The organism is Clostridia bacterium (assembly GCA_035561135.1).
GTDB lineage: Bacteria > Acidobacteriota > Terriglobia > Terriglobales > Acidobacteriaceae > DATMYA01.
This window is the reverse complement of record DATMYA010000009.1, coordinates 1-57,671: the sequence shown is the minus strand read 5'-3', so window position 1 is coordinate 57,671 and position 57,671 is coordinate 1. Positions and strand designations below refer to the sequence as shown.

The 57,671-nt window shown below is 58.3% G+C and carries 51 protein-coding genes, 1 tRNA gene and 1 riboswitch (1 of these 53 running past the window's edge); of the genes, 39 read left to right on the top strand and 13 right to left on the bottom strand.

Annotated features, from left to right (window positions below; translation table 11 throughout):
* A protein-coding gene (gene fusA, locus VN622_03525) for an elongation factor G (GenBank protein ID HWR34927.1) crosses the window boundary here: on the top strand, positions 1-2,064 show its 3' portion. The gene continues 42 nt to the left of window position 1, outside the view; the window shows 2,064 of its 2,106 coding nt (coding positions 43-2,106); its start codon lies off the left edge, out of view; its stop codon occupies positions 2,062-2,064.
* Between the two features lie 75 nt (positions 2,065-2,139).
* On the opposite strand, the gene VN622_03520 is transcribed toward fusA, so the two are convergent.
* Together VN622_03520 and VN622_03515 are read right to left on the bottom strand one after the other, a co-directional pair.
* The gene (locus tag VN622_03520; GenBank protein ID HWR34926.1) at positions 2,140-2,961 is read right to left on the bottom strand and encodes a hypothetical protein; all 822 of its coding nucleotides are present in this window, start codon (positions 2,959-2,961) and stop codon (positions 2,140-2,142) included.
* Between the two features lie 77 nt (positions 2,962-3,038).
* Positions 3,039-3,917, bottom strand: a complete 879-nt coding sequence (locus VN622_03515) for a hypothetical protein (GenBank protein HWR34925.1) — start codon at positions 3,915-3,917, stop codon at positions 3,039-3,041.
* Positions 3,918-4,075: 158 nt separating this feature from the next.
* Between VN622_03515 and ruvB the strand changes: the two genes are divergently transcribed.
* From ruvB to VN622_03445, 14 genes are all read left to right on the top strand, one after another.
* Positions 4,076-5,119, top strand: coding sequence for a Holliday junction branch migration DNA helicase RuvB (gene ruvB / locus VN622_03510; GenBank protein ID HWR34924.1), 1,044 nt, complete (start codon positions 4,076-4,078; stop codon positions 5,117-5,119).
* Positions 5,120-5,322: 203 nt separating this feature from the next.
* On the top strand, positions 5,323-7,635 hold the full coding sequence (locus VN622_03505) for a DUF5916 domain-containing protein (protein HWR34923.1): 2,313 nt from the start codon (positions 5,323-5,325) through the stop codon (positions 7,633-7,635).
* Between the two features lie 74 nt (positions 7,636-7,709).
* A complete protein-coding gene (ispE, locus tag VN622_03500) occupies positions 7,710-8,684 on the top strand; it encodes a 4-(cytidine 5'-diphospho)-2-C-methyl-D-erythritol kinase (protein HWR34922.1) in 975 nt (324 codons plus the stop codon).
* 76 nt (positions 8,685-8,760) lie between these two features.
* Positions 8,761-8,834: transfer RNA gene (locus tag VN622_03495), tRNA-Gln, on the top strand.
* A gap of 53 nt (positions 8,835-8,887) precedes the next feature.
* Positions 8,888-9,991 (top strand): ribose-phosphate pyrophosphokinase, encoded by a 1,104-nt coding sequence (locus VN622_03490; GenBank protein HWR34921.1) that lies wholly within the window; start codon positions 8,888-8,890, stop codon positions 9,989-9,991.
* Positions 9,992-10,112: 121 nt separating this feature from the next.
* A complete protein-coding gene (locus VN622_03485; protein ID HWR34920.1) occupies positions 10,113-10,808 on the top strand; it encodes a 50S ribosomal protein L25 in 696 nt (231 codons plus the stop codon).
* 104 nt (positions 10,809-10,912) lie between these two features.
* Complete coding sequence (gene pth / locus VN622_03480; protein ID HWR34919.1) at positions 10,913-11,506, top strand: aminoacyl-tRNA hydrolase; 594 nt, start codon at positions 10,913-10,915, stop codon at positions 11,504-11,506.
* Between the two features lie 67 nt (positions 11,507-11,573).
* Positions 11,574-11,999, top strand: coding sequence for a 30S ribosomal protein S6 (gene rpsF / locus VN622_03475; GenBank protein ID HWR34918.1), 426 nt, complete (start codon positions 11,574-11,576; stop codon positions 11,997-11,999).
* A 188-nt stretch (positions 12,000-12,187) separates the two neighbouring features.
* A complete protein-coding gene (gene rpsR / locus VN622_03470) occupies positions 12,188-12,589 on the top strand; it encodes a 30S ribosomal protein S18 (GenBank protein ID HWR34917.1) in 402 nt (133 codons plus the stop codon).
* Between the two features lie 148 nt (positions 12,590-12,737).
* Entirely contained in the window at positions 12,738-13,193 is a 456-nt protein-coding gene (gene rplI / locus VN622_03465) for a 50S ribosomal protein L9 (protein ID HWR34916.1), read from the top strand.
* Positions 13,194-13,590: 397 nt separating this feature from the next.
* Positions 13,591-14,187 carry a sigma-70 family RNA polymerase sigma factor gene (locus VN622_03460; GenBank protein HWR34915.1) on the top strand — a complete coding sequence of 199 codons (597 nt, stop codon included), beginning with the start codon at positions 13,591-13,593 and terminating at the stop codon, positions 14,185-14,187.
* Between the two features lie 64 nt (positions 14,188-14,251).
* Positions 14,252-15,184 (top strand): HEAT repeat domain-containing protein, encoded by a 933-nt coding sequence (locus VN622_03455; GenBank protein HWR34914.1) that lies wholly within the window; start codon positions 14,252-14,254, stop codon positions 15,182-15,184.
* Between the two features lie 24 nt (positions 15,185-15,208).
* The gene (locus VN622_03450; protein HWR34913.1) at positions 15,209-16,438 is read left to right on the top strand and encodes a hypothetical protein; all 1,230 of its coding nucleotides are present in this window, start codon (positions 15,209-15,211) and stop codon (positions 16,436-16,438) included.
* 10 nt (positions 16,439-16,448) lie between these two features.
* Positions 16,449-17,555 carry a PDZ domain-containing protein gene (locus VN622_03445; GenBank protein HWR34912.1) on the top strand — a complete coding sequence of 369 codons (1,107 nt, stop codon included), beginning with the start codon at positions 16,449-16,451 and terminating at the stop codon, positions 17,553-17,555.
* A 73-nt stretch (positions 17,556-17,628) separates the two neighbouring features.
* Here VN622_03445 and VN622_03440 read toward each other — a convergent pair whose 3' ends face one another.
* The gene (locus tag VN622_03440; GenBank protein ID HWR34911.1) at positions 17,629-19,122 is read right to left on the bottom strand and encodes a sensor domain-containing diguanylate cyclase; all 1,494 of its coding nucleotides are present in this window, start codon (positions 19,120-19,122) and stop codon (positions 17,629-17,631) included.
* Positions 19,123-19,527: 405 nt separating this feature from the next.
* Between VN622_03440 and recG the strand changes: the two genes are divergently transcribed.
* The 3 genes from recG (at position 19,528) to VN622_03425 (ending at position 23,835) form a co-directional block, all read left to right on the top strand.
* Complete coding sequence (gene recG / locus VN622_03435) at positions 19,528-21,723, top strand: ATP-dependent DNA helicase RecG (protein ID HWR34910.1); 2,196 nt, start codon at positions 19,528-19,530, stop codon at positions 21,721-21,723.
* Positions 21,724-21,889: 166 nt separating this feature from the next.
* A complete protein-coding gene (gene selA / locus VN622_03430; protein ID HWR34909.1) occupies positions 21,890-23,302 on the top strand; it encodes an L-seryl-tRNA(Sec) selenium transferase in 1,413 nt (470 codons plus the stop codon).
* A 2-nt stretch (positions 23,303-23,304) separates the two neighbouring features.
* The gene (locus VN622_03425) at positions 23,305-23,835 is read left to right on the top strand and encodes a DUF488 domain-containing protein (protein ID HWR34908.1); all 531 of its coding nucleotides are present in this window, start codon (positions 23,305-23,307) and stop codon (positions 23,833-23,835) included.
* A 266-nt stretch (positions 23,836-24,101) separates the two neighbouring features.
* On the opposite strand, the gene VN622_03420 is transcribed toward VN622_03425, so the two are convergent.
* Positions 24,102-24,305: a cold-shock protein gene (locus tag VN622_03420; protein HWR34907.1), complete on the bottom strand. Its 204-nt coding sequence runs from the start codon at positions 24,303-24,305 to the stop codon at positions 24,102-24,104.
* Between the two features lie 286 nt (positions 24,306-24,591).
* On the opposite strand from VN622_03420, the gene acpS reads away from it, so the two are divergent.
* The 5 genes from acpS (at position 24,592) to VN622_03395 (ending at position 33,301) form a co-directional block, all read left to right on the top strand.
* Positions 24,592-24,969 (top strand): holo-ACP synthase, encoded by a 378-nt coding sequence (acpS, locus tag VN622_03415; protein HWR34906.1) that lies wholly within the window; start codon positions 24,592-24,594, stop codon positions 24,967-24,969.
* A 171-nt stretch (positions 24,970-25,140) separates the two neighbouring features.
* Positions 25,141-27,561: a hypothetical protein gene (locus tag VN622_03410; GenBank protein ID HWR34905.1), complete on the top strand. Its 2,421-nt coding sequence runs from the start codon at positions 25,141-25,143 to the stop codon at positions 27,559-27,561.
* A gap of 79 nt (positions 27,562-27,640) precedes the next feature.
* Positions 27,641-28,720: an MlaD family protein gene (locus tag VN622_03405; protein ID HWR34904.1), complete on the top strand. Its 1,080-nt coding sequence runs from the start codon at positions 27,641-27,643 to the stop codon at positions 28,718-28,720.
* A 303-nt stretch (positions 28,721-29,023) separates the two neighbouring features.
* Positions 29,024-31,078 (top strand): M13-type metalloendopeptidase, encoded by a 2,055-nt coding sequence (locus VN622_03400; protein ID HWR34903.1) that lies wholly within the window; start codon positions 29,024-29,026, stop codon positions 31,076-31,078.
* 174 nt (positions 31,079-31,252) lie between these two features.
* Complete coding sequence (locus tag VN622_03395) at positions 31,253-33,301, top strand: M13 family metallopeptidase (protein HWR34902.1); 2,049 nt, start codon at positions 31,253-31,255, stop codon at positions 33,299-33,301.
* A 93-nt stretch (positions 33,302-33,394) separates the two neighbouring features.
* Here the strand turns inward: VN622_03395 and VN622_03390 are convergent, their stop codons facing one another.
* The 3 genes from VN622_03390 to VN622_03380 all read right to left on the bottom strand — a co-directional run bounded on the left by VN622_03390 (position 33,395) and on the right by VN622_03380 (position 35,250).
* Positions 33,395-33,757 carry a TSUP family transporter gene (locus VN622_03390; GenBank protein ID HWR34901.1) on the bottom strand — a complete coding sequence of 121 codons (363 nt, stop codon included), beginning with the start codon at positions 33,755-33,757 and terminating at the stop codon, positions 33,395-33,397.
* Between the two features lie 142 nt (positions 33,758-33,899).
* Positions 33,900-34,814 carry a lipoyl synthase gene (lipA, locus tag VN622_03385; GenBank protein ID HWR34900.1) on the bottom strand — a complete coding sequence of 305 codons (915 nt, stop codon included), beginning with the start codon at positions 34,812-34,814 and terminating at the stop codon, positions 33,900-33,902.
* Between the two features lie 79 nt (positions 34,815-34,893).
* Entirely contained in the window at positions 34,894-35,250 is a 357-nt protein-coding gene (locus tag VN622_03380; GenBank protein HWR34899.1) for a cytochrome c, read from the bottom strand.
* A gap of 76 nt (positions 35,251-35,326) precedes the next feature.
* Here VN622_03380 and VN622_03375 point away from each other — a divergent pair, with 76 nt between their 5' ends.
* Positions 35,327-35,755: a DUF488 family protein gene (locus tag VN622_03375; protein ID HWR34898.1), complete on the top strand. Its 429-nt coding sequence runs from the start codon at positions 35,327-35,329 to the stop codon at positions 35,753-35,755.
* A 22-nt stretch (positions 35,756-35,777) separates the two neighbouring features.
* Positions 35,778-36,569 carry a DUF3891 family protein gene (locus VN622_03370; protein HWR34897.1) on the top strand — a complete coding sequence of 264 codons (792 nt, stop codon included), beginning with the start codon at positions 35,778-35,780 and terminating at the stop codon, positions 36,567-36,569.
* Positions 36,570-36,666: 97 nt separating this feature from the next.
* Here VN622_03370 and dacB read toward each other — a convergent pair whose 3' ends face one another.
* From dacB to VN622_03350, 4 genes are all read right to left on the bottom strand, one after another.
* Positions 36,667-38,232, bottom strand: a complete 1,566-nt coding sequence (dacB, locus tag VN622_03365) for a D-alanyl-D-alanine carboxypeptidase/D-alanyl-D-alanine-endopeptidase (GenBank protein ID HWR34896.1) — start codon at positions 38,230-38,232, stop codon at positions 36,667-36,669.
* Between the two features lie 89 nt (positions 38,233-38,321).
* Positions 38,322-38,759 carry a hypothetical protein gene (locus VN622_03360; protein HWR34895.1) on the bottom strand — a complete coding sequence of 146 codons (438 nt, stop codon included), beginning with the start codon at positions 38,757-38,759 and terminating at the stop codon, positions 38,322-38,324.
* Between the two features lie 114 nt (positions 38,760-38,873).
* A complete protein-coding gene (locus VN622_03355; protein HWR34894.1) occupies positions 38,874-39,137 on the bottom strand; it encodes a hypothetical protein in 264 nt (87 codons plus the stop codon).
* A gap of 709 nt (positions 39,138-39,846) precedes the next feature.
* Positions 39,847-40,482: a hypothetical protein gene (locus tag VN622_03350; GenBank protein HWR34893.1), complete on the bottom strand. Its 636-nt coding sequence runs from the start codon at positions 40,480-40,482 to the stop codon at positions 39,847-39,849.
* 319 nt (positions 40,483-40,801) lie between these two features.
* Between VN622_03350 and folP the strand changes: the two genes are divergently transcribed.
* A complete protein-coding gene (gene folP / locus VN622_03345; protein ID HWR34892.1) occupies positions 40,802-41,773 on the top strand; it encodes a dihydropteroate synthase in 972 nt (323 codons plus the stop codon).
* 42 nt (positions 41,774-41,815) lie between these two features.
* Here the strand turns inward: folP and dtd are convergent, their stop codons facing one another.
* Entirely contained in the window at positions 41,816-42,265 is a 450-nt protein-coding gene (dtd, locus tag VN622_03340) for a D-aminoacyl-tRNA deacylase (protein ID HWR34891.1), read from the bottom strand.
* A gap of 151 nt (positions 42,266-42,416) precedes the next feature.
* Here dtd and VN622_03335 point away from each other — a divergent pair, with 151 nt between their 5' ends.
* The 11 genes from VN622_03335 to VN622_03285 all read left to right on the top strand — a co-directional run bounded on the left by VN622_03335 (position 42,417) and on the right by VN622_03285 (position 55,108).
* The gene (locus tag VN622_03335) at positions 42,417-43,736 is read left to right on the top strand and encodes an amidohydrolase (GenBank protein ID HWR34890.1); all 1,320 of its coding nucleotides are present in this window, start codon (positions 42,417-42,419) and stop codon (positions 43,734-43,736) included.
* A gap of 128 nt (positions 43,737-43,864) precedes the next feature.
* Positions 43,865-45,112, top strand: coding sequence for an amidohydrolase family protein (locus tag VN622_03330; protein ID HWR34889.1), 1,248 nt, complete (start codon positions 43,865-43,867; stop codon positions 45,110-45,112).
* Between the two features lie 267 nt (positions 45,113-45,379).
* Positions 45,380-45,625, top strand: a complete 246-nt coding sequence (gene acpP / locus VN622_03325) for an acyl carrier protein (protein HWR34888.1) — start codon at positions 45,380-45,382, stop codon at positions 45,623-45,625.
* A 138-nt stretch (positions 45,626-45,763) separates the two neighbouring features.
* A complete protein-coding gene (acpP, locus tag VN622_03320; GenBank protein ID HWR34887.1) occupies positions 45,764-46,009 on the top strand; it encodes an acyl carrier protein in 246 nt (81 codons plus the stop codon).
* Positions 46,010-46,012: 3 nt separating this feature from the next.
* Positions 46,013-47,254 (top strand): beta-ketoacyl-ACP synthase II, encoded by a 1,242-nt coding sequence (fabF, locus tag VN622_03315; protein ID HWR34886.1) that lies wholly within the window; start codon positions 46,013-46,015, stop codon positions 47,252-47,254.
* A 187-nt stretch (positions 47,255-47,441) separates the two neighbouring features.
* Positions 47,442-48,155: a PilZ domain-containing protein gene (locus VN622_03310; GenBank protein ID HWR34885.1), complete on the top strand. Its 714-nt coding sequence runs from the start codon at positions 47,442-47,444 to the stop codon at positions 48,153-48,155.
* Positions 48,156-48,179: 24 nt separating this feature from the next.
* Positions 48,180-49,097 (top strand): ATP-binding cassette domain-containing protein, encoded by a 918-nt coding sequence (locus VN622_03305; protein HWR34884.1) that lies wholly within the window; start codon positions 48,180-48,182, stop codon positions 49,095-49,097.
* Positions 49,090-50,373, top strand: coding sequence for an ABC transporter permease (locus tag VN622_03300; GenBank protein HWR34883.1), 1,284 nt, complete (start codon positions 49,090-49,092; stop codon positions 50,371-50,373). Before VN622_03305 ends, VN622_03300 begins: the two co-directional genes overlap by 8 nt.
* A 597-nt stretch (positions 50,374-50,970) precedes the next feature.
* Positions 50,971-51,780: an SGNH/GDSL hydrolase family protein gene (locus VN622_03295; GenBank protein HWR34882.1), complete on the top strand. Its 810-nt coding sequence runs from the start codon at positions 50,971-50,973 to the stop codon at positions 51,778-51,780.
* 47 nt (positions 51,781-51,827) lie between these two features.
* Complete coding sequence (locus VN622_03290; protein HWR34881.1) at positions 51,828-52,550, top strand: lysophospholipid acyltransferase family protein; 723 nt, start codon at positions 51,828-51,830, stop codon at positions 52,548-52,550.
* 70 nt (positions 52,551-52,620) lie between these two features.
* Positions 52,621-52,877, top strand: a riboswitch (cobalamin riboswitch).
* Between the two features lie 26 nt (positions 52,878-52,903).
* Positions 52,904-55,108 (top strand): TonB-dependent receptor, encoded by a 2,205-nt coding sequence (locus VN622_03285; protein HWR34880.1) that lies wholly within the window; start codon positions 52,904-52,906, stop codon positions 55,106-55,108.
* Between the two features lie 262 nt (positions 55,109-55,370).
* Here the strand turns inward: VN622_03285 and VN622_03280 are convergent, their stop codons facing one another.
* Entirely contained in the window at positions 55,371-56,036 is a 666-nt protein-coding gene (locus tag VN622_03280; GenBank protein HWR34879.1) for a class II aldolase/adducin family protein, read from the bottom strand.
* A 201-nt stretch (positions 56,037-56,237) separates the two neighbouring features.
* Here VN622_03280 and queA point away from each other — a divergent pair, with 201 nt between their 5' ends.
* Together queA and VN622_03270 are read left to right on the top strand one after the other, a co-directional pair.
* Positions 56,238-57,395, top strand: coding sequence for a tRNA preQ1(34) S-adenosylmethionine ribosyltransferase-isomerase QueA (queA, locus tag VN622_03275; protein HWR34878.1), 1,158 nt, complete (start codon positions 56,238-56,240; stop codon positions 57,393-57,395).
* A gap of 133 nt (positions 57,396-57,528) precedes the next feature.
* Positions 57,529-57,671: DUF2905 family protein (locus tag VN622_03270; protein HWR34877.1), on the top strand; the 143-nt coding region annotated here is incomplete at its 3' end.

The following is a 57,671-nucleotide window of genomic DNA, read 5'->3' as shown; positions in this document are numbered from 1 at the left end:
GTCGGCCACTCCCACTCCGGTAAAACCTCCCTCATTTCTGCCATGCAGTACACGGCCGGCTCAACCCAGCGGCTCGGTCGCGTGGACGACGGCACGACTGTTACCGACTACGACGAAGAAGAGATCGCGCGACAGATGACGATCTCCAGCACATTGGCATTCGTCGAGTGGGGCAAGACGAAGATCAATCTTCTCGATACGCCGGGTTTTAACCTGTTCATTCACGAAGCGGAGATGGTGATGCCGGCCGTGGATGCGGCCATGGTCGTCGTCGACGCCGTAAGCGGCGTTCAGGTCGTAACCGAGAAGATCTGGCAGTTCGCTGACGACTTTAAAATGCCCCGCGTCATCGTCTGCACCCGTATGGATCGCGAGCGCGCCGACTTCGCTCGCGTCATGGAATCGCTCCAGAGCACATTCGGACGCACGGTCGTTCCGGTGCAACTCCCGATCGGCAGTGAGAAAAGCTTTACGGGCGTCATCGACCTGGTGAAGATGAAGGCCTACACCTACGACATGGGCGGCAACGGCAAGGCCAAGATTGGTGAGATTCCCGCCAACATGGCCGAGGAAGCCAAAGCGGCTCACGAGCGCCTCGTCGAGATCGTCGCAGAAGGCGACGATAAATTGATGGAAGAGTTCTTCGAGAACGGCACCATCGCGGAAGAGCACATCATCGAAGGAATGCACAACGCCATCCGCGAAGACAAAATTTTCCCGGTGCTCTTCGCCTCCGGCCTTGGCAACATGGGTACCGATGAAGTGCTGGATTTTGTAGTGGATTACATGCCGACCGCGGTTGAACGGGGAACCGTCGCAGCCGCAGCGAAGGAAGGCAACGGAGAGCCGCCGACGCGCAAGATCAGCGACAGCGAGCCGCTCTCAATGTACGTCTTCAAGACCGTGAGCGATCCGTTCTCAGGGCGCATAACGTTCTTCAAGATTTATAGCGGCGTGCTGAAGAACGACGCCACGGTACAGAACTTTACGCGCAACATCACTGAGAAGTTTGCGCACCTTGGAACCATGCAGGGCAAGCAGCCTGTTCCGGTGAATGAGTTGCACGCCGGAGATATCGGCGCAGTTGCCAAGCTGAAAGAAACCATCACAGGCGACTCGCTCGGCGACAAAGGCTCCCCAATCGAATTCCCGCAGATCAAGTTCCCGGAACCGGCGATTACCTTTGCCATCGAGCCCAAGAGCCGCAACGACGAAGACAAGCTCGGCGTTGGCATCAACAAGCTCATGGAAGAAGATCCCATGCTGCGCTTCTTCCGCGATCAGCAGACGAAGGAATTCCTCATCGCGGGAACCGGCCAGCAGCATATCGAAGTTGTGGTCAGCAAGTTGAAGCGGCGATACCACACCGAAGTAATCCTGAAGGCTCCGAAGGTTCCGTACCGCGAAACCATTCGTGGCACCGCCGACGTGCAGGGACGCCACAAGAAGCAGTCGGGCGGCCACGGCCAGTTTGGCGATTGCAAGATCAAGATGGAACCGTTGCCGCGCGGCGGCAAGTTCGAATTCGTGAATGACATTTTCGGCGGAGCTATCCCCAAGAACTTCATTCCCGCCGTTGAAAAGGGCATCGTCGAGGCGGCAGCACGCGGCTACCTCGCTGGCTTCCCGGTCGTCGATTTCCGCGTCATTCTCTATGACGGCAGCTACCACGACGTTGACTCGAACGAAATGTCGTTCAAGACGGCTGGCCGCATCGCCTTCAAAAAGGCCATGGAGCAGGCCAAGCCGACGCTGCTGGAACCGATCATGAACGTCGAAATCACCGTTCCCGACGAGTTCGCCGGCGCAATCATGGGCGACCTCAACAGCCGTCGCGGACGTATTCAGGGCATGGACAACAAGGGCGGCAATACGGTTGTGAAAGCCCACGTACCCATGTCGGAGATGCTCACGTACGGTACCGACCTGACGTCGATGACGCAGGGTCGCGGCACCTTCAACATGGAGATGGATCACTACGACATCGTTCCCGCCCTGGCGCAAGAGAAGATCATCGCGGCTGCAAAGGCGGAGCGCGGCGAGGTCGTGGAAGAAGAAGAGTAGTTCCACACACCTGTTCAGCAGGGAAACGGCGGTCCTTCGGGGCCGCCGTTTTCATTGCACCCTGGCGTTCGCGTCCTACTTCACCGTATTCGGCTGGAAGCGTCCGTTCGGATGCGCGCGGTAATCGGCGGGAGGTTGGTGGATCTCATTGCTGTCGAGATCGAAGAGCATGAGAGTAGCGCTGTCCACGCATGACGGCTCGGCGCTCATTTCTTCGTCGCCGGGAGTAATTTTCAACACAATCTGCCCGCTTGCAGTCACTCCCTCTCCGGACACGAAGAATGAGCAGTCCCGTCCAAAGTGTTGGCTGAAAATCTGGTGCAGGTCGGGGCGAAAGAATGCACCCATCTCGCGGTCGAAGGCCACGATGGTTGTGTCCGCCCAATCGGAAAGGTATGTCCAGAGGTGTAGATCGAGCAGCAAAAGGCGACCATCGGCGGACCAGTCGACGAGGCGCAACGCATTGCCAAGCTCATCCACGGTCGCCTCTTGCATCAGCACCAGCGCGAACTCGTCTTTACCGGATGCGACGTACAGGCGCGAGGTATTTACGCAGAAATCGCCATGCGCATCGCGACGCGGCAACGACTCTGTTTCCACATATGCGCGGTGTCCTCCGGGCGAGATCAGCAGCGGAGAACGAATGAGTTTGGGGCCCTTCGGCTTGTCGAGACAACTGAGCCATGGGCGCGGATTCTCCTCCGCTTGCGACTCCCCTGATTTCACCGATGGAGGTGCGGGCGCTTGCTTTGCCGAAGGCGTAACGCCTTGCACCGGCGGGTTGGGCGCCGTCCCCGGAACCTGTGCCGAAGCCGTGGCGACCAGCAGCGCCGCCAATGCAAGCAACCGTGTTGCGATACTTCGTGTAGCGCCGGGTGCTGCGAAGTTTATGGACATGTGCGCTGAGCATTGTAGTCACTTGGCCGCACGCCAGCGCAGCATTTTTTTAGGCATCTTCCGAGGGCGTGCCTGCCCTATTGTTTACATTCTGGAAGGCTAATCTCCTGCCCTTGTGTCTTCCACGAATGATCGTCGAACAGGACATAGACATTTCCAACTTTGGAATGCTTGGGCGAAATATGGACAGTACCCACCATCATGCCATGCTCAAAACGCTGGCTGATGATTGATGAATCCTTATAGGTGCATTGCCATTTTCGGCATCCAATCCATTCGAGATCTTGGGATCTGCTCAACCAGTGGCTTGCAATACCGCCCCAAGGGGGCAGTTTGTCAGAACATTCCGGGAATTTCGTCCTGAGCCACGAATCCTCATAATGGCGCTTATCATCCGTCCACACCGGATCTGCAATCTCCTTGAAATTCTCTCCAGCCCCATCAGTTGGCAGAAGATAAAGAACATTCACGCCCATCATCCAGAGCGCTACCGCGTGTTCGTGAACTGCTATTACCGCCGATGCGTGACGGACGGGTGCCGCCACAGGGGAGCCGAGTTGTTTAGCGACCTGGGGATTTCCTGATAAATACGCCCGAAATGGCGGATTTGTGGGGACGCGGTAAAACCACCAAACCACCAACAGACAAAACACTGGAATTACTAGCGCCCATCGCCCATGCTTAGAAGGCGGCTTCCTCGCATCCATAACCACTCGGTGCAATACAATCGACGCCGCAGCGAGAACGACAAAGACAACGACAAAAGATCCGAGGACAAAAGGTAGAGGCTTATGCATTTTTGCCGCCACCGCCGAAGAAACTGTGCCAAATATCGAGTGCACTAGCCATTGCAGGACGGGTTCGGTTGTCCATTTGCAATATTTCGATTCCCAGAGCCGTGTAGCGAATCGTTGTCGTTGGATATTGTTTGGTGGCTCGACAGGAGTCGTCGTCATATCCGGGATTGTACCTTTCTAGGACAAAGTAACAAGCTCGTTCGACCGTAACTAACCGACTACTCGCCGATTGGTCACCCGTGGAAAACCAAACTGCACCACGTCCGCTGATTTCCACAGATTGCCTACCGCCCCTTTTCTGATTACCATCGGCAACAGTGGCCACACCCAAGGACAATCCGGAGCTTCGCGATCGAATCGTCTCGGCCGCGCCCGTCGAGGACGATGAATCCTTCGAACTGAAGCTGCGTCCGCAGCGTTTGCGCGAGTTCATCGGGCAGACGAAGGTCAAGCAGAACCTTGAGGTCGCTATCCAGGCGGCGCGCTCGCGTGGTGAAGCGCTCGACCACGTGCTGCTCTACGGACCGCCGGGACTGGGCAAGACGACGCTGGCAAACATTATCGCTAATGAAATGGGCGTGCCGTTCCAGCAGACTTCCGGCCCCACGTTGCAGATCAAGGGCGATGTAACTGCGATTCTCTCGAACTTGCAGAAGAGCCAGGTGCTGTTTATCGATGAAGTCCATCGCATGCAGCCTGCGCTTGAGGAGTTGATGTATTCCGCGCTTGAAGACTACCGCCTCGACATCATCATCGGGCAGGGGCCTTCGGCGCGAACGCACGTTTTCGAAGTGAATCCCTTCACCTTCATCGGAGCCACCACGCGAGCGGGGTTGCTCTCCGCGCCGTTACGTTCGCGCTTCGGCATTGTGCTGCGGCTGGAGTTCTACACGCACGATGAACTTAGCTACATCGTTAAGCGCTCCGCCGAACTGTTGAGCGTTCCCGTCGATGAGGCCGGCGCGATGGAAATCGCAATGAGATGTCGAGGAACACCGCGCATTGCCAATCGTCTTTTGCGGCGAGTGCGAGACTACGCGCAAGTGCGCGGGGCCGGAAATATCGATAAGCCAACGGCCGAGGCTGCGCTGGAAATGCTGGAAGTGGACCAGCACGGCTTTGACGAAATCGATCGGCGCTTGCTGCTGACGATCATTGAGAAGTATCAGGGGGGGCCGGTAGGCGTGAACACGCTCGCTGCCGCGCTGGCCGAAGAGGCCGACGCCATCGAAGAGATCTATGAACCGTTCCTTATTCAGATTGGTTTTCTGGATCGCACGCCGCGTGGACGCGTAGCCACCATGCGTGCCTACGAACATTTCGGCATCACTCCACCACGCAAGCAGAGCGCACTTTTCTAGAACGCAAACTCCGGTTTTGTGATCCAAAATAGATTCACGTGCGCGCTCCTCTCCCGCTAGTCCCTAAATCGCAAAAACTTTTGCAAAACTTCTCATAAACAGCGCATTTTTGTGCGAAAGTTGCCTAACGAACTCTGGTCGAGTCCGTCTAAAACTGATGCGGGCAGCATAAGATTCCGGGGCCCGTTACAAAGAGGGCAGCTTTGCGTAGTTACCGGCTTGGGATGCTTGTGTTTTTCTGCGCGATTTTTTCAGCGTTCGCTGGCGCGCAGCAGGCCATTGAGTCCATCACGCTGAACGGGGCAGTGAGAGTTCCTCGCCTTTCGAAGCCTCCGGCGATTGAAGACTTCGTTTCCATGCATCCCAGTCGCGACTTCGCCGATGGCAAGATGGCGAAGGTCACGGGCTTCCTCCAGCGCAATCCCACCGACGGCGCACCCGGTACGCAGAACACAGAGGTGTATCTCGGCTACGACGCCCAGAATCTCTACGCTGTTTTCGTCTGTTTCGATTCGGAGCCGAAAAAGATACGAGCGCGTTTGTCCAAGCGCGAGGACGCGGGTGGCGACGAAAACGCCGAAATCATGCTGGACACGTTTTCCGACCAGCGGCGCGCCTATGGCTTCATGTCGAACCCTCTCGGCGTGCAATCGGACGCCATGTGGAGCGAGTCGCAGGGCTGGGACTTCTCGTTCGATACCGTCTGGTACTCGAAAGGTAAGCTGACGGATCAGGGCTACGTGGTCTGGATGGCTATCCCGTTCAGGAGCCTTCGTTTCCCGTCAGGCCCGCAGCAGAATTGGGGCCTGCTTCTCAACCGCGATATTCGACGAGACAACGAAGAAACGTACTGGCCACACTACACGGCGAAAATCGAAGGCCGGATGAATCAGGCCGGCCGCCTCGAAGGTCTTGAAAGCATCTCTCCCGGGCGTAATATGCAATTCACGCCTCATGCCTCGTTCCGGTCCTTCAGGGCGCCTGACCTGCGGGATGAGACCGCTCCACGGTTTGAAAGCAGGACGCTGAAATCAGAATTCGGGCTGGATTCAAAAATCGTCATCAAGGACAGCTTCGTCCTCGACGCGACCGTGAAACCGGATTTCAGCCAGGTCGAGTCCGATGAGGCACAGGTCACGGCCAACCGGCGCTTCGAAACCTTCTTCCCGGAGAGGCGTCCGTTTTTTATCGAGAACTCAAGCTACTTCAACACTCCGATAACACTAGTGTTCACGCGCAGGATTGCGGAGCCTGATTTTGGAGTTCGCCTCACCGGAAAGAAAGGGCCATATTCGCTGGGCATACTTGCGGCCGATGATCGCTCTCCAGGCAAGTCGCTCATAGACGGCGACCCTCTCGTGGATTCGCGGGCCTACTTCGGCGTGGCGCGAGTTCAGCGCGATATTGGCACGCAGTCGACGATTGGCCTTATCTACACCGACCGCGAGTATCTAGGCGAATTCAATCGCGTAGGCGGAGTGGATGGGCGTTTCAAGCTGAACGAGAACTGGGTAGGCACGTTCCAGGCAGTCACCAGTTCCACCCAGTTCACCGATGGAACCACCCAGGCCGGCCCTGCATACACGGCCAGCATTAAGCGCTCCGGACGCAAGTTCAATTACAACGCTAACTTCAACGATACCGGCTCAGGCTTCTTGGCGCAGACCGGATTCTTTCGCCGTCCGGATTACCGGTCTTTTAATCACAATTTCAATTACAGCTTCCGTCCTGAAGGGAAGCGCCTTATCTCGCATGGGCCTTATTTTGGCATCTCGCGTGGCTACGATCATGATGGAGTCCGGCTGAACAGTTACCAGAGTGCCTCGTACAACTTAAACTTCAAGGGCCAGAACCATCTTGAGGCGGGCTTCGGGGCTGGCTCGGAAGGCCTGCGGCCAAGCGATTACGCTTCCATCACGCAGAATACGGAATACTCTACCGATAACAAGTACCTTTACTTCGAAAGCAATTATTTCTCAAAGGCTGGCTTCAACATCAGTCTGGAAGAATCTCACAACCCCAGCTACATCGGCATAGGGCTGGACGATGCTCCCCCGGTTGGCCAGCCTCCCAGGACTGTGCTCGACCGAACGCTCCAGGCCGGGTTCACGCTGAGGCCAACCTCGCAATTGCGCATCAGCAACCGGTACAACTGGGAACAGTTCTTTGACGAGCGGGCGGATCAGAGTCAGCTCGACATGCACATCGTGCGCTCCAGCTGGAACTACCAGTTCAACCGCGAGCTTTCCCTCCGCTTCATCGGACAGTACCAGGCGGGGCTGGCGAACACGGATCTGAGTTTTCTGAAGACGACCAAGCAGTTCAATGCCGACTTCCTCCTCACGTACCTGTTGCATCCCGGCACTGCGCTCTACGTTGGTTACAACAGCAATCTTGCGAACCTGGACCCATCGCTGCGGATGGACGCCAATGGCGATCTACTTCGCCCCCGCAACCAACTTATCAACGACAGCCGGCAGTTCTTCATAAAACTCTCTTACCAGTTCCGCTACTGACCCCTGTTCCATTCTCATTGAGAAGATAAAAGGCGGAGCCGATTGGCTGCGCCCAAGCTGTAGAATCTTGACTCATGTCAGTCGCAATTCGTTCGTTTGCAAAGGTCAACCTGGGGCTCGCCATTGGCGAGCGCCGCGACGACGGCTTTCACGAGCTGCGCACCATCTATCAGACGGTCGCGCTGCATGATGTTTTGCGCGTGGATGTTAGCAAGGGTACCGGGATCGAGATTCGCTGCAAGGACCCGCGCGTTCCCGCGGATGAATCGAATACGTGCTGGCGCGTTGCAGACCGCGTGCTAAAGGCGCTGAAGCATCGCGGCAAGGTGGTCATTCAGATCGAAAAGAGCTTGCCGGTACAGGGCGGAATGGGCGGTGCCTCGTCCAACGCCGTGGCGACGATGTTTGCCATGGAGCGTTCACTGAAGACGGTTCTTCCAGCACAGGAACGGCTGCGCATCGCCGCCGAGGTGGGCTGTGACCTTCCGCTATTCCTGCTCGGAGGCACGGTTTTGGGCTGTAGCCGCGGAGAAGAAATTTACCCCTTGTCCGATCTTCCCGAGATTCCGGTCGTCATCGTCACGCCGGATGTTGGCGTGTCCACTCCTGACGCATTCACACGCTGGGATGAACTGGTAGCGAACGGCAAATTGACTCCCACTGGCAGCTCCGGTACAATCACGGAGTTCAGTCGCTCGGCTTTTGAGTGGTTGAGCAGTATGTCCTTTTCATCCGGTGTTCCTGCCCAGAAGGGTGGGGACCGGGCCGAGACGCTGCTTCTCGACCTTGTCCGAGCCGGGATCGAAAACGACTTCGAAAGAGTCGTCTTTCCAGAGTATCCCGAACTTCGTGACATGAAGCGTGTTTTGGAACGCGAGGGCGCAAAGTATGCCTCGCTTTCAGGTTCCGGATCGACCCTGTATGGTCTTTTCGAGAATCAGGCAGCGGCTGAACAGGCTGCGGAGCGTATGAGAGCCGCTGGCCTGCCGGCGCAAGCGACCAGCACGTTGGCACGCGAGAATTACTGGGCGCAGGTATTTGTTCGCTAGTTCGCTGTTGCCGGTAGCTGCCTGGAACGAAGTTCGCTCCACAGGCGACTGGCTGTTAAGCGCTGGCAACCGCAGTTGGGCGGTCGACTAATGGTAGGTCAAGTGCCTTTGGAGCACTTTGTCTAGGTTCGAATCCTAGCCGCCCAGCCAGACTGTTTTGTAATTCGCACGACGAACTCACGGGTAACAAGCTGAAGGGATTCATGGACGCGGCAGCCACACAGAGCGCAGTTCAACCATTGACCGGAGCACCGGATTCCGCCGCCGAGCGCGCGGAAGCGGGGGACGCCATGGGTACTGTGACAGCCACAGCAGCCGATAAAAAGCCGGATCCGAAGGGCGAGCGTAAGCCCGTTCGCGCACGTCAGGACGACAAATTCAAGATCTTTTGCGGCACGGCAAACCCCGCGCTTGCGAAAGAGATTTGCGACTTTCTGGGTTTGCCGGTAGGTCAGTCGCATCTCACAAAGTTTTCCGACGGCGAAATTTACGTGCAAATACTGGAGAACGTTCGCGGCTCCGATGTTTTCATCGTGCAGCCCACGTGCGATCCAGTCGCGCACAACTTGATGCAGTTGCTGCTGATGATCGACGCGCTCAAGCGCGCCTCAGCCCGGCGCATCACCGTCGTGATCCCGTACTTCGGCTATGCGCGGCAGGATCGCAAGGACAAGCCGCGCGTTCCCATTTCTTCGAAACTGGTAGCGGACCTGCTGACCACCGCGGGCGCCGACCGCGCGCTGGTTGTTGACCTTCATGCTCCGCAGATTCAGGGATTCTTCAACATCCCGGTCGATCACCTGTTTGCTTCGCCGGTCCTGGTGGATTATTTCCGCAAGCTTTCGCTGCCGAATCTTACGGTTGTTTCGCCCGATGCGGGCGGCGTGGAGCGCGCGCGCTTCTTCGCCAAGAAGATGGATTCGGCTTTGGCGATTGTCGATAAGCGGCGCACGGAAATGAATGTTGCCGAGGTTATGCACGTCATCGGCGACGTGAAAGATCGTACGTGTCTGATCATCGATGACATCATCGATACGGCGGGCACACTGGTTAAGACCGTGAATGCGCTGTTGGAGAACGGTGCGCGCGAGGTTTATGCCTGCGCTTCGCACCCGGTATTGTCCGGCCCGGCGTTGGAGCGGATTTCAGGTTCGGCGCTTACTCAGGTAGTGGTAACAAACACCATCCCGCTGAGCGAAGCGGGACGCAATGAGCCGAAGATCAAGGTGCTGTCGATCGCCGGCCTGGTCGCGCGAGCGATCCAGTCGATTCACGAAGAGACCTCGGTGAGCAAGCTGTTTGCTTAGTTGATAGCGGTCTGCGGCCGAGTGCAAAGCTGTGCAAAGAGTTCAGGCGGATTTACCCGCCGGCAAGATTCCGGTTCTGCCGCGCTTAAGCGCATCGGGACTGACGTAAAGGAACGGAATTATGGCAACCGCAATTGGAACAAACATGGTGGAAGCAAAGCCGCGTGTGGCTGGCGATAAGAATGACGCCCGGCGACTGCGCCAGACGGGCATGATCCCGGCCGTGCTGTACGGCGCCGGTCTCGAGCCGCTGGCGGTCAGCGTGGACCCGAAGCAAATGACCCGGATTCTTCATTCAGAAACGGGCCACAACACGATTTTCGATGTCACCGTCGATGGCACCCAGGCCAAGGCGATGATCGTTGACTGGCAGTTTGAGCCAATCAAGAGCTCTCTCCTGCACGTTGACCTCAAACGTATCGCCATGGACAAGGTGCTGCGCCTGAAGGTGCCGATCACCCTGAAGGGCGAGGCTCCCGGCGTCAAGCAGCAGGGTGGCGTTCTCGAGCACGTTCTTCGCGAAGTGGAAATCGAGTGTCTGCCTGGCGACATTCCAAGCCGCATCGATGTCGATATCAGCAACCTGGTTTTCGGCGTGAACATTCGCATTGCGGATCTGCCGAAGAGCGACAAGATCATGTACCTGTCGGACGAGAACGCAATGATCGTCCACCTTACGCAGATTAAGGAAGAAGTTGCTCCTGCTGCTGATGCTGTGGCGACAGAAGTTGCTGCCGGACCTGCCGAGCCCGAGGTCATCAAGAAGGGCAAGCAGGAGACCGAGGAAGCCGGCGAAGAGAAGGCCAAGAAGAAGTAGTGGTCGCGCTCGCGTGCATGCTTTGTCGCGAGCGGCAGATGCTCAAGTCGTAAAGCACCCCTGCAGGGGATTTCTGCAGGGAACCCCTAGAAGGGTGTGGATCGGTGAAGCTGATCGTTGGTCTTGGAAATCCTGGGATCGAGTACCAGTTCACGCCGCACAATATGGGGTTTCTGGCGGTTGATCGAATTGCTGAGCAGTGTGGCGTAGGGGTGGACAACCGGCACTGCCGGTCGTTGACTGGTAAGGGACGGATCGCGGGGCACGGAGTGGTGCTGGCGAAACCGGAAACCTACATGAACCTCAGCGGAATGGCGGTACGCGAGCTGGTGCGCGAGTACGAAGTGGCGCCAGAGCAGGACCTGATCGTGATCTATGACGATCTGGACCTGCCGTTCGGCGGCATAAGAGTTCGGCCGCGCGGAAGCTCGGGAGGCCATAACGGCGTGGAGTCGATCATTGGCGCGCTTGGCACGCAGGAGTTCTTGCGGGTGCGCCTGGGAATTGCGCCGGACCATCCGATGCGGGACGGCGCCAAGTATGTGCTTTCGCAGTTCCGCAAGGTGCAGTACCCGGCGATCGATCAGGCGCTGGACGCGGCGGCACAAGCCGTGACCGTCATCCTGAACGAAGGCGCCTCGGCGGCGATGAACCGGTTCAATCGCAAAGCGGTGAACCAGGACGCACCGGTCGAATAGCCAGCCGAGAGTTGAACGAGATTGCAGCGAGGGAGACGGCGCGGCCGTTCTTCCAGGAGAAGACAGAATGCAGCAACGTACTTATGAAGTGATGTTCATTGTTCGTCCTGACCTGGTCGAAGATGATCTGGATAAGCTCATCTCCACCATCGAGACGAACATCACCAATGCCGGCGGCACGGTCAAGAACACCGAGCGCATGGGCAAGCGCCGCCTGGCCTACACGGTCGGCAAGTTTTACGAAGGCATGTACATCCTGCTAATCGTCGAGGGCTCCGGTAACCTGGTGAAGGAAATCGAGCGCCGTTTCCGCGTGACCGAGCAGGTGATCAAGTACATCACGGTGCGCGTTGACGACGAGCAGAAGCGCTTGGCGAAGGTCAAGGCGTTGCGTGACTCGAAGGTCAAAGGCCAGGGTCGCCAGGCACAGGCCGCCGCGGAAGCTGCAGAAGCAGCTGCCAACGCTGCTGAGTCGGCTCTCCCCAATGCCTGATCGTCCCACGTCGTCCGTCGCCCGCGACAGCTGCTGGCGGCCGGCGCAGTGAGCGAACAAAGATTCAAGCCGTGCGCGAGCGCGGGTCATGGAATTGTCGAGCGATCCGGCCGCGTGCTGGACGCCGTGCCAAGGTGATTGCACCGAGGCTGAGCAAGGCGCGACTGACGCGCCTTCGAAGGAGAGTTATGGCAGACGAAACAACGAAACAGGATTCACCAGCTGTGACCACGAGCGAGACGCCCGCAGCGACACCGACCACGAGCACGGATCGGCCGTCACAGGGCCACACGGGCCGTCCTTCGGGTTCCCGCCCAGGCGGCTCCCGTCCAGCTGGCCAGCGTTCCAGCGGTCCGCGTGAAGGCGGCCGCAAGTTCTTCCGTCGCAAGAAGGTCTGCAAATTCTGCACGGAGAAAATCGACAGCATCAACTACAAGGACGTGCGACTGCTTTCGCAGTTCGTCGCCGAGAGCGGCAAAATTGTTCCTCGCCGCCTCACGGGCGTGTGCACGCCGCACCAGCGGCGGGTCACGGAAGCGATCAAGCAGGCACGCAACATCGCGCTGCTGCCGTTCGCGGCTCGTGTCTGATTCGCGCCGCTTCGGGAGCCGCGTTGGGCTGTTGTCGAGCCGACGCGCGGCGCTGCGGCATGGCGGACGGAGTGTCCCCGAGGACCACGTCCAGCCCCGGCACATTAGGGTGCGGGGACCTCGACAAAATCTCTGAGGAGTTACCGCAATGGAAGTCATTCTGAAAGAAGATGTGGCCAATCTGGGACAGCGCGGCGACGTGGTGAAGGTCGCCGAGGGCTACGGCCGCAATTTCCTGTTGCCGAAGAAGTTGGCCATCGAAGCGAGTGCGGCGAACAAGGCCGTCATTGAGCAGATGAAGGCGTCAGCGGTGCGCCGTGCGGCGCGCGAGCGGGGCGATGCCGAGGCATTGGCGAAGCAGTTCGATGGCGTCAGCCTGCACTTTGTTCGCAAGTCCGGCGAGCACGATCAGCTGTTTGGATCCGTCACTTCGTCTGACATCGCGCACGAGCTTGAGACGCGCGGCTTCAACGTGGATCGTCGCAAAATCCAGGTCGAAGAACCGCTGAAGACGCTGGGTGAGTTCGCGGTTAACATCAAGTTGCATCGCGACGTGACGACGCAGGTGAAGGTCACGATTACGAGAGACTTAGAAGAGGCGTAGTTTCATCCGCCGGACGCCCGGTAGTTGAACCTCGCACATATTCCGTCCCCACGGCGGACGAGGCGCTTTTTGCATCCGGACCGGTCTTGCCCGAGGCAAGCTCCGGTCCTTTCTTTTTGGAATCAGCTATTTACAGATTTCTTTTCAGAGTGCATTCTTTGGCTCTAAGCGTAAAGAAAGTTGACAAGAACCGAACTGCTGTTCCGGAGTTGTAGCCAGCCTCGAGATAAGCTGCTAACGGAACTACCACTTTTCCGTCCAAATAGTTGCAGGCATGAGTATTTGCTTGCGATTCCGGCTCGAAGGTGCAGCAGTCATGCCAGCCCAAGCGGTGGCAGTCCCGGTCATTACCAGAATCACGGGACGAGGTTCCGTAACGACATCCCGCAGGGAACTTATGGTTGGGCAGAGCCTAAGCCGCATCAATGATGCGGAACTAATCCGGGCGGCACAGCGCGGCGACCGTGCTGCTTTCGAAGAACTCGTTCGCCAGTACGACCATGCTGTGCTGCGGCTTGCACTGCATCTGACGGGTTCCGAGCAGGACGCAAAGGATATTTACCAGGAAGCATTCCTGAAGGCCTACCGCAACATGGGTAGCTTCCGGTTCGAGTGCTCTTTCTATACCTGGATTTATCGCATCGTCACCAATCTCTGCCTCGATCACCTGCGGAAGCGGCAGGTGCGCAAGGAAGATGCGCCGGTCACTACCGATTCGCACGGAGAGGAATACAACCTCCTCGATCAGGTTGCCGACGATCGCTCCGGCGCCAGTCCCGAGCGTGATCTTATGAGGCGCGAGTTGGGCGCGCGCATCGCCAAGGCGCTTGAGAAGCTCACGCCGCGCGAGCGCATGGTATTCGAGATGAAGCATTACCAGGGTTTAAAGCTGCGGACGATCGGCGATGCCCTGAATACGACGGAAGAGACGGCCAAGAACACGCTTTTCCGCGCTACGCAGAAATTGCGCGCGGCGCTGTCCGACATGAGATAGGTAGGCTGGATCTATTTAGAAGGTTTATAGCTGGACTGAGGCTGTCTGGGCATTTGAGGCTTTTATGAATTGCGAGTGGGTGAAAGATAACGTAACGCTCTACCTCTACGACGAGTTGCCGGACGACGCGCGCCACGAATTGGAGCAGCATGTCGGCCGCTGTCGCGAATGCGCGGCGGAGTTGGAGGGCATTCGTAAGTTTCACGGCAGCATGAACCAGCTTCCGCAGCTTGAGGTCACGCCGAACCTTCTAGCGTCGGCCCGCATGAGGTTGCAGGAAGAGTTGGAAACGACGGAACAGGCACACGGATGGCGCCGGTTCACTTTCGATCCGTTTGCCTGGCTGGCTCAAGTGCGCTTCTCTCCGGCGCTCGCAACCGTCATTTTTATTGTTGGCTTCGGTGGCGGCGTGGGAACCATGTATCGCATGGCCGCGAACGGTCGAGTCGCTCCCACCGTGTACACCCCCGAGCAGCACACGGCATCGGCTATTTCAGGCATACGCAGCGTCACGCAACAGCCCGGCTCGGACAATGTTCAGATTCAGTATGAAAAGACGATCCCGCAGCAGATGCAAGGATCGGTGAACGATCCAGAGATTCAGGAGCTGCTGCTGTACGCAAGCCGCAGCAATTTCAACTCCGGCGTTCGCATGGATTCGATCGATCTGCTCACGCAAAAGCCAGACGATGCTCGGGTTCGCGAAGCCCTGGTGTTTGCGCTGCGATATGACAGCAATCCCGGAGTTCGCTTGAAGGCCATGGAAGGCCTCGCGAACTCGGTGAAGCAGGACATTCGCGTGCGCAACGCCATTCTGGAAGCGCTGCTGAATGACAACAATCCAGGCGTACGTTCCGGCGCGCTACACGCACTGGAGCCAGTGAAGGCCGATACCAGCGTTCGGCAGGCATTGCAGCAGTTGGCGCAGGAAGATCCGAGCACATTCATTCGTGGCGAGTCGCGACGTCTGCTGGCGTCCCTGCCGCAGATCGACTAAAGCACTGGCTGTACGGAGGAAGTTTTGATCACGTGTCCACAACTCGAGAGCGCGCTGCGCGTGCGGCTGAGCGGAGCTAAACGGGTGCTGGCAATTTCGCTGGTGCTCGTGGCAGCCGTGCCGGCTGTGGCGCAGCAGTCCCGCGTTTACCGCGACGGGCGTTCTTGGGTGGAAGAAAGCAACGGGACTTTGCCGCAGTCGCGCACCCTGCGCGTGAGTTCGCATCTAGGCAACATACGGGTGCAAGGCGGCAAGCAAATTATCAAGTGGGTTGTCATAAAGCGTGCCTTCGCCACAACGGAGCAGCAAGCGCGGCGCCAGTTCGAACGCATGCGCGTCGGCGCGGGCCGCAAGGTCGACGGAGGATTCCTACGTGCCGACTTCGTCGGCGCGCACCCCACGCGTTTCGCCGCAGATATCTATGTGGAAGTGCCGCGTGATATGGAATCCGTCTATCTGGACAGCAAAGCCGGCAACCTGGTCGTGGTTGGAACGACGGCGCGGGTCGACGTCGCAACCCAGGCTGGCTCGATCAGCGTAGATGACGTCGCCGGTTCCGTGCGTGCTCACACTGCCGGGGGCGACATACAGATCGGCAACGTAGGTGGCCGCGTCGGAGTGAAAAGCGGCGGAGGGAATGTTGCGATCAACAGCACCAAAGCACGCTCCGACGTATTTACCTCGGGTGGCAATATAAGCATCGGCAGCACCGCGGGAGCGTCGGTGCGGACCGAGGCGGGCAGCATCGAAGTGCAACATTGCGCTGGCGACCTGCTGGCTAAGACCGCGGGCGGCACCCTCGAACTCGGCGATGTGCTGGGCAACGCAGTGCTGGACAACGGCGGCGGCAACATCCGTCTCGGCGGGGCGCGTGGACGCGTGATGGCCACAACCGTCGGCGGAAACATTCAGCTCTTCAAACTTTCGCAAGGCGCGCAGGCGCAGACCGGCGCGGGCACGATCACGGTTGAATTGATTGGCAGTCGCGGTGGATTTGCCGAATCATTCCTGCGCACCAACGCTGGCGATGTACTGGTGTATTTGAATGCAGCGGTACCTCTGACGGTACATGCGGCGAGCGAGATGGCCTCGGGCCGCGGCATTCGCACGGATTTTCCGGAGTTGAAAATCACCACCGAAGGCGGCGAGTTCGGACCGAAGACGATGTATGCAGATGGAATTCTCAACGGCGGCGGACCTGTGCTTAAGGTTCGAACCACCATCGGGCAGATTGAATTCCGAAGGACAAAGTAGGAGGGATACGATGCGAAAAGGAATTCTAACTAGCTTGATGATTGTGATGATGCTGACCGCATCAGCAGCGGTGGCGGGAACTTGCTTTCTGGAGACGCAGGGCCGCGATGATGAGCCCCGGGTTTTCATGAGCGGCAGCGGTTCTTACATGGGTGTCAGCGTACGTGACGTAACCTCTGACCGGGTTGCTGAGCTGAAGCTGAAAGAAGAGACTGGCGCCGAGGTCGTTGCGGTGGACCAGGACGCTCCCGCAGGCAAAGCGGGATTGAAAGAAAAGGACGTCATCGCCAGCTTCAACGGCCAGAAGGTGGAAAGTGCAGAGCAGCTACGGCGCATGATTCACGAAGTTCCGGCAGGGCGCAATGTCACACTTAGCGTGAGCCGCGATGGCCAGCTCATGAACGTGCAGGTCACGCTGGGTGCCCGCAGGCCCGCAGCCAAGATCGGCAAAGCAAAGAACAATGCCTTTCCTCCCATGCCCCCGATGGCGCCCATGGTTGGCGACATCGATATCCCATCGTTCAATGTGATGGTACAGACGTCCACCCGCAGCGGCATCATGGTCGAAAACCTTACGCCGCAACTTGCGGACTTCTTCGGTGTCAAGAGTGACGCACGCGGCGTGCTGGTGCGCTCCGTGGAGAAGGGCAGCGCCGCTGAAGCCGCAGGCCTCAGGGCTGGCGATGTCATCGTTCGCGTCGACAAGGAAAAGATTGCCGATGTCGGCGACTGGCGCCGTGCGATTCGAACGCGCACCGGAGCGACGCCGTTGGGTATCGTCCGCGACAAGCGCGACCAAACCATCTCCGTCGTCTTTCCTGTGCGGAAAATGCGCGGAGCGCTGTTCAACGCCGATGATTTCGATATCGATTTCGATGACATCAAACTCCAGCTAGAGCGTCTGGGCCCTCAGATTGAGCGCGAGTCCAAACGCATTGCCATGCTGGTGAACGACGACGTCATGAGAAACGTCGATGTAAGCAAGACGCTGAAGCAGGTTCGCGCTGCAACCGAGAAGGCGATGGCTGCGCGTCAGAAAGACATCGAGAAAGCGCAGAAGGAAGTCGAACGCGCCCACGAGCAGATGCGGAAAGCTTTTGAACAACAAATGCAGTAGTCCTACACGTTTTGCCTCCTGATGAAAAAGCGCGGCTCAGGCCGCGCTTTTTCATCAGGATTAAGGGGATATATCAGCCGTTGGCGCCGCTAACCTCGGCGATGGTTGCCGACTGCACGCGGTTTCGCCCTTTCTGCTTGGCCACATAAAGTGCTGCATCGGCGGCGCGCACCAGTGCGTCACGCGTTTCGCCATGCTGGGGATATTCCGCTACGCCGATGCTGATGCTGATCCTGCGCGGCACACCCGGGAAATGCCATCCCTCGACGGCACGCCGCAGTTTCTCCGCCACTGCCAGGGCGTTCTCTCCTGTCGTCGCCGGTACAATGACCGCGAACTCTTCCCCCCCGAAGCGGCACGCCGCGTCCACTTTTCGCAATTGCTGCGCAAAGATGTTGGACACTTCACGCAGGACTTCATCGCCCAGCAGATGTCCGAACTCGTCGTTCACAAGCTTGAAGTTGTCGATGTCGATCATCAGGACGGACAAGCCGCCGGCATACCGCGAGGCGCGGTCCATCTCCTCCAGAATCCTGACTTCGAAATGCCGGCGATTGAACATGCCCGTCAGTCCATCGCGATAGGCAAGTTGTCTGACCTTCTCGACCTGTGCCGCATTGTGAATCGCGGTAGCGACAATGTCGGCGACGGATTCCAGCGCCTGCACATCGGCGTGCTGGAAAGCCTCCGCACGCGAACTGTGACACATCAGCAAGCCCAGCTTTTCTCCTGACGAAGCAAGCGGGAGGCTAACCTCCGATTTCGTCTCCGAGAGACACTGTGATGAGTAGGAACTGCTCGTAGTGTCGTTTACGATGACCGTGCTCCCCGTGTCGATTGCGTGGGCGGCGCATCCCGGTTCCGTGGCGAGCACGTCATCTTCTGCCAGACGCGGCGTCAGTGTGCCATCATGCGCGCGGAGCACCAGGCGGCCTTCTTCATCCCGCAGAAAAATGACCACGTGATCCAGTGGAAACGATTGCAGGAGGAGTGAGCAGACTTTCTTTAGCAGCACGCCAAGTTCAAGGACGGCGCTGGCCTGTTTCGCGATAGCGTTGATTGCTTCAAGTTGAGCGGCGCGGCGCTGTTCCAGCGAATAAAGCTGTGCGTTTTGCAAGCCAATGGAAGCCTGGGTCGAGAACAGGGTCAGCAAGTCCACGGTCTCCGCATCGAAGTGGTCCAGTTCGCTACTCTGGCAATCCAGCACGCCAACCACTTCGTCGCGCACCATCAGCGGAATAGCCAGCTCGGAACGCGTGTGCGGCATACCCGCTATGTAGCGTGAATCCAACAAAACGTCCGGCACATAGAGTGGACGCTTGATCTTGATCGCAGTTCCCGTAATGCCTTCGCCGACCCGGATCTTCGCATGGCTCTGGTGGCCCTCCTCGCCGAACTGGGCGCGGACGTGGAGTTCCTGGGTGTTGCGATCGAGCAGGAGAATGGCGCCGCTCTGCAGGCGGAAGTAGTCCCGTGCTATCGCGAGGATCTGGTTGAGCACCTCGTCGAGATCAAAGGTGGACAGAACGGCCTGACTCGCGTCGTACAGAATAGCGACTCTTTGCATAACTGGACTCTGGCAAGGGACCCGGGGGGCGGGAGAGATAGTGTACCTCAAGTCCGGCTTGAGCTCCGCTTTTTCCGTCGCCGCAGAATCAGTTCGATGAGGCCGTAGATGACAAGGCAGACCCATGCATCGATCAAAAGCCCCAGATCGAGTCGAAACGGCCGATGGCGGCCACTGGCAGGAAGTATCGGTACCATCAGCAAAAAATAGACAGCGTTCCCAATCAGGACAGCGGCCAGCGATTTCAGCGTATTTACAAGCACGCACTGTTGGACACCGCAGCAGGCACAATTGGTTTTACGCAACAGCCCGATCAGCCCGAACCTGCCCGAAAACCCGCGATTTGCGTGAGGATTTGGGAATCGAGTTTCGTTCGCCGTCGCGCCTCTTGTATCCTCAATTGCGATGCTCGAACTCACTACATCCGTTCAATACGTGAAGGGGATTGGTCCGCGTGTTGCGGAGGCACTCGCGGTGAAGGGCATCGCAACCGTTGAGGACCTGCTCTATTACCTGCCTTTTCGCTACGAAGACCGCATCAACCCGCGAACCGTCGCCGAACTGCGGCCGGGCGAGATGGTAAGCGTCATCGCCGAGGTCCGCACCGCAGGCCTGTTTCGCACCCGGGGCGCGCCCTTGTTCCAGATGACCGCAGGGCAGGGCCGCGCTTCTCTCTCGTGTCTCTGGTTCCACGGCGCGTATCTGAAGGACGTCTTCCAGCCGGGTCAGATGGTCGCTTTGTACGGCAAGGTGGAAGAGAAAAGTTCGGGGCGCGGCGGACTGCAGATGATCCAGCCCCAGTTCGAAATCCTGCACGACCCGGCGGATACGAAGGGTGCGTCAGAGGAGGAGCAGATGCGGGGATCGCTTGAGATTGGCCGCATCGTTCCTATCTACGAAGCCACCGGCAAGCTCACGTCGCGCTGGTTCCGTCGAGTAATTCACGGGGCATTGCAGAACTTGAGCGACGACGTCGTGGATGCGATTCCCACCGTCGTACGAGCGCGCATGGGACTGGCTCCGCGCCGTGAGGCATTCTTCCAGGCGCACTGGCCCGATCCCGGCGAGAGCTTCGCCGACCTGCTATCTGCGCGCACCCCGGCGCACGTTCGCCTCATCTTCGAGGAGCTATTCTTTCTCGAACTTGGACTCGAACTGAAGCGTCGTCGCGTGCGCCAGCAGAACGGCATCGCTTTCCACATCGATGATCGTGTGCGCTCGGCGATCAAGCGTATCCTGCCGTTCCATCCCACCACGGCACAGAAGCGCGTGCTCAAAGAGATTGCCACAGAAATGCGCGAGCCCAGTCCCATGCGGCGTCTTTTGCAGGGCGACGTCGGCTCGGGCAAAACCATCGTCGCATTCCAGGCTGCGATCATCGCCATTGAGAACGGCTACCAGGTCACGATCATGGCGCCGACCGAGATACTTGCAACACAGCACTTCCTCTCCGCGCGCCGCATTCTGGAGAAGGCCGGATACCGCATCGTTCTGCTGACCGGTTCGCTTGATCCTGAGCGAAAGCGCAGCACGCAACGCCACATCGCGTCCGGCGATGCGCAACTGGTGATCGGCACACACGCCGTTTTGCAGGAGAAAGTCGAGTTTGCCAAGCTCGGACTCGTCATCGTCGATGAGCAGCATCGCTTCGGCGTCATGCAACGGCTCAAGCTCATGCGCAAGGCGAACCAAGGGGTGCCGGACACGCTGGTCATGACCGCAACCCCCATTCCGCGAACGCTTGCGTTGACGCTGTATGGCGACCTCGACGTCAGCGTGCTCGACGAACTTCCTCCCGGACGGACTCCGATCACAACGCGCCGCGTATCGGACGAGCGCTCCGAAGAAGTCTGGGCCTTCGCGCGCAAGGTCGTCGCCGCGGGCCAGCAGGTATACGTCGTCTATCCCGTGATTGAGGAGGCTCCGAGCGAAGACAACAAGGATGGTGAGGAGTCGGGTGGTGCGCAGTCGAAAGAAGGGCGCGTACAGCTCAAGGCTGCTATCAAGATGTACGAGGAACTGAGCCGGAGCGTCTTCCCGGACCTCAAGGTTGGACTATTGCACGGGCGCATGGACGCCGATGAGAAAGAGATCGCGATGCGCCGTTTCCAGCGCGGGGAAACAAACGTCCTGGTTTCCACCACCGTGATCGAAGTCGGTGTCGATGTCCCGAACGCCACACTGATGATCATCGAGCACGCCGGACGTTTTGGCCTGTCGCAGTTGCACCAGTTGCGCGGGCGCATCGGCCGTGGCAGCGCCCGGTCTTACTGCATTCTGATGACTGGCACCAAGGTCAGCGAAGAAGCTGAGCAGCGGCTGGACACCATGGTCAGCACCACGGACGGATTCGCCATCGCCGAGAAGGATCTTGAGCTTCGCGGCCCGGGAGAGTTTTTCGGCACCAAACAAGCAGGTATGCCGACCTTGCGCGTTGCCAACCTTATCCGCGACCGCGAACTGCTGGAGGCCGCCAAACGTGAAGCTCGCGCAGTGATGGAAGGCCCCAACGCGGAGATTTCGCAAGAGGAGCAGACGCGGGCGCTCAGGTACTTGCAGTCACATTGGAATCGACGATACGGGCTGGTCGAAGTCGGGTAATCAATCGGCAATGGAGCGGAGGGGCCTTCGACTCCGCGGCCTCGCCGCTTCGCTCAGGAAAACGAGGTTTCGCGGTATTCACTCTGTGTCGGAGCGCATAATATTTGGAGCGCCAGCGTGGTGACTTGCCATAAATCGGCGCACGCCTGACACTGGTTGCTTCAACGTGAAGACCACTTCAAAATCGGATCTATTCCGCAAGCTTCCATCGGTCGATGAGTTGGTGCGCAGCGAGGCCGTCGCTGAACTCTGCGCTCGTGAAGGACGCACCGTCGTCATAGAGGCTGCGCGAACAGTGCTCGAACGCCTGCGGTCGGAGATCGCTGCCAGCGCCGTCGATGACGCGAGACTCGAGTTGGCAATAGGAGGACTCGCGGAGGCCGTGGAGCGCGAAGTGCTTCAGGCGTTTGCGTATTCTCTGCGCCGCGTCATCAACGCCACCGGTGTTGTGCTCCACACCAATCTCGGACGCGCGCCACTCGGCGCTGCGGTCCTCGAACATGCGCACGAGATTGCGGAAGGCTACTCGAACCTCGAGTTCGACATCTCCGCCGGTGAGCGCGGCAAGCGCGACGTTCACGTGGATCGCGTCTTCCGTCAGATTTTTGCGAACGTGCCACGGCCGCTCTCGACCATCGTCGTCAACAACAACGCCGCAGCCGTACTGCTGTCGCTAAGCGCGCTGGCGGAAGGCGGCGAAGTCATCGTTTCTCGTGGTGAGCTGGTAGAGATTGGCGGCTCGTTCCGCATCCCGGATGTCATGGCGAAGTCCGGCGCTGTCCTGCAAGAGGTTGGCACAACGAACCGGACCAGGCTCGCGGATTATGAGCGCGCCATCACTGAACGCACGCGGCTGCTCTTGCGCGTACACCGCTCGAATTTCCAGATCGTTGGCTTCACCGAACAGCCGTCGCTTTCCGAACTGGCCGCGCTCGGCCGCAAACACAACATCCCCGTCATGGAAGACCTCGGCAGCGGCGCGCTGGTCGATCTGCGTACCTTCGGCGTGCCGGAAGAACCGAACGTCTTTGACAGCCTCCAGGCAAGCGTGGACGTTGTGACCTACAGCGGGGACAAGCTGCTGGGTGGGCCGCAGGCAGGATTGCTCACCGGCGCGCCGGAACTGATCGCCCGCATCCGAACCAACCCGCTGTTCCGGGCGCTTCGCGTAGACAAGCTCATCTATGCCACGCTGGAGGCGACACTGCTTGCCTATGTTCGCCAGCAGTACGATGCGATTCCCGCTCTGCGCATGATCGCGCTTGATGCCGTCGAAATACGGGCGCGCGCCGAAAGACTGGCTCAGGCTTTCCGCCCGCTCGACCGCGTGCAGGCTGAGGTCCGCGATGGCGTGTCGGTCATCGGGGGCGGAGCGGCGCCGGGTTCGACGCTGCCGACGGCTGTGCTCGCCGTCACCGTTGCAAATTACAGTGCAGATGAACTGGCGGCTGCGCTTCGCTCGAATGAGCCGCCGATTATTGCGCGCGTTGAGGATGACCGTGTGCTGCTCGATCTGCGAACAGTCGATCCTTCCGAAGAAGCTGCCATCCGCGCAGCCATTGAGCGCATCGCCAGCTAGCAGTGGCCGTCGTTTACACCATCGGACATTCCACGCGCACGCTGGATGAATTGATTGACGTGCTGAAAGCGCACTCGATCTCCACGCTTATCGATATACGCGCGTTTCCGGCATCGCGCCGCCTGCCACATTTCCATCGAGAGGTTTTGGAACGCGCACTGCCCGAAGCAGGGATTCGATACCTGTGGATGCCCGAGCTGGGCGGCCGTCGCAAGAAGATCCGCGACGACTCACCGCACACGGAACTTCGCAGCCAATCTTTTCGCAACTACGCCGACTACATGCTCACGCCCGAGTTCGCCGCCGCGGCACGGCGCGTGCTCGCGCTCGCCAGCGAATCCAATACGGCCATCATGTGCGCCGAGCGGATGTACTTCCAATGCCATCGGATGATGGTGTCTGACTACTTCGCCGCACACGGACACGAAGTGCGGCACATCATCGACGCGGTTCCGCCTCGCACGCACAAACTCACGCGTGAAGCGCACCTAGTGGGCGGGCAGCTGCTCTACAACGCAGAGAGCTTGTTTTAACCGGCGGGAGAGATGGAGCAAAGGGCGATGTACCTCAGCAGCCTGTAAAGTCGCCTCTTCAGTCTGACTTAACGGCACGCCTGAAGCCGTGCCCCTTCAAAGACTCGAGCTTTTCAGCCGCATGTAAAACCGCTACAAATCACAAGCTCCCACCGCAGGTCTGAGGGCCGGCTCGAATCTTTCATCGCCTGATGGCATGCCAGCGGCATGGTACTGAAGGTGAAAGGGCGGCTCTTGGGCCGCCCTTTGAACTCCGGATGCTTGTCTTAAAGAACCTGAACGTTTTCTGCCTGCCAGCCCTTCGGTCCTTTGACGACGTTGAACTGCACTGCCTGACCTTCCTGTAGAGTGCGGAAGCCGCCCGCGCTCTGGATGGCGGAGAAGTGCACGAAAACGTCCTCTCCATTCTGGCGGCTGATGAAGCCGTAGCCCTTCGCGTCATTGAACCACTTCACTGTGCCTTGTTCCATGTTGCTTTCCCTCATTGAAAGTAGCTGAGGTGAATCGGGCGATGCAGGCAGGAGACTGTTTGCTTCGGGGGACCCGGTCACTTGCATAACCGGGGCTGCGTTCAGATACTGCCGTACTGCGTCGATCACTCGAGCGCGCATATCGTACTCCAGCCTTGGAAAAAATGCACCAGCCGCGTGGCAACGCAACGCTCTTCAAGAGATAGTGGTCAGGCGGCCAAATGGCTTGCGATCAATGTGTTACCTTGCTTTATTCTGGATGTAGTTGCTTCAACTGTGAGCTCAAATGATTGTTGGAATGGGAGTGGATGTGACAGAGGTGGCGCGCATGGAGGCGGCCATCGCTCGTTTCGGACAGCGCATCTTGCAGCGCCTTTTCACCGAAGCGGAAATTCATTATTGCGAATCGAAGCTCAACAAGTTTGAGCGCTATGCCGGACGATTTGCCGCCAAAGAAGCTGCTATGAAAGCGATCGGCACAGGTTGGAAGCGCGGCGTCGCATGGCGCGACTTCGAGGTGAGGCGCGAACCCTCAGGCCGTCCAACAATCGGTTTCAGCGGCAAGGCTGCGGAATTTGCGCATAAGCTCGGAGTACGGCGCGCATCTATCTCTATTTCTCACACCGAGCAGATGGCGATTGCGCAGGTCATTCTGGAAGACTGACGACCGCCTTGCGCGTAACAGACGCTGAAAATCACAGCAGCGATTGATCTTCAGCGGCTTTACAGGCTGCTGAAAAGTCATGCTGGAAGTCTGTCGTTGTTCCGTGCCCTTGACGAAAAGGCAGATTCGGGGCGGGCGCAATTCTCAACCTATTCGCCGAGGACACGATACGTGAACCCAACCGATTTGCGCACTGAGCAGCCCAGGCAAGTTGTGGCAGAACTCTCACGCGGCAAGTTGATGGTCTCGATTGCGATCGTGAGCTTTGCCGCGCTTTTGCTCGAACTCTCGCTGACGCGACTCTTTTCCGTAGTGCTCTTCTATCATTTCGCGTTCCTCTCCATCTCCGTGGCGCTGCTCGGCCTCGGAGGAGGCGGCGTGTTCGCTTACGTGCGACGCAGCACGCTGGCCCGTTACGACCTTCGTCAACTCGGGACAAGCGTTTGTCTCATCAATGCCATCTCCATGGTCGGCGTGCTCTGGACAGTGCTGCACACTCGCGCTGAACTTGGGCTCACCTACGGGAACTTCTTTCGCCTTACGGCCATGTATCTCACGGCAGCGGTCCCGTTCTTCTTTACAGGGCTTCTGTTCTCGGTTGTATTCGCGCGTGAATCGCGCCGGGTCACAAGTCTCTATGGTGCCGATCTTGTTGGGGCGGCATGCGCATGCCTGCTGACTGTCCCACTGCTCAACCTGGTGGGAGGGCCTAATGCCGTGCTTGCGGCGGCTTTCTCCATGGGAGTTGCGGGAGTGCTGTGGGCCGGCACTACGGGGCTGAAGGCGGCGTCGATGAGTGCCGCAGTGCTTCTGCTCGCGCTCATCGCATTCAACCATTCCGGAAGTATCTTCGACATCATCTACGCCAAGGGTTTGTATCGCGATCCGCAGTCGGTTGAGTTCGCGCGCTGGAACGCCATCTCGCGTATAGAGGTGGATCGCTGGGGCATGGCGAAGGCCATCGTTATCGATGCCGATGCTGCTACCTACATCATGAATGCCGACCCGCACTCGGGCCAAGCGACGGAAGGAGCGTCGAGCGTGATGTCGGCTGCGCCGTCGGTGGTGAACGTTCTAAGGCCGGAGGGCGACTTTGCAATCATCGGTCCGGGCGGCGGAGTGGACGTACTACGAGCGGTCGCGAACGGCAGCCAAAACGTGACTGGCATCGAGATCAACCCCATTATCGCCAACGACGTTATGCGCGGCCGTTACGCCGAATACGCCTATCACCTGTATGAACGCCCCGAGGTTCACATCCATGTCAGCGATGGGCGCTCGTTCGTGCGCAACTCGCGCGATCGCTATGACGTAGTGCAGATGACGTTGGTGGATACCTGGGCTTCCACGGCAGCCGGCGCTTTCGCCCTCAGTGAGAACAGTTTGTACACGGTCGAGGCTTTCCGCGAGTACTTCGAGCACCTGAAGCCGGATGGCATGGTCGCCATCACGCGCTGGGAGTTCAAAAATCCTCGTGAGGCATTGCGCGTCGTCTCGGTCGCCATGGAGACTCTGCGCAGCATGGGCGTAGGCGATGTGAGCCAGCACTTCTTTGTCGTATCCGATGGGCTGCTTAACGAGGATGGCCGTCCCGTACTCGTCTTGGCCAAGAAGTCGCCCTTCACGCACGCGGAAGAGCGCGGCGTCCTTGAGCACCTGGAGCGCAATCCCAACCTGGCGCTTATCTATTCGCCCTGGGACCACACGCGGAGTGCCGGAGTGCATCCTGTGGACACGCGCTTGCGTTGGAATCCATTCACGGCGCTCATCGTCTCCAACGATGCTCACGAGTTTGCCGAGAAATACGCCTACAACGTAGGCCCGGTGCATGACGATGCGCCGTTCTTTTTCTTCACCATGAAGCTTGGACAGATGTTCGGCACCGGCTCAGGTTTGCAGAGGGGTATCGACTGGAAGGTAAACCTTGGCGTGGTCGTACTCGGCATGGTGTTGTTGATTTCTTTGCTTGCCGTCGCGGTGTTCCTGATTCTGCCTTTGGCGCTGCATGCCCCGTCGCGAGGAGAAAGCGTCTGGCGACTGCTGTACTTCGTGCTCGTCGGGCTTGGCTACATCGTGGTGGAGATTGCGCTCATTCAACGCTTCGTCCTCTTTCTCGGCCATCCAACCTATGCACTGACGGTCGTCGTCTTCCTGATGCTGCTCTCAAGCGGCATTGGGAGTTTGCTCTCGCGTCGGTGGTTGGAGAACCCGCGCAACGTGTGGCGTGTGGCGGTTGTGATCGCCGTGGCGCTCGCGGCGTATGTGATTGTCTTGCCGCGCGTGCTGGCCATGGGCGTAGGCCTGCCGTTTACCGCAAAACTGGTGGTATCGGCTTGCTTGCTGGCGCCGCTTGGACTGGCGATGGGAATGCCGTTTCCGAGTGGACTGCGGGCGCTCTCGGCGGCGGGGGAAAGCGGCGGCAGCGTAGAGTGGGCATGGGCGATGAATGCCGCATCCAGCGTACTCGGTTCGGTGCTTGCCATGGTCATAACGATTCAGTGGGGATTATCCGTAACGTTGGCGTTTGGAGCAGTCACGTACATGGCTGCGGCCGCGCTGACCAGGACATTTCCGCATTGGCGTGTGGAGTGACGCTGTGGAGCTTCCGGGCAAGTGACGTTCTGAAATTCATCTGTTATGATGCGCTGCTTATCAAACGATTGGGGGAAGTGTGCCTAGTCAGAAACAGGTGCGATGGGCCCAGCTACGGGTCGGGTTGACGGTTCTGTTTGCCAGTATCACGTTGGCGGTTCTTGTCTTCCTTATGACCGGTACCCAGGGGCTCTTCACCAAGAAACTGACGCTACTCGCGTACGTGGACAATGCCGGAGGACTGCGCACGGGTGCGCCCGTCCGCCTGCAAGGCGTAGATGTCGGTAACGTTGTGGAGATACGGGTCGTGCCTGAGCACGCACCCACCGCTGTCGAGATCAAAATGCGGGTCAGCACCAAGAGCGGATATAACAAGTTCATCCGCAAGGACACAGCCGTAGTTCTCAGCACGGCCGGAGTTCTCGGAGAAACCTTTGTCGACCTCGACAGCACGCAGGCCAAAGGCGAACCGGTCGTAGACGGTGACACGTTACGTTCGCGCGAGGTTGCGGATATCCAGGATGTGGTGCGGTCCAGCCAGAGCACGTTGCAAAATGTCGACGTACTGCTCAGGCGCGCAGATCGCATCATGGCGTTTGTTGAAGGCGGTGAGGGCTCCGTAGGAAAGCTTATTTACGACAAGGCGCTCTATAACAATCTCAACAACTCCGTGAACCAGGTGCAAACCTTGCTTAACGATATCAACGCCGGCAAGGGTAGCATTGGCAAACTGCTCAAGGATGACGAGCTATATGCCCGAGCGAACAACTCGGTTGACCGCCTCAGCAAGATGATGGACGACATCGATAAGGGGCAGGGCACCATAGGCAAACTCGTCAAGGATCCCACGCTCTATAACAATGCCAACCAGACCATCGGCAAGGCCAACGAGTTGGTAGACCAAATCAACCAGGGCAAAGGCGCGCTCGGAAAGTTCGCGCGTGATGAGGAGTTTGCCCGCAAGCTCGACAGCACGATGACCAAGCTGGCTTTGATCACCGACCGGTTGGAGGCCGGCGAGGGCAGCGCAGGAAAGCTCTTGCGTGATCCTTCGGTCTACAACAACGTCGACCAGATGCTGGTGGAAACGCGTGGGCTGGTAAAAGCAATCCGTGAGAATCCGAAGAAGTACCTGACAATTCGCTTCCACATCTTCTGAGCGGTCTGTCGTGACCGCGAACCGTTGAGTCCGCGTGCAGATTGCTGAGAACTTCGCGCATGAGGAAGATATGGAGCTGCATGTTTGTAAGAAGCCTAACCGCGAGCCTTCGGGTTCGCGGTTATTGTTTTAAGGCCGCTAACGCTTATTGGGTATGCGCGTCGAACAATCGTTTCTACGCTTTGGGCCATGATTTTCGTCAGCTTTCATAACTCTTGCAATACATTATTGTCGCAGCACATAAAGCTAATCACAGCAGTTTGAAGCTCAGACGAATGAAGGTTTGAGCGATTCGAGGAATGTATGCGCTCTTTCAAGTTTGTAGCAGTTCTATTGCTGGCCACGGGGTCCGTGCTAACGGTGGCACAGACCGCCCCGGCGCAATCGCAAACCGCCAAAGCTCCTATCAGTTTCGATACAACGGCGATGGACAAATCCGTAGATCCCTGTAACGACTTCTTTGAGTTCTCCTGCGGTGGTTGGCGGCGCGCAAATCCCGTCCCCGGCGACAAGTCGCGTTGGGGACGCTTCCAGGAATTGGGTGAGTACAACCTCAGCGTGCTGCACGGATTGCTGGAGAAGGCGATCGAGCCCGGCAACCACTCCGCTATCGAGCAGAAGGTGGGAAACTTCTACGCTGCCTGCATGGACGAGAAGGCCGTTGATGCCCTGGGTGCAAAGCCACTGCGACCGGAATTCGACCGCATTGCAAAGATCAAGACTCGCGCCGATGTGCTCGCGCAGGTAGCTCACATGCAGAGCGTAGGCATTCCGGCTCTGTTCGGCTTCGGAGCCAGCCCGGATATGCACGACGCCAAGCAGACCATCGCGAGCGTCAGCCAGGGCGGCCTCACCCTTCCGGACCGCGACTACTACCTGAAGAACGATCCGAAATCGATTGAAACCAGGGAAAAGTATCTCGAACACGCGCAGAAGATGCTGGAGCTGGCTGGCGAAAAGCCGGAGCAGGCGGCTGCCGATGCCAAGACGATCCTGGCGATCGAGACCAAGCTTGCCGAAGCCTCTATGGATCGTGTTTCGCTGCGCGATCCCAAGAACCGCGACCATCGGATGACGGTTGTCGAACTGGATAAGCTCGCCCCGAACTTTGGCTTTACTGTGTTTTTCGTCGCAACGGGCGCCCCCAAGTTTGCGGACCTGAACGTCACCAATCCGGACTTCTTCAAATCAATCAGTACCCATTTTGATAGCATCCCGGTCGCGGACTGGAAGACGTATCTTCGCTGGAAAACCCTGAAATCGCACGCCGCCGTGCTGTCGTCGGACATCGTGAATGAGAATTTCCGCTTCACCGGACAGTACATGTCCGGACAGAAGGAACTCTCCGTGCGCTGGAAGCGCTGCACGGAAATGACCGACGGTGCGTTGGGTGAAGCGCTTGGGCAGCTCTACGTCGAAAAGACGTTCGGCGCTGACGGCAAGGAACGCACCCTGAAACTGGTGAAGGCCGTAGAGGCCGCCATGGGCAAGAACATCCAGCAGCTCGATTGGATGAGCGACGAAACCAAGAAGCAAGCGATCGAAAAGCTCAGCGCCATCGTTAACAACATCGGCTACCCCGACAAGTGGAAGGATTACGGCACTGTCAAGATCACGCGAAATGACCTGGTGAGCAACGTACGTGCCGCTGCCAACTTCGAAGCGCAACGCAACTACAAGAAGATCAACAAGCCAACGGATGTGAAAGATTGGAGCATGACGCCGCCCACGGTGAATGCTTATTACCGCGGCGCCATGAACGACATCAATTTCCCAGCCGGGATTCTGCAACCGCCGTTCTTCAGCCGCGCGGTCGATGATGCCGTGAACTTTGGCGGCATAGGCGCGGTGATCGGACACGAACTCACGCACGGCTTCGACGACCAGGGACGCAAGTTCGACGCCGCCGGTAACCTGCGCGATTGGTGGACCGAACAGGATGGCAAGGAATTCGAAAAGCGTACCGACTGCCTGGTTCAACAATACGGAGACTTTGTCGCCGTGAAGGACGACAAAGGCGAAGTGAAACTGAATGGCAAGCTCACGCTCGGCGAGAACACGGCCGACAACGGTGGGGTGAAGATTGCTTACATCGCTTTGATGGACTTGCTCGGTCCGGACGCCGAGAAGGTTGCGGACGGCTTTACGCCGGCACAGCGCTTCTTCATCGGCTATAGCCAGGTGTGGTGCCAGAACGTATTGGGCCAGACTTCACGCGTGCTCGCCCTCACCGATCCGCACTCGCCGGGCAGGTACCGCGTCAATGGTGTGGTCTCGAACTCGCCGGAGTTTCGCAAGGCCTTCAACTGCAAGGCCGGGGACGCGATGGTTCGCGAGAACTCGTGCCGCGTGTGGTAAGCCGTTTACAGTGATCTTTGGGAGACTCGGTCCAGCCGAGTCTCCTTCGTGTTTAGGCACCAGCTTTTCTGGAATGAACGTCTGGGTTGGCTGCGGGTGAACTTTCGGCGTTCCTCCAACGTATGGAACGTTAGCTGAACGCTTGTCGCTGAAATTAATTGGAGCGAGGTACGCATGCGTCGTTTCACGTTGACCGCCACCGCGGTCTTGCTGCTGGTAACGATCTCAGCAGCTCAAAAATCGACTACTTCGGCGAAGGCCCCAGAGCCTTCCAAAATTTCCACCTTCGACCTCGGCGCCATGGACAAGTCGGTCGATCCCTGCACGGACTTTTATCAATACGCCTGCGGCACCTGGAGGGCGAAAAACCCCGTGCCTTCCGATCAGCCCATCTGGGGCCGCTTCAATGAACTGGGGGAGAACAATCGGCTGATCTTGCGCTCCATTCTCGAGAATGCCTCTACCACGAGCGCAAACCGCAGTGCCGTGGACCAGAAGATCGGCGATTACTACGCCGCGTGTATGGATGAAACGGCGATTGAGCAGAAGGGAACTGCGCCGCTGAAGCCGGAACTGGACCGCATCGCTGCACTGAAGAGCAAGGCTGATTTGCCCGCCTATCTTGCTAAAGGTCATCAGAACGGCATCGATGCGTTCTTCAACTTTAAGTCAGAGCCGGACGCAAAAAACGCGAAGATGGTCATCGCCGCCACCGATCAGGGCGGCATCGGGTTGCCGGAGCGCGACTACTACTTCAAGGATGACCCCAAGTCGGTAGATCTGCGCAGCAAATATCTTCAGCACGTGCAGAATATGTTTCAATTGCTGGGCGACAGCACGGAGAGCGCCGCGGCCAAGGCAAAGACCGTCATGGCCATTGAAACTGCCCTCGCAAAGGCCTCCCTGGATAACGTCAGCCGTCGCGATCCCAATAAGCTCTACCACAAGATGTCCATCAAGGAACTGGTGGTGCTCAGCCCAGCCTTCGATTGGAACAAGTACATCGCCAACACATCGTCGCCGACATTCGATGCGATCAATGTTTACGTTCCCGATTTCGTCAAGGGCATGAACGAGGTCGTTGCCAACAATTCGCTACAGGACGTAAAAACATATCTCACCTGGAACCTCTTGCAGACTGCTGCTCGCATGCTGCCGGATAAATTCGTGCAGGAGAACTTCAACTTCAACGGCAGAATTCTGACTGGCGCCAAAGAAATTCGTCCGCGCTGGAAGCGTTGCGTTTCCTACACCGACAACGATCTTGGCGAAGCTCTTGGACAGGCTTTTGTGGACCGCACGTTCGGAACCGAAGGCAAGCAGCGCACGCTCGCCATGGTGCAGGGGCTCGAAAAGGCTCTCGAACGCGACATCAAAGACCTGCCGTGGATGACCGGGGAAACGAAGAAGCAGGCGTCCGTTAAGTTGCAGGCCATCGCCAACAAGATCGGCTATCCCGAGAAGTGGCGCGATTACAGTTTGCTGAACGTCGTTCCCAATGACGCGCTCGGCAACTCTCTGCGCGCTAACGCCTTTGAAACGCAGCGCCAGTTAAAGAAGATTGGCAAACCGGTCGATCGCACCGAGTGGGAGATGTCGCCGCCCACCGTCAACGCCTACTACAACCCGCAGGAGAACAACATCAATTTCCCGGCCGGGATACTGCAACCGCCGTTCTTCGATAAGAGCGGTGACGAAGCGGCAAACTACGGCGGAATCGGAGCGGTAATCGGTCACGAGCTCACGCACGGCTTCGACGATGAGGGTCGCCAGTTCGATGCCGACGGCAACCTGCGCGATTGGTGGACCGAGAAGGATGCCACGGCGTTCAATGAACGCGCGCAGTGCATCGTTGACCAGTACAACGGCTACACGGCCGTAGATGATGTGAAGCTGAATGGCAAGTTGACGCTGGGCGAGAACACGGCCGACAACGGCGGAGTCAAAATCGCTTACATGGCGTTAATGGACCGGCTTGGCCCGGACGCAGAAAAGGCTATGGACAGCTTTACGCCGGCACAGCGCTTCTTCATCGGGTACAGCCAGGTGTGGTGCCAGAACGAAACGCCGGAGTTTGCGCGCATGCTGGCGCAAGTCGATCCACATTCACCCGGTAAGTATCGCGTGAACGGAACGGTTTCCAACATGCCGGAATTCCAAAAAGCGTTTAACTGCAAGGCGGGAGCGCCCTTGGTCCGTAAGAATGCATGCCGCGTCTGGTAAAGTACCCGGCACATAGAAGCGTTACTGATTGACGGCCTGGCATAAAGCCGGGCCGTTTTTTTGCAATGCTTCGTTGTGATTGGTTCTGGTTGTCTATTTCTGGAAGAACATTTTCACGGCGGCCAACATCATCATCACGGCAAATCCCTTGCGCAGTACCGGCCCTGATAGCTGCTGTGCCCATCCTCCACCAAACCATCCTCCCAGCAGCAGGCCGACCACGATTAGAGACGCAACCTTCAGGTCAACATTGCCGGCACGGTAGTACTGCATGAAAGCAAGCAACCCCGTTGGCGGCAACAACACGGCCAGCGACGTTCCTTGCGCCATCTTCTGGTCCATCCCGAAGAAGTAGACCAGCGCCGGTACGATAATGATTCCGCCGCCTACGCCGACCATGCCAGCCAGAATGCCGGCTGCACTTCCAATCGCCAACCCGCCGAGAAGGGTTTTCATGTGCGCTCCCCGCTGAGATTGCGGGCGCACTGCACCCGCTGAATTTACAGTTGTTCGCTACAAAGATAATGGCACGGCTGGAACCGTGCCATGAGTAATTTGCATTCGATCAGCGGACAGGCGAGGGCTCCTGCCGCAGCGGCTAAAGGAGTCGCACGCCTTTAGTGGATTCCGCCTGCTCATGCGCGTGATAACTCGAACGCACAAGCGGCCCGGACTCGACGTGACGGAAGCCCATCTTCATCGCCTCGTCTTTGAGGAAACGGAACTCCTCGGGCGTATACATGCGTGCCACGGGCAAGTGATCGCGCGACGGACGCAGGTATTGTCCGATGGTCAGAATGTCCACATCCTGCTTGGCCAGATCTCGGAAGACCTCGAGAAGTTCTTCAGTCGATTCACCCAGTCCGGCCATCAAGCCTGTCTTCGACACTATGGTTGGATCGATCTGTTTCACCCGGCGCAACAGCTCGAGAGTTCGCTCGTAGCGCGCTCCGGAGCGTGCTACGCGATACAGTCGTGGAACGGTTTCCGTGTTGTGGTTCAGGACATTGGGCTTCGCCTCAAGGACGACGCGCAGGCAATCTTCGTGTCCCTGGAAGTCAGGGATCAGCACTTCCACGCTACACTCGGGCACGCGTGCGTGAATCTCCGTGATGGTATTGGCAAAGATCTTGGCCCCGCCAAGGTTGTCGTCATCGCGGTTGACGCTGGTCACCACCGCAAAACGCAGTCCCAGGGTTTCCACGGCTTCAGCCACACGGCGGGGTTCGTCCCAGTCGATCGGCTCCGGACGCCCTTTCGGCACGGCGCAGAATCCGCAACGGCGGGTGCACAGGTTGCCCAGCAGCATGAATGTCGCCGTCTTGTGGTTCCAGCACTCACCGATGTTCGGGCACTGCGCCGACTCGCAGACGGTGTGCAGGTTCAGTCCGCGTGCCAACCGTTTCAGGTCATGGAATTGCTCGCCCATGGGTGCGCGCGCCTTCAACCACTCAGGCTTGCGGACAGACTTCAAAGGCGATAGATCGATCTGTATCAGTTCAGTGGTGGCCATGAGATTTCTATTATTGTACGATGCGGCCGCTCCGTGCTAGGACTCACGACTTCCGCCACGGCCCACTGTGACATATGTATCAAAGCGTCTTGAGATAGGCGAGCAGGTCCTGCAACTGCTTCTCGGTCAGCGTCTGGTTGAAGGCGGGCATTTTGGTCTTACCCATGAGAATCACGTCGCGCATGCGGTCATCGTTTACGGGAATTCCGCTCGGCAGGTAAGGTTTTTTGTAAGTCTTTGCCAGACTCGGCCCATGCAGTTCGCGCGACGAGTATGGCTCGTGGCAGCGTATGCACTGGTTGTCGTAGACGCGGCGGCCACGCGCCTGCTCTGCGTTCAGGCCCAATTCCTGGTCGCTCTTGCGGCGCTCGACCTGGCAGCCCACCAGGAACCCAAGCAACAGCAGCATCGTCGCAGATTTCAGAAACACTCGCATCTTCACTGGCTCCGGCTTGTGCGCGCAACGACACATTTACCCTGCATGACTCAGTTTAGAGTTAACATGATAGCCTATGCCTATTGCGATCAAGCGCGCCTACGAAACTCCGACGCCGGACGACGGATTCCGCGTGCTCGTCGATCGTCTCTGGCCACGTGGCATCAAGAAAGACGATGCGCAGATTGATCTCTGGGTGCGCGACCTTTCACCGTCGGACAACTTGCGAAAGTGGTTCCACGCGCATACAACCCAGTGGCTGACGTTCCGCAGGCGCTATCTTGCAGAACTGGCGCAAGAATCTGCGTCAGAATCACTGGAGCAGCTGCATGAAGTTGTGCGCAGCAAGCGCATGGTGACACTCGTGTACTCCGCTCGCGACCCGGTTCGAAATAATGCCGTGGTGCTGAAACAGTTGCTGGATGGCGCGCGCAAACCTCCGTCCAGTACCGGGCCGGTTAAAGAAGGCGCCACGGCTGCCCGTCGCGCGAGAGCCCGTCGATGAGCTCTCGCCAGAGGCACGAGTCATGATTGTTCGTCCGGCAGGTAACGCGCATGTCGCGCCGAAACCGAATGGTTTTATCCCCGTGTGGCAGGCGGTTGAGAAGACGCAGAAGCTTCGCGCCGAGCGCTACTGGCTCATCACGCAACCGGACCACGCTACGCTCTCCGGTCGCCTGGCAGCCAGCTTCGCCCCAGAGCAGTTCCCTGATCTCTCGCCCGAAGTTGTCCACTGCATTGGCCTGCATGATGCAGGTTGGGAGCCCTTCGATGGAGTTCTTCCGTCGCCGCAGACACCATCACTCGGGGCAGATGGCAAGCCCTTGACCTTCACTGAAATGAAGCCCAAGACGTTTCTCACGGCGTGGAGCGGCTCCGTCGCTCGCGCCGTGGCACTCACACCTCTGGGCGGGGCAATGGTCAGCCAGCACTTCTGCTGGCTCGCGAAGCACCGCTTACGCAACCCGGAAGATAGTCCGGAAGACGTGCAGCACATTCAGCAGTTTGTTGAAACTGAAAAGCATCGGCAGCGCTCGCTGGCCGAGCAGGGCGCGACACACGAGCCCGTATCAAGGTTGCTGGAAATCCTGCAATTCTGCGATCTTCTATCGCTATACATATGTTGTGGGGCGACTGACGATGTCGAGTTCCCGCAGGATTTCGGTCGAGGACCAGTGCGCCTGCGCCGGAGTTCGGGCTCCGCTGTCCTAGAACCATCGCCTTTGGCGGCGTCTGCGGGTTTCGAGGTTGCCGGCTTTGTCTTCCCCGGCCCTTCAACTCCGCCGGACGTTGTCACGGTCAATTGTGAGCTGCGGTAACAGAGTGGTTGGCACCGTAGGTTCGATGCAGGTCAGCTTGTAGGGGAGCCGCGGCGCGTACGCACGCTTCACACGCGGGACGGCAAATTCGATACCGTCATTTCTTCCTGGTATCGTTCACCATCGCCTCAACGATACTGTCCATCGCTTCCAGCATCTTCTTCGAAGGCATCGTGTGGTTGTTGACAAGGATCGAAAACGCCACGTGTTCGCCCTTCATCGTGGTCGCGTAGCCTGACAATGCGTTCACATGACCCAACGATCCGGTTTTCGCTTTTACGCGACTCAGCATGGTCGCTGATTTGAAGCGATCTGCCAGCGAGCCATCAATGCCGCCCACCGGCAATGTGTCCTGGAACTGCGCGCCCCACGGTTGCCTGCTGACATACGTCAGCAACTTTACGACCGCATCCGGCGTCACCAGGTTTTGGCGTGACAGTCCTGACCCATCGTAGAACGCATACTCTTCGGGACGGATGCCGACCTGCACCAGCCATCCGCGGATCACTTCCAGTCCGCCCTCGATGGTGCCGCCTGCGCCTTTTTCGCGCCCCAGCAATCTGAGCAAGATTTCCGCATGCAAATTCTGGCTGACCTTGTTGATGACCCGAAGGTCCTGCGCGATCGGCGCAGACTCGTACGAGCCTAGTACCAGTGGCGAAATCGCCTGCGGATGCATTCTCGCTTCGTTGCCGCCGCCCGCAGACGCGAGCGTTGTTACGGAGAACGTGCTCAGCGCCGCGAGTTCCGTGTGGCGCGTGCGGGTTCGACCGTAGGTTACGACACCACGCCTCTGGAGCAGACGGCTCAGGAGTTTGGCCGCGTAGTCGGCCGGATCCTCTATGGCGAGCGACTCGGCCGCGCCAACATCGTCCAACGGAATGTTGCCCCAGAGGGTTAATTGCTCCGAGCCGGGTTCGCGGCTGATGTAAACCTTGCGCGGCCCTGTGCCCGGAGGCGTGGTCATGACTCGATTGTCGATGCGGTAGTACTCGGGGAACGGCGTAACGCTGACGAACGCCTTATCGCCCGCCCGATCGGCCGGCAGAATGGAGACGAACAGCACGTTGTCATTGATGGTCAGTGCCGATACGGGCGCGCCCCACTCCCAGACAAGGTCGTCCTGAGACCAGCCTTCTCCGTAGCGTTCGAATGCGAAATAGGAATCGTCCGCCACGATGTCGCCGTCGATCACCTTCACGCCTTTGGCAACGATCTGGTCGGCGAGTTCTTCCAGCGCTTTGATGGCCGGCAGCTTGCGTTCGGTACGCAGGTTGTACGGCAGGGTGCGGCCGGAGAGGTTCGGATCGCCGCGGCCCACCAGCACAAGATCGCCGCTTAGGCGACCGTATTTGTCCACAGTCCCTGCGGTTTCGATGGTGGTGCGGAAGCGATGATCCGGTCCAACAAGCGCCAGCGCCGCAGCCGTCGTGAATAACTTTGTGTTCGATGCCGGAGTGAACAGCTTCTCAGCGTTCTGCGAGTAGAGAGTCTTGCCGGAGTCAAGGCTGACGATCTCAATGCCCCAGAAGCCACGGGCAGCGTCGGGCTGAGCCAGCACTTCGTCAACGCGCTTGGCCAGGTCTTTTCGCTCGGCTGCAGAAAGCTGCAACGCGAGAGCGAAGAGCAGGAAGAGAATGAGGTGGAGCCGATAGTTCCGCATACCGCTACTCACAAATCATACATCGGTTTGATGCGGATTTGCTGCAAACTCACGTTCGCCCCCAGCACCCAGCACGGGCGTCTCACCTCTCACTGATAACAGGCAAGATGGCCTGACTGCTCTTTCGAGAACTGCACGGGAACTGGACATGGCGTGAGCAATACATGATTGCCTTCGACCAACGATGCGCCGGTGCGGCTAGGCCGCTCCCACCCTTCGCTGTCGTACTTCACGCTGACGATTTTTTCTGTTCCATCACCAGCTAGCCCAAGCACAAGCCGTGAATCTAGTCCCTTCACGTCATATCTTGCGATAAAAGGCTGATGCCGCTTGTAGGCATCCATTACGCACTGGTCAGTTTGGGCAGTGCTTTCTCCGAAACGAACATATCCGCAGTCTTTCGCGTTGGCGCCGCTAATTTGGCGCAGATACTTGTACGTGATGGCTCCTGTTTTGTCCCGGGAGCAACCGTTGATATCCAACAACAGCGCGACTACCGCGAGTGTGAGGCTCTTGCGCATAAGCATGAGCATTCCAGTGTGGCGGTGGGTTGTTGGCGAGAACAGGCCATCTCGTAACCTATTCAGCTACCCTCGATAGTGAGTGGTATGGGGATATACCAACAGTAATCCGCTTGAGCATCAGCGAGATGCACTACGTAGACTGGCTGCTATGGCCAATAGACGTAACAGACCGTCATCGCTGCACCAGCGCGAAGCGCCACCAGGGAAGTCTTCCGCGACTTTTAAGCACTCCACACGCGCCGCTTCAACATTGCCGTTCTTGAACGTGACGGAAATGAAGTCGTCCCAGTCCCATTGCCCACAGGTTCCAGCGACGAACTTCTCAATGGTCTCGGCGACTTCGTTTTCCGTGGGTTCACGCCGACTGAATAGCTTCTTCATTGGAATATCAGGCACGTACGCACTCTACCGCTCACGTTGATAGTCGTCCAGATGGATTGTTGACGATATCAGGCCATATCGTAACCTATCCAGATACCCCCAATTACTTACGGTATGGCGACATACCGCCAACTATCCACCAAAACGCACTGCTGCTTTGGCTCACACGGCGAATCGCGGTAAGGCGACCAACCTATCAAGTGCGTTATTCGCGTGATTGTTCCGCTGTTCATACTGGACGTGTCTGGACCTTCCGAATGAAGCGTTCCTTGGACCAAAACGTAGGTGTGATTCACGCAACTGAACGCTTGCCGCTGTTCGCTTGAAAGCACAAGAGCTAACGAGTTCTTCATAAGGGAATTGTCCCCGTCCTCCTTCCGCAGCCAGAGGCTATCGTCTTCAGGTATACGCCCAATATGCAGGTATCCCCATGTCTGGATATGCTTGCCTTTATAGTTCTGCGGCGTCGCAAGCAACGGAATCATCCCAACGCTGATGGGCTTTGACGGTTTCTGTGCGACTAAATAAACCGCACTTATAGCGACCAGAAGCGCAGTTAGCAAAGCCGAGATGATGAGTCGTTTTGTCATAAGGTCCCTCTGACACCATCAAGTTTCTAAATTGCTGGCGGTATCAGGCCATCTCACTCGCTATCGAGCAAAACCGGATTACTTGCGATATGGCGATTTATCATCAACTAACCGCCCCATCAGGCAATCCATCGAACCATTTCGCCAGCCTGAACCCACTCACCGCTGGCGTTCTTCTCCATGAGTACAAACATCCCGACTGCTGAGGGCGACATTCGTCGTTCTATCCAGAACAATGCTTGGGGTTCATTCCTACTGTACGCAACGCACGAAAACCTCACGAATCCGTTCGTCTGCGGGTAATGGGCGTACAACTTCTCGATACTCTCAACTTCTTCGAAGGTACCGATGTGGTACGGCTCAGAGACTGCGAAGCGAGGTGCCACTACTGCCAGATGGGACATACAGCCATGAAACGCGGCGATGGTATCGTCCTGTAGTCCCTTAAGCTCGCGCTTCATCCAGTTCTGGTCTTCGATAGGGATAGGTTCGAAAAAGAGTGCAGTAGTTGGCGCAAGGACTGAACTACCTCTGCTGCTACCGATGCGGATACTGGTCTGTCCGCCTTTGAGGAAAGATGAAAGCACCTGATAGTCGGTGTCGGTCAGTACTGTATTCGTCTCAGGATGGCTCAACCACAGTTCCGTCTGAGAGAGGGTTGCTGGGCGCAGATGCCGCCAACCTACAACAGAAGCCGTCAGGATAATCGCTACGCTGACGAGACACAGCACCGCCGTTCGGTTTCGTCGGCTCATTCAAGCTCCTGAGGGCTACTGACACCGCGAACAAGCAAGTGGTTCCACGATTGTTGTCGGGAACAGGCCATCTCACTAGTAATCGGGAGAATCTGGGTTGCCGGCGTACGAAATGCAAGCTATGCGGTATTGGATACTCCGAAAGCACTGTCTCCCATTTTTTCTGCCAGGCGCTCAGCATCGCACAGATATCCAGGGCAGGCCTACTGATCACATCACAGGAAGAAGGCTGAAGTCGGCCGCAAGCATGACATCCAGAGATCGCCCGGAGGCCTTCTCGGCGATGTAGTTGCACGGGCTTCTACACTACAATCGCTGCATGAGGCAAGCATTCTCCTGGCAGATTGGTCGTCGTTCGCTCGCCCTGGGCGAACGCACGCTCGTCATGGGTATCGTCAACATTACCCCAGACTCGTTTTCCGATGGCGGACTGTACTTTGCTCCCGAGCGGGCGGTCGATCACGGCTTGGAACTGCTGGAGCAAGGCGCCGACATCCTGGACTTGGGCGGCGAGTCTACGCGGCCTGGCGCGGCCGTGCAGCCCGGCACAGCGGGAACTCAGGAAGCGCCCCAGGGCGCGCCGCTCTCGAAGCATGACGCGAGTTACTGGCTGCCATCCGTGTCGGCAGAAGACGAGATCGCACGCGTCGTGCCTGTTATCGAGCGCCTCAAACGCGAGCGCCCAGACTGCGTCATTTCCATCGATACATACAAAGCTTCCGTAGCACGCCGTGCCGTAGAGGCAGGCGCGGAAATCGTGAACGATGTCAGTGGCGGAACCTGGGACGCCGAGATGCTCCCGACCATCGGCGAACTCGGCTGCGGTTGCGTACTGATGCACATGCGCGGGCGTCCGGAAGATTGGCGTACTCTGCCACCCCTCGACGATGTCGTCGGCACAGTCGCCCGGGAACTGGAGATCGCCGCCGCGAAAGCCATGGGGGCCGGAATTGCTCGGGAGCGCATTGTGCTTGACCCAGGCTATGGATTTGGCAAGAGCTTCGATGAGAACTATCCTCTGCTAGCCCATTTTGGGGACCTTCGCAAGCTGGGCTTCCCGCTCCTCGCCGGAACTTCGCGCAAGTCGTTCATTGGACGCACGGTCGGGCAGCGCCTGGCCGAGGTCAGCCACGAGTCGGCCCACGATCTGTCCCCAGCGGAACGACTCCACGGCACTATCGCGAGCGTCGCAGCGGTCATCCTCAAGGGCGCGCTAATTGTCCGAGTGCATGACGTTCGTCCTGCGGTAGAGGCCGCAGCCGTCGCCGATGCCATTGTCTCTGCTGAATGACCGTTGTGCCTTGGCTGCTACGAAGGGCTGCGGTCGTTCGCATTAGAAGAGCTTTGCAGAATCCAGCAGGATCGTGACTGGACCCGCGTTCACCAGTTCCACATCCATCGTGGCCTGGAAGACGCCGGTCTCGCAGCGCAGACCCGCGGCACGAATCTTCTCGACAAAGTAGTCGTACAGTTCCTTCGCGCGTTCTGGACGGGCCGCCTCATCGAACGAGGGGCGCTTGCCACGCCTGACATCGCCGAAAAGCGTGAACTGCGAAACGGCCAGCATCGCGCCCCCCACGTCTGCGATAGAGAGATTCATCTTGCCCTCGGTGTCTTCGAAGACGCGCAATCCAGCGATCTTTTCGGCGAGGTAGTCGGCAGCCGGTTCGGAGTCGGTTTGCCCAACGCCGAGCAGCACGAGCAAGCCCGTACCGATCTGTCCCGTCACTTCGCCATTCACGCTCACTCGAGCGCGGCTCACACGCTGCACTACAGCACGCATGGGGGATAGTTTCGAACTTCAAAGCGGATGCTGCAAGGGGGAAGTCGAGAGTCGGGAGTCTGAAACTTCTCGGCTAAGTAATAGCGTGCGCTGCGTCCTTCCTTTAGAATCGCGCTCACTCCGGGTCTGCATTTCTAAGGAGCCTGTATCTATGGTGAGATCCTCGCTATCACGCGCCGCGCTTGCGATAGCGGCGCTTCTGTTGAGCTGCGCCGCGTTTGCCCAGCAACCTGTCGTCCAGCAGACTGCGCAACCAGCTACGCCAACGAGTGAATTTGTCCTGCGTAATGCGACGCTTCTTACTTCGACGCATGGGCGCATCGAACGCGGCAGCATTCATGTGAAGGATGGCAAGATCGCCGCCTTCGGCACTACCGTCAACGCGCCTGCCGGAGTCCCCGTTATCGACATTGCAGGGAAGTTCGTGACGGCCGGCATCATCGATTCGCACTCGCACATGGCCTTGTCCGATGACGTGAATGAAGCGACCAGTCCCATCGTGCCGCATATGCGCATGGAGGACGCCTTCGTTTACACGGATAAAGCTATTTATCGCGCGCTTGCAGCGGGCGTCACCAGTGCCATGCTGCTGCACGGTTCGGCTGACATGATTGGCGGGCAGTCCGTTGTCATCAAGAACAAGTTCGGATTGTCCAAAGAAAAGATGCTTTTCCCCGGCGCGCCCGCGTCGATCAAGTTCGCCAGCGGCGAGAATCCCAAGCGCGTCTTTGGAAGCAGGGAACAGTTGCCGTCCACGCGCATGGGCAATTTTGCCGTGCAGCGACAGGCTCTTCAGGAAGCGCGCGAATACATGCGCGAGTGGGACGACTACACGGCGAAAGCGAAGAAGGGCGACAAAGACGCCAAGCAGCCCAAGCGCGACCTTAAGCTCGAAGCCCTTGCCGACGTCCTTCGCGGCAAGTTCCTCGTACATATCCACTGCTACAGGGCTGACGAGTTCCTGACAGAGTTACAGATGGCGAAGGAATTTGGCTACAAGGTACGCGCCTTCCATCACGCGCTGGAGGCCTACAAGGTCGCCGACGAGCTCGAGAAAGAGGGCGTAGGCATAGACACATTCGCCGACTGGTGGGGCTATAAGTACGAGGCTTGGGACGCCATTCCATGGAATGCGGTGATGTCGATGCGCAAGGGAGTCCGTGTGGCGATCAAGAGCGACTCCGACGACTACATCAGGCGCCTCAATCAGGAAGCCGCGAAGACGATGCGTTATGGAGGCGCCACCGAGCAGGAAGCGCTCCAGATGATCACGCTTAACGCCGCGTGGATTATGGGCGTCGAAGACCGCGTCGGTTCCATCGACGTGGGCAAAGATGCCGACCTCGTTCTGTGGAGCGACTATCCGCTCTCTACCTACGCCGTTGCCGATAAGGTTTGGATCGATGGCCAGTTGTGGTTTGATCGCTCGCTGCCCGGATACGGCATGCCGAACTATAAGGAGGGCCTGTGAGTCAGTCCTCGGTTGTTAACTGTCATGTGTCAGCCAGAACGGTTGTGCTGCTCATTGCTGTTTTCCTCCTTTCTTCGTTCTGTTTCGCGCAGAAACCGAAACAGCCGGAAGCAGGGGTTGGGCGCGGTGTGCCTGACCGCTCCCCGGTTCCACCGGCACCGGTCGTCCTTAAGGGAGGCAAGCTGCTGACGATCACGCACGGCGTCATCCCGAACGGTGTGCTGGTCATGCACGGCGGAAAGATTACTGCGGTGGGAGTTGCAGGGTCGGTAAACATTCCAGCCAACGCTCGCGTCATCGACGTCACTGGCATGACGGTGTATCCCGGCCTCATCGATTCAGAAACTCACCTTGGGCTCATCGAGATCGAGGCCGACGACGCGACGAATGACCTCATCGAGTCCAGCGACAACATCATGCCGCACATGCACGTGTATGACGCCTTCCATGCGGAATCGGAGCTTATTCCCGTAACCCGCGCCAACGGCGTCACGAACGCGATTGTCGCGCCGGCCAGCCGCGACACCATTCCCGGACAGGATCTCCTGATACAGCTCGATGGCCGCTCCGCGCCCGAGATGATTCTGACGCGCGACATCGCTATGCCACTGAACTTTACGGGAGAGCAGCGTCGTAACGCATCGTTCGAGAAAGCTAAGTATCCGCAGACGCGCATGGGCGTGGTCGCACAACTTCGTCAGGCCTTCCTCGATACGCAGGAGTATTCCCGTAAGTGGCACGAGTACGAAAAGAAGTCGGCCACGGATAAGGAGAAGGACGGCCCACCAAAGCGCGATCTCAAGCTGGAGGCGCTGGCGCCCTATCTGGAAGGCACTCGGCCTATCGTGCTTGCAGCCCACGAACCGAGCGACGTAGAGACCATTGTCGCGCTCGCCAACGAGTTCAAGCTGAGGTTTGTTTTGAACCACGTGACGCGTTCGCAGAAGCTGATGGATCGCATCGCCGAACTCAAGGTTCCGGTCATCGTCGGTCCCATCTACGAACTTCCGAAGGACGACCAGCGCTACGATGCTGTTTATCGACTGCCAGCCGAGTTGCACAAGCGTGGCGTTAAGATCGCCTTTGCGAGCTATGAGGCGCACAACTCCCGTAACTTGCCCTACGCCGCCGGATACGCGGTTGCGTTCGGTTTACCGTATGACGAGGCGTTAAAGGCCGTTACCCTCAATGCTGCTGAAATATGGGGAGTCGATAAGCAGTTGGGCTCCCTCGACGCCGGCAAGACCGCCAACATTGTGGTCGCGAGCGGCGATCCGCTTGATGTGAAGACGGACGTAAAGCGTGTGTTCATACAGGGTCGCGAGATTCCTCTGGACAATCGACAGACGCATCTGCGCGACCAGTACAGCAGGTAGTGGAGCACTTTTCAACAAATGCGGCGAGGCTGGTTCCTCGCCGCACGATTGCTCTGGTTGTCACCTTGCGTTGACCGTATTTTGAGCAGCGGTTAGGATGATGGCTGAGTTTGGGACCCCTCTGACGTACTATTATGGGGACTCAACCAGATTTCCAGCACTTCATGTGAGCCGTGTCGCTGGCGCCCGGCTCGTATTTCTTTACAGAGATTCAGACGCGCCAGTAGACTATCCAGTTTGTCATTCCCCACAGGAGGCGCCAATCATATGGCATCCGTAGAAGAGAAAGTTAAGCAGATTATTGTCGAGCAGTTGGGTGTCGATGAAGCAGAAGTCACGACGAGCGCGTCATTCGTCGATGACCTCGGCGCCGACTCCTTGGACACGGTCGAGTTGGTAATGGCCTTTGAAGAGGCTTTCGACATAGAAATTCCTGACGAAGACGCGGAGAAGATCCGCACCGTGCACGATGCCGTCGATTACATCGGCAAACACGCCAAGGTTGGGAAATAACAGTTCGCGGCGGTTCGTTGTGCCGCCTTCGAAATCCGTTCATGCACGGCGGCGCAACGAGAACGCCGCGGCAGAGCTTTCCGCGAACTGCCGCGCACACCGTTTGCCGGAAGCTCGCGAAAAGGAGAACTACGCTCAATGGCTTCAGTTGATGAAAAAGTAAAGCAGATCATTGTGGAACAGCTCGGTGTCGATGAAGGTGAAGTAACGGCCAATGCGTCGTTTGTTGACGACCTCGGCGCGGATTCGCTGGACACCGTCGAACTCGTCATGGCCTTCGAAGAAGCTTTTGATATTGAGATTCCCGACGAAGACGCCGAAAAGATTCGCACCGTGAAAGACGCTGTCGAGTACATCGGCAAGAACTCGAAAGGCGGCAAATAACCCTTGGCCCGCCGCGTAGTAATCACGGGAATCGGTCTTATTTGCGGGGTCGGTCACACCGTCGATGAGGTTTGGCAAAACCTTCTCGCCGGGAAAAGCGGTGTTGCCCGTATCACGGCCTTTGACACTGCCCAGTTCGCGTGCCAGATCGCGGCTGAGGTCAAGAACTTCGACCCGCTCAACTTCATCGACAAGAAGGAAGTTAAAAAGATGGGCCGCTTCATCCACATGGCGCTCGCCGCCACGGATGAAGCAATGAGAATGTCGGGACTGAAAGTCACGCCCGAGCTCGCCACCCGCGTCGGCGTGCATATCGGCTCAGGCATCGGCGGTTTCGATGTGATCGAGCGCGAGCACTCCAATCTGCTCAATGGCGGCCCGCGGAAAATCTCGCCCTTCTTCATTCCTGCCGCAATCGTCAATCTCGCTGCCGGGCATGTCAGTATTCGCTACGGCGCGAAAGGCCCGAACGAGGCTACGTGCACTGCGTGCACGTCCAGCGCACACTCCGTCGGCGATGCCTTCAAGATCATCGCTCGCGGGGATGCCGACGCGATGATCGCTGGCGGCACTGAAGCGGCCATCACGCCCATGGGCGTCGGCGGCTTCGCTGCCATGCGCGCGCTCTCTACGCGCAATGACGATCCTGAACGCGCTTCGCGTCCCTGGGACACCGAACGCGACGGCTTCGTTATCGGCGAGGGCTCCGGGATGCTCGTGCTCGAAGAACTCGAGTTCGCGCGCGCTCGTGGCGCCAACATCCTTGCCGAGATCATCGGCTACGGCATGAGCGGCGATGCCAACCACATCACTCAACCGGCGGAAGATGGCGACGGCGGCTGCCGCGTCATGCAGAACGCGATGAAGGATGCAGGGATTTCACCCAGCCAGGTTGACTACATCAACGCTCACGGCACATCGACTCCGCTTGGCGACAAGCTGGAGACGCTGGCCATCAAGCGTGCGCTCGGCGAACACGCCTGCAAGGTTGCCGTCAGTTCTACCAAGTCCATGACGGGACACCTTCTCGGTGGCGCTGGCGGACTGGAGGCAGGCATCACGATCCTCGCACTTTGCAACCAGATCGTGCCGCCTACTGCCAACCTCGACCATGTTGACGCGGAATGCGACCTGGACTACGTGCCACTCACGGCGCGCAAGATGGACCTCAACATCGCACTCTCGAACTCATTTGGCTTCGGCGGAACAAACGGCTGTCTCGCTTTCCGTCGCTGGACTGAATAGCTTAATTCCGAAAGGCAAAAGGCACGGCTCGCGCCGTGCCTTTCGTTTATTTCAGAAAGTACGGTACGCCTGAGGCATGGACCCATGCGTCGCCGCGCCGTCGGTGCACATCAGTAGGCAACTGCTAAGCATTGCCAAAGCTGCGGGTTCGAGACACAATAACGCTCCCGGAGTTCGGACCCTCAATATGCCATCTGTTCCTGCCATCACACCGCAGAAGACGCCGGTGTCGCGAATTGCCGCCAGGGTCGCCCTCGTTGGGCTGGACGAGCCAACGACGGCGCTGCTGCGCGAATGTTTCCGCCAGTTCGGTATTGATTCCGTGGAAATCAGTCTCGACCAGGCGATTGAACGTATTCACAAAGAGAAGATGGAAGCGTGTGTCGTTTGCCTGGACGAAAATGCCGGCAACATTCTGACCACAATTCGGAAATCGCCCTCGAACCACAGGATGGTCATTTACGGAATATGCGCCAGCGCGCAGCAATCCCTGCGCTTTTCGCAGTATGGCGTGAACGCAATCATCAACGATCCTGTCGAGCGCCAGAACGCATTGCGGGTTGTGCGTGCCACTCACCTGCTCGTTCTTCACGAACTGCGCCGGTACATCCGCATCCCTATCGTGAGCGAGCTTCGCGTTGTTCACGACACTGTCCACACCCGGGCGACATTGCAGGAGATCAGCGGTGGCGGACTCTCGGCAGAAACAATGCACTCATTTAAGATCGGCGACCCCTGCGAAGTGACGCTCAACTTGCCGAAGTTGCCAACGTTGACATTGCAGGCGCGGGTCGCCTGGGTTCGGCCAGAACAGCGCCTTGCGGGATTCCGTTTCGAACCGCAGGAGCAGAACCGGTTCCGAATCAAGATTTGGATTGATGAATATCTCGACCTTGAATAAGTTGAGCGGACGAACTGCCCATCCATGACGAACACCCTTGAGCTGTGCTCGATCTGCAAAAGCTACGACCAATTCAAAGCCGTCGATAACCTGTCATTCGCGATACGTCCGGGAACGGTGTACGGGCTACTTGGCCCTAATGGAGCCGGCAAAACCAGCACGCTACGCACAATGATTGGCATCACCTTGCCGGACTCCGGCGAAGTTCGGTTGTTCGGCGAGCACTTCCGCCGCGAACATCTCGCGCGCATCGGTTATCTGCCGGAAGAGCGCGGGCTCTACAAGCGCATGCACATTCTCGAACTGCTGGTCTTCCTTGCGGAACTCAAGGGCGTGGAGCGCATGGAAGCCGCGAAGCGCGCGATGTGGTGGCTGGAGCGGCTAGAACTCGGCCGCTGGGCCAAGTCAAAGGTCGAAGAGCTCTCGAAGGGCATGCAGCAGAAGGTTCAGTTCATTGCCGCCGTGCTCCATCAACCGGAGTTCGTGATCATGGACGAGCCCTTCTCCGGCCTCGATCCGGCGAACGCCATGGATCTCAAGAACATCCTGCTCGAACTCAAGCAAGCTGGAAAAACGATCCTGTTCTCAACCCATCGTATGGATCAGGTAGAGCGGCTTTGCGATTCCATTTGCCTGGTCAATCGCGGCAAGTCCGTGCTCGAAGGCGAACTGAAGCAGATCAAAGCCGGCTACGGCCGCAGCAGCGTACAGATGGAATACGATGGGGCGGCCCCTTTCCTCGAACGCAGCGATCTAGTCCAGTCGTTCAATAACTACGGCAACTTCGTCGAGCTTCGCTTGCAGCCGGGCGCAGATTCGCAACAACTGCTGGAGATAGCGATGAAGACGGCGCGAGTGAACCGGTTCGAGCTGGTAGAGCCTTCGCTGGAAGAGATCTTCATCGACGTGGTCGGAAAAGATGTGGTGGTCAAAGATGCGTAATACCTGGCTGATTCTTCGACGCGAATACCTGGAACGCGTGCGCAGCAAGGCGTTCATCCTGTTCACCGTATTGATGCCGGTATTCGTCGTGGGCATTATCATGGTGCCCAGCAAACTGGCGTCGATGCGCTCTGGGGGCGACCACCATATCGTGGTCGCGGGCTCGAACGAGTTCGTCGCCAACGCCGTTAAGCAGCAACTCGAAAACGGTGTAGCCGCGCTCAGGACGGGTTTTGAAGGACGAAGCGAGAATCCGCCCAGGTACTTTGTGGAAGTCAGTCTGGACGCGTCAGAAGCAGGCAGAAAGGCGCTTACCGAGCGAGTGAATAACGGCACGCTCGAAGGCTTTCTCTGGGTTGGCGATGACGCCATCGAGGCTCACAAGCTCATTTACGGCAGCCGCGGCGCCAGCGATTTTATGGAGGTCGTCTCGCTCAAGACGGCTGTGACAGCGGCGCTGATGAAGCAGCAACTCGGCGTCTACGGGCTCTCCACTGAACAATCCGAACGACTGCTGAGGCCGTACGAAATCGAGACCATCCGGATCGAGAATGGCAAGGAAAGCAAGTCCGGGGGAATCGGTGAGGTTGCGCTTCCGTTCCTGCTCATGATGATGATTTACATGACCGTGCTCATCTATGGCGTTGCCGTGATGCGCTCGGTGCTGGAAGAGAAAACATCGCGCGTCATAGAGGTGCTGCTGTCGTCCGCGACACCACGCCAGATGATGGCCGGCAAGATTCTCGGCGTTGGAGCCGTCGGTCTTACGCAAATTCTGATCTGGGTGGCGCTTGGCCTCATCGCTTCCACACCGGCGGTGGTCGCCGCCAAGCCTTACCTGGCGCAACTGCACATCGCGCCGGGCGTCTACATATTCTTCCCCGTGTTTTTCCTGCTCGGCTTCGTGCTCTACAGCACGATGTACGCTGCAGTCGCCGCGATGGTGAACTCGGACGAGGAAGCGCAACAGATGCAGTGGCCCGTCATGCTGCCCATCATCCTGTGCAGCACTTTCGCGTTCGCGGTAATCAGGCAGCCGAATTCTGCGACATCATTCTGGCTATCGCTCTTTCCATTTACCTCTCCGCTCATCATGTTCGTTCGAATTGTCGTGCAACAACCACCGCTGTGGCAGATATTCCTGTCCATAGGCATTCTCGCCGTCTCCATTTATGGGATGGTCGCGCTCTGCTCGCGTATCTACCGCGTTGGCATCCTGATGTACGGTAAGCGGCCCACCCTGCCGGAGTTGCTGAAGTGGATTAAGTATGCCTGATAATCGGAGCATGGCTAGGAGCGATTGGCGTTAGTGCAACAGGGTCTTCGACTCCGCTGCGCTCCGTCAGGAAGACAAATAATTTGTGAGTGTGGATTTGCCTGGCAAGAAGCCGTAGTGAAGGAGCGCGGAGGCGGGGGCGGCGCGTACGAGCAAAAGACCCCTGCATTGCAGCAGAATGCTGCTGAAACACCCGGGTGAAACCGCGCTGTCGCACCCACATCGGCGAATCTTTCCGTACTCGGCAACGACGCACACGCTGCGCACGCTGTTCAGTCGAAGTGAATGGACATATCAGCTTGGGCGATATAGCGACCCTGTCCTACTCGCTCGATGGCGGGTTGACCAAAATCACATGGAAAAGTTATCGCGCCATGAGCACGATACCAAACATCAGTGCCGACGTCCCTCCGCCGGTAACGCGGAGCACATCGGTACGTACGGATGCAATCCAAGTGCTGTTGGAGCTAGACCAAGCCTACTATATGCGACGGTGACGGCCAGCTCGCTCACCCTTCAGTGCGAGACCACGCCCGTAGCTAGTACGGATGAGAACACCAGCGCGAGCTTCATCTTCTTTTAGGAGCAATCGACAACATGAAACGACTTGTAATGATGGCGGTATTGCTGTACTCGGTAGCTGGCTTTGCTCAGAATGCCAGGACCTCCCCAGCGAAAGAGACGGATGCGGGGACCAAACAGTACGTTGATCTTGAGGCGTCAGCGGACGGCAAGGACATCACCCCTAATTCGGTCACAGCTAAGAGCGTCAAGGCGAACTCTGTCGCTTCGCTTGTTGTGGAGGGTGCCAGCAACGCGGCAGGATACGGTCTCGCCGACGCTGACAAGTGGGATGTAAAGGCAGGAGCCTTGAGCAATCTTGTGGGGCGCGGCCCGCGCTACAACGTCGCAACATCTGGTCACACCATCGGTAACATCGTCGCGGATTATGCCAGCCAGGTGTATCCGTTGCGGCCAGCGGTCACGGGCAACACGCCTACGTATCTGGTTGTGATCGTCGGCCACAACGACATCACAGTGGGCGGGACAAGTGCAGCCATGTTTGCCTCGCTGAAAGCATATTGGCTACAAGCTAAAGCTGACGGGTTTACGGTGATCGCAGCGACGATAAGCCGTAGCCCTCGCATCACCGGCCAAAAGGATATTGAGCGCATCGGCTACAACGCATTGATACGCTCATCGAATGACTATGAGTATCTGCTAGATTTGGATTCGCTGCTTCCCGACAACCTCGACATGAGCTTCTTTCAGGCGGACGGTGTGCATTACGGAGCGGGCGCAACGTCGCGTATTGCTCAGGCGCTGAACGCTATCATCGGTTCGGCTGGCTCTCAGGCTTCGACTCCCAATCCGCGCAGCATTACGTCACGGAGGGGACGACATTAGTAGACAAGCTCAGAGGTAAAAGACGAATCACCCGTTACAATCGTGCCGTGGCCAATTCCGTAGAAGTCGAAGCCGAGCGCAAGACGAAGGCTGACGAAGCATTCACTCTTCGTCAGCGAATTGCGCTTTGGTTCATCAGCACCATCGGCTACATCGCAATTCGGTTAATTGGCGCAACTCTGAGATACGAGTGCAGCAGCGAACAGCCATCCGAGATTCCGGACGACGGGATGCCGCCGGCGCGTGTGATTGCTCCGTTCTGGCACCGGTCCGTTTTTCCGGCGACATACTATTTTCGTGATCGTGGCGTTTCTGTGATGACAAGCCGCAGCTTCGATGGCGAGTACATCGCGCGCATTATCGAGAGTTTTGGTTTCCGTGCCGTGCGCGGCTCGAGTTCTCGGGGAGCCGTTCGCGCCCTGCTCGGGATGCACACCGTCATTGAGGCTGGGGGTATCGCGGCGTTCACCATCGATGGTCCGCGCGGCCCCAAGTACGTTGCCAAGCCCGGCCCGGTGCTGCTGGCGCGCAATACCGGAGCACCCATCCTCTGCTTCTATGTTGCGTTAAGCAAAACATGGCAACTGAACTCCTGGGACGACTTCATGATTCCGAAACCGTTTTCCCGCGCGCACATTCGATGGTCGGCTCCTATCGTCGTGCCCAGGGAAGCCGGGTCTGAACAGATGAAGCTCCTGCACGAAGAAATGCAGCAGGCACTCGAACGCGTCCGGCACTACGCAGAGGAGCAGGTCGCACGCGCGCGTTGACACCTGCCGAGTTTTTACTTAGAGTCAACTTTTGATCCAGAGCGGAATAAACTCGCGCTCTGCGTTCTTTTCAAATCTATCGTTCGCGCGTTCCCGGCGCTCGCCGGGGACTTTGGGAAGCGGGTGAGAATCCCGCGCTGCCGCGCAACTGTAAACGAGTGGGCCTGAAGAGGCCCAAATGTCCCGACCGTGTTGGTCGCGACTCGTCTGCCGGTCACTGTGCCATCAGGCATGGGAAGGCCGGCTGAATCGTCTCCGAGCATGACTCGGACGACTCAGGACGCATCTCGTCAAGCCAGGAGACCGGCGCGAACGCCGACAATAAACCCCTTTCGCGTGCAAAGGAGGACGTCTTGCGATTCGTCCGCAGTGCCATTCTGCTTTTCCTTGTGTCCGGTTTCAGCTACGCCGCTGACCTCAAAGTCCGCGTCATCGATCCCCATTCCGCCGTTGTACCCAAGGCGCGCGTTAGTCTGCTCGACGCTTCTGGCGGGCGCGTGCTCGCCGTTTCGCCTGCTTCTGCCGCAGGCTCCGCCGCCTTCAGCGGCATCAGTGCCGGGTCATACCGTGTCCGCGTTCTTGCACCTGGGTTCGCTGAGCGGGTCGAGCGGGTGGAAGTCGGTGGCGAAACGTCCGCCCTCATCAAACTAGCGATCGCCGCCGCACCGGAAACGGTCGTCGTCACCGCTGCCGCCGCTCCCTTGCCCGCCGAACAGTCCGGCGTGACCGTTGGCACTCTCGGTACTGAGACGCTGGAGGCGCTGAACGCAACCGACCTTGGCGATGCTCTTCGCTTCGCCCCCGGCGTTACCCTGGCCGATGCAGGACGCCGTGGCGGGCTTTCCACGCTCTTCGTGCGTGGCGGCGAGTCGCGCTACAACAAAGTTCTAATCGATGACGTTCCTGTGAACGATGCCGGCGGCACATTCGATTTCGGCGTGGTCTCTCTGGACCAGATCGAGCGTGTTGAACTTCTGCGTGGCGCGGCCAGCAGTCTGTACGGCTCAGACGCCATGACCAGTGTGGTGCAGGCGTGGAGTGCCCCCGGATCGACTCCCGTCCCCGAACTTCGCTTTGGCGCCGAAGGCGGCACGTTTGGCACCGCTCGCGGATACGCATCGGTTGCCGCCGCCCGCGGCCGCTTCGACTACAACCTCTTCGGTGAGCAGTTCAACACCAGCGGGCAGGGCATCAACGACGAGTATTCCAACGCCTCGCAGGGAGCGAATTTCGGTGTACGGCTCGCAGAGAATGTTTCTCTGCGATTGCGCGCCCGCCATTCCAACAGCCGCACGGGCGTGCCGTCGAACTGGTGGTTCAACAATTTCACATTCATTCCGCCCGATAGCGATCAGTACGCGCGGCAGAATAACTTCCTGGCCAGTGCCGACCTCACCGTCGTTGGCCCTAACAACTGGATCCACCGCTTCACCGGGTTCGAATACAACCACCAGCGCCGGAACTCCGATACGGTTGCCGACGCCGGCCGGCCGTTCGATGATCCATTCGATTCGCGCACGAAGTTCAATCGCGCGGGTTTGCAATACACGTCCGAGATTTCCCCGCGTGAGTGGACCCGTACAGTTTTCGGATACCACTTCGAAGATGAGAACGGCTTTATCGACAGTTCGTTTGTGTCATTCGGATTTCCCGGTGCGACGCACACGCACGGACTGCGACGCAATCACGCTGTTTTTGGCGAGCAGTTCGTGAACTGGCGTCGCCTGTCGCTGCTGGCCGGTGCTCGCTATGAGCACAACGAAAGCTTCGGCAATAAGGTTTTGCCGCGTGCCACTCTCACGCTGCTGGCACTGCGCGGCGGCTCGCTCTTCTCTGGAACGCGACTGCGGGGCAGCTATTCAGAGGGGATCAAGGCGCCGACCTTCGAGGAGTCGTTCGGAGTCACAGGCTCATTCGTGACTATCGGGAATCCTGATCTGCGGCCGGAGCGTGCGCGCTCACTCGAAGGCGGCTTCCAGCAGAGCCTTTTCGGCGGACGCTATGCTCTGGCAGCCACATACTTCAATAACCGTTTCACCGACCAGATCCAGTTCAAGTTCGATGCTGTCGCGTCGCAGTACATCAACATCAATCGCTCGCTGGCGCACGGAGCGGAAGTCGAGCTGAGTGGACGCATCTCGCGCCGTCTCTCGCTCGACGGCGCTTACGTTTACACGTCGACGCAGGTTCTTAGCGCGCCGCTCTGCACGCCGGGGTTCGGCTGCAACGCCGCGGGAGAGCCCTTGCTGCGCCGCCCTAAGCACAGCGGCAACCTGCTGCTAACCTACAACGGTACCCGCTGGGGCGGATCGCTCGGCGGCACCTTCGTTGGCCGACGCTCAGACTCAGACTTCTTCTTCGGGGCGATACCGCCGGTCAACTATGCGGCCGGCTACGCGCGCGCCGACGTCTCCGCCTGGTACGCCATCAATCGGCGCGTTACGGCCTATGCCAATATCGGGAACATTCTCAACCACCGTTACAACGATGTCGTGGGGTATCCCGGGCTGAAAGCCAACTTCCGCGCCGGTATGCGGTTCCGAATTGGCGGCGAGTAGAGTTAGCAGCATTGAGTCTAGAGCGACCCTCAGCGGCTAAAAGCCGCCTCTGATTGAGTGCGGCTTACGGCACGCCTGAAGGCGTGCCCCTTCTTCGGCGTTGAACCTAGCGCAGCTAACGGCAGACGCGGGATGACTTTCCTCGGATGGCCGATTCGATATTTCAGCTGACTATGTCAGATGACAATTCGACATTTTCGCTGGCAGTTGAAACGGGATTGCGAGTAGCGTTGCACTCAACAAAAGGCCGGTGGTACGCCCACTAGGCGGGTTTCGAAGTAGCCATCCTCATCGCACGGTACTTCTCTCTGGCGACGATCAGCTTGCGAACATTCTCTTCGCTCAAAACCTTCTGCCGGCCGAGTTGATGCGTGACCAACGCGATTCTTGCAAAGTGCTCAACGGTCTCCATATGCATGTAAGCCGTCAGGAGATCCTCCGCATAGGTCACCACGCCATGGTTAGCCATCAGAATTGCATTGTGATCCGGCACGAGCGGGGCGAGGCTTGCGGAAAGCTCGGGAGTGCCCGGCGTGGCGTACTTTGCGAGTGGCACAGAGCCGAGCGACAGTACGATTTCGGAAACCAGTGCCTGGTCCAGAGAGAGTCCCGCTGCGGCATAGCCTGTAGCCGTCGGCGGATGCGAATGCACTACGGCATTCACGTCCGGGCGCAGCTTGTAAATTGTGAGGTGCATGGCGATTTCGCTGGAAACCTCGCGAAAGCCATCGACTTTGCGGCCGTCCATGTCCACGCGCACCATGTCTTCGCCAGACATCATGCCTTTGCACATGCAGGTCGGCGTAGAGAGCACAGTCCCATCGCTCTGCCGGACAGACAAATTGCCGTCGGTAGCCGCAATAAAGCCTTTTTCATGCAGCATCTTGCCGAGTTTAACGAGTTCGTGCCGGTGCTCGTGATCGCTCATGATAAAGGGAACTGCTCGGTCGAGTCCTACGGGGAATCTCACGCAGTTGGCGTATAGTATCCCACCCGGCACGCCTTCGCCAAATCAGTTCGGAAGTACCGCAATCTCGTCGGGCTGCGTGCTGCAGGCGGTCTGGGAAGTTAGGCATCCCGCGAGTGGCGCTGATGAATTGCGTAATAACTGCCGCCTTATAATCTATCCGTGCTCGTTACGGAATTTGATTTCTACTTGCCAGAGGAACTGATCGCGCAGCAACCGCTGTGTGACCGCGCTGCGGCGCGGATGCTCCATCTGAGACGGGAGACGAACGGATTTCGCGACACTCATTTCGGCCAGTTTCCCGACTTGCTCCGCCCTGACGATCTAGTCGTCTTCAATAACACTCGCGTTCTGCCGGCGCGCCTCTATGGACGCCGTGCCGGTATTCATTCGCAGCCGCTCAGCCCGCAGAATCCGGCGATGAAGGAGTTCCTCCACGGCCGCATGGAGGTGCTTCTGACAAAACAGCTCTCCTCCGATCCGCAAACGTGGGAGGCGCTGGTCAGGCCGGGTCGGAAGATAGGCATCGGCGAGCAGCTATATTTCGGAGAAGGAGAGAGAGGCGAGCTTCAGGCCGAGGTCGTTGCGCGCGGGGAATTCGGCGAGCGCACCGTCCGTTTCCAATCGGTTGCGGACTTCTTCGGCACCCTTGAGCGGCTCGGCCACGTACCGCTGCCGCCCTACATCCACCGCGCTGACCGCCCGGAAGACCGCGAGCAGTACCAGACGATCTTCGCCCGCGAACGCGGTTCCGTCGCCGCGCCTACTGCCGGACTGCACTTCACGCCAGAGATTCTGGAACGCCTTCGCCAGCGCGGCATAGAGACCGCCGAAGTCACTCTCCACGTCGGCCTGGGCACTTTCCAGCCCGTGCGTTCAGAAGTCGTGGAGCAGCACCGTATTCATCGCGAGCGTTACAGCATTTCGCCCGAGGCATCGGAAAAAATCAACCGCGCCCGCAGCTCCGGCCGCCGCATCGTTGCCGTCGGCACGACCTCGGTCCGCACGCTCGAATTTGCCGCCCAACAGAGCGCCGCGAAGGCGGGTGACACCAGCGCCGCCCAGCAAAGCGCCTCGCAAGCGGGTGACAGTTTTCAGGCGATTTCAGCCCAGAGCGGCGAGGCCGATATTTTCATCTACCCCGGATTCCAGTTCCGAGTTGTTGGCGCCATGCTCACCAACTTCCACTTGCCGCAATCCACGCTGCTCATGCTGGTTTCGGCATTTGCCGGACGGGAGCGCGTGCTCGCCGCCTACGAACACGCTGTAAGGGAGCGGTACCGCTTCTTCTCTTACGGCGACTGCATGTTGATCGAATAGCATTTGCGGCGAACGCTCGGAGTTGCGCATGACGAGCAATGGATCCTTATGATTTCACGCGAACGATGATGCAATATTCTCGAAGTCTTCATCGAACAATGTTTGACTGGGGATAAGTTTGACTGGGATAAGAATGGGCGACATCGGACGAGTGCTGATTATCTTCGGAGCTGTGCTATTGCTGGTCGGCGTGCTCCTGCTCGTTGCCGGACGCCTCAATCTGCCCATTGGACGGTTGCCCGGCGATATCACCTATCGCGGCAAGAACACGGTAGT

Coding starts and splice junctions, on each gene's coding strand:
- VN622_03295 (HWR34882.1), top strand. CDS start 50,971: ATGAAACGACTTGTAATGATGGCGGTATTGCTGTACTCGGTAGCTGGC.
- ispE (HWR34922.1), top strand. CDS start 7,710: ATGTCAGTCGCAATTCGTTCGTTTGCAAAGGTCAACCTGGGGCTCGCC.
- VN622_03460 (HWR34915.1), top strand. CDS start 13,591: ATGGTTGGGCAGAGCCTAAGCCGCATCAATGATGCGGAACTAATCCGG.
- VN622_03455 (HWR34914.1), top strand. CDS start 14,252: ATGAATTGCGAGTGGGTGAAAGATAACGTAACGCTCTACCTCTACGAC.
- VN622_03280 (HWR34879.1), bottom strand. CDS start 56,036: ATGAGCGATCACGAGCACCGGCACGAACTCGTTAAACTCGGCAAGATG.
- VN622_03520 (HWR34926.1), bottom strand. CDS start 2,961: ATGTCCATAAACTTCGCAGCACCCGGCGCTACACGAAGTATCGCAACA.
- recG (HWR34910.1), top strand. CDS start 19,528: ATGCTCGAACTCACTACATCCGTTCAATACGTGAAGGGGATTGGTCCG.
- VN622_03350 (HWR34893.1), bottom strand. CDS start 40,482: ATGAGCCGACGAAACCGAACGGCGGTGCTGTGTCTCGTCAGCGTAGCG.
- folP (HWR34892.1), top strand. CDS start 40,802: ATGAGGCAAGCATTCTCCTGGCAGATTGGTCGTCGTTCGCTCGCCCTG.
- VN622_03300 (HWR34883.1), top strand. CDS start 49,090: ATGCGTAATACCTGGCTGATTCTTCGACGCGAATACCTGGAACGCGTG.
- dtd (HWR34891.1), bottom strand. CDS start 42,265: ATGCGTGCTGTAGTGCAGCGTGTGAGCCGCGCTCGAGTGAGCGTGAAT.
- VN622_03310 (HWR34885.1), top strand. CDS start 47,442: ATGCCATCTGTTCCTGCCATCACACCGCAGAAGACGCCGGTGTCGCGA.
- VN622_03400 (HWR34903.1), top strand. CDS start 29,024: ATGCGCTCTTTCAAGTTTGTAGCAGTTCTATTGCTGGCCACGGGGTCC.
- lipA (HWR34900.1), bottom strand. CDS start 34,814: ATGGCCACCACTGAACTGATACAGATCGATCTATCGCCTTTGAAGTCT.
- VN622_03360 (HWR34895.1), bottom strand. CDS start 38,759: ATGCTTATGCGCAAGAGCCTCACACTCGCGGTAGTCGCGCTGTTGTTG.
- VN622_03305 (HWR34884.1), top strand. CDS start 48,180: ATGACGAACACCCTTGAGCTGTGCTCGATCTGCAAAAGCTACGACCAA.
- VN622_03355 (HWR34894.1), bottom strand. CDS start 39,137: ATGAAGAAGCTATTCAGTCGGCGTGAACCCACGGAAAACGAAGTCGCC.
- VN622_03440 (HWR34911.1), bottom strand. CDS start 19,122: ATGCAAAGAGTCGCTATTCTGTACGACGCGAGTCAGGCCGTTCTGTCC.
- VN622_03380 (HWR34899.1), bottom strand. CDS start 35,250: ATGCGAGTGTTTCTGAAATCTGCGACGATGCTGCTGTTGCTTGGGTTC.
- VN622_03390 (HWR34901.1), bottom strand. CDS start 33,757: ATGAAAACCCTTCTCGGCGGGTTGGCGATTGGAAGTGCAGCCGGCATT.
- VN622_03335 (HWR34890.1), top strand. CDS start 42,417: ATGGTGAGATCCTCGCTATCACGCGCCGCGCTTGCGATAGCGGCGCTT.
- VN622_03515 (HWR34925.1), bottom strand. CDS start 3,917: ATGACGACGACTCCTGTCGAGCCACCAAACAATATCCAACGACAACGA.
- VN622_03445 (HWR34912.1), top strand. CDS start 16,449: ATGCGAAAAGGAATTCTAACTAGCTTGATGATTGTGATGATGCTGACC.
- VN622_03420 (HWR34907.1), bottom strand. CDS start 24,305: ATGGAACAAGGCACAGTGAAGTGGTTCAATGACGCGAAGGGCTACGGC.
- acpS (HWR34906.1), top strand. CDS start 24,592: ATGATTGTTGGAATGGGAGTGGATGTGACAGAGGTGGCGCGCATGGAG.
- rpsF (HWR34918.1), top strand. CDS start 11,574: ATGCAGCAACGTACTTATGAAGTGATGTTCATTGTTCGTCCTGACCTG.
- rplI (HWR34916.1), top strand. CDS start 12,738: ATGGAAGTCATTCTGAAAGAAGATGTGGCCAATCTGGGACAGCGCGGC.
- VN622_03375 (HWR34898.1), top strand. CDS start 35,327: ATGCCTATTGCGATCAAGCGCGCCTACGAAACTCCGACGCCGGACGAC.
- VN622_03485 (HWR34920.1), top strand. CDS start 10,113: ATGGCAACCGCAATTGGAACAAACATGGTGGAAGCAAAGCCGCGTGTG.
- dacB (HWR34896.1), bottom strand. CDS start 38,232: ATGCGGAACTATCGGCTCCACCTCATTCTCTTCCTGCTCTTCGCTCTC.
- acpP (HWR34888.1), top strand. CDS start 45,380: ATGGCATCCGTAGAAGAGAAAGTTAAGCAGATTATTGTCGAGCAGTTG.
- acpP (HWR34887.1), top strand. CDS start 45,764: ATGGCTTCAGTTGATGAAAAAGTAAAGCAGATCATTGTGGAACAGCTC.
- VN622_03395 (HWR34902.1), top strand. CDS start 31,253: ATGCGTCGTTTCACGTTGACCGCCACCGCGGTCTTGCTGCTGGTAACG.
- rpsR (HWR34917.1), top strand. CDS start 12,188: ATGGCAGACGAAACAACGAAACAGGATTCACCAGCTGTGACCACGAGC.
- VN622_03370 (HWR34897.1), top strand. CDS start 35,778: ATGATTGTTCGTCCGGCAGGTAACGCGCATGTCGCGCCGAAACCGAAT.
- VN622_03490 (HWR34921.1), top strand. CDS start 8,888: ATGGACGCGGCAGCCACACAGAGCGCAGTTCAACCATTGACCGGAGCA.